General features: G+C 73.1%; 37 protein-coding genes and 1 pseudogene (1 of these 38 only partly in view). 25 read left to right on the forward strand and 13 right to left on the reverse strand.

All coding sequences use genetic code 11. The features are described 5' to 3' along the window. On the forward strand, positions 1–1,413 hold the 3' portion of the coding sequence (locus AC07GB_RS09460; RefSeq protein ID WP_478843212.1) for an NB-ARC domain-containing protein. The gene continues 759 nt to the left of window position 1, outside the view; 1,413 of the gene's 2,172 nt are visible here — the last part of the coding sequence; its start codon lies beyond the left edge, outside the window; its stop codon occupies positions 1,411–1,413. Positions 1,414–1,423: 10 nt separating this feature from the next. Here AC07GB_RS09460 and AC07GB_RS09465 read toward each other — a convergent pair whose 3' ends face one another. Beyond that, positions 1,424–3,103 carry a hypothetical protein gene (locus AC07GB_RS09465; RefSeq protein WP_478843214.1) on the reverse strand — a complete coding sequence of 560 codons (1,680 nt, stop codon included), beginning with the start codon at positions 3,101–3,103 and terminating at the stop codon, positions 1,424–1,426. Positions 3,104–3,336: 233 nt separating this feature from the next. Between AC07GB_RS09465 and AC07GB_RS09470 the strand changes: the two genes are divergently transcribed. Continuing rightward, complete coding sequence (locus AC07GB_RS09470) at positions 3,337–4,041, forward strand: endonuclease V (protein ID WP_478843216.1); 705 nt, start codon at positions 3,337–3,339, stop codon at positions 4,039–4,041. A gap of 25 nt (positions 4,042–4,066) precedes the next feature. On the opposite strand, the gene AC07GB_RS09475 is transcribed toward AC07GB_RS09470, so the two are convergent. Next, positions 4,067–5,254, reverse strand: a complete 1,188-nt coding sequence (locus AC07GB_RS09475; protein WP_478843218.1) for a saccharopine dehydrogenase family protein — start codon at positions 5,252–5,254, stop codon at positions 4,067–4,069. A 217-nt stretch (positions 5,255–5,471) separates the two neighbouring features. Between AC07GB_RS09475 and AC07GB_RS09480 the strand changes: the two genes are divergently transcribed. The 4 genes from AC07GB_RS09480 (at position 5,472) to AC07GB_RS09495 (ending at position 11,373) form a co-directional block, all read left to right on the forward strand. Further along, positions 5,472–6,599 carry a CaiB/BaiF CoA transferase family protein gene (locus AC07GB_RS09480; RefSeq protein WP_478843220.1) on the forward strand — a complete coding sequence of 376 codons (1,128 nt, stop codon included), beginning with the start codon at positions 5,472–5,474 and terminating at the stop codon, positions 6,597–6,599. Positions 6,600–6,663: 64 nt separating this feature from the next. Beyond that, complete coding sequence (locus tag AC07GB_RS09485; protein ID WP_478843222.1) at positions 6,664–7,806, forward strand: acyl-CoA dehydrogenase family protein; 1,143 nt, start codon at positions 6,664–6,666, stop codon at positions 7,804–7,806. 126 nt (positions 7,807–7,932) lie between these two features. After that, complete coding sequence (locus tag AC07GB_RS09490) at positions 7,933–9,147, forward strand: acetyl-CoA C-acetyltransferase (protein WP_478843224.1); 1,215 nt, start codon at positions 7,933–7,935, stop codon at positions 9,145–9,147. Between the two features lie 48 nt (positions 9,148–9,195). Further along, positions 9,196–11,373: a 3-hydroxyacyl-CoA dehydrogenase NAD-binding domain-containing protein gene (locus AC07GB_RS09495; protein ID WP_478843226.1), complete on the forward strand. Its 2,178-nt coding sequence runs from the start codon at positions 9,196–9,198 to the stop codon at positions 11,371–11,373. Positions 11,374–11,397: 24 nt separating this feature from the next. Here AC07GB_RS09495 and AC07GB_RS09500 read toward each other — a convergent pair whose 3' ends face one another. Beyond that, on the reverse strand, positions 11,398–12,186 hold the full coding sequence (locus AC07GB_RS09500; RefSeq protein WP_478843228.1) for a MerR family transcriptional regulator: 789 nt from the start codon (positions 12,184–12,186) through the stop codon (positions 11,398–11,400). A 247-nt stretch (positions 12,187–12,433) separates the two neighbouring features. Here AC07GB_RS09500 and AC07GB_RS09505 point away from each other — a divergent pair, with 247 nt between their 5' ends. From AC07GB_RS09505 to AC07GB_RS09515, 3 genes are all read left to right on the forward strand, one after another. After that, entirely contained in the window at positions 12,434–14,239 is a 1,806-nt protein-coding gene (locus AC07GB_RS09505) for an AMP-dependent synthetase/ligase (RefSeq protein WP_478843230.1), read from the forward strand. A gap of 185 nt (positions 14,240–14,424) precedes the next feature. Next, the gene (locus AC07GB_RS09510; RefSeq protein ID WP_478843232.1) at positions 14,425–15,894 is read left to right on the forward strand and encodes an amino acid permease; all 1,470 of its coding nucleotides are present in this window, start codon (positions 14,425–14,427) and stop codon (positions 15,892–15,894) included. 124 nt (positions 15,895–16,018) lie between these two features. Then, positions 16,019–16,894, forward strand: a complete 876-nt coding sequence (locus AC07GB_RS09515) for an oxygenase MpaB family protein (protein ID WP_478843234.1) — start codon at positions 16,019–16,021, stop codon at positions 16,892–16,894. A 58-nt stretch (positions 16,895–16,952) separates the two neighbouring features. Here AC07GB_RS09515 and AC07GB_RS09520 read toward each other — a convergent pair whose 3' ends face one another. Next, positions 16,953–18,455: a M1 family metallopeptidase gene (locus AC07GB_RS09520; RefSeq protein WP_478843236.1), complete on the reverse strand. Its 1,503-nt coding sequence runs from the start codon at positions 18,453–18,455 to the stop codon at positions 16,953–16,955. Positions 18,456–18,703: 248 nt separating this feature from the next. On the opposite strand from AC07GB_RS09520, the gene AC07GB_RS09525 reads away from it, so the two are divergent. The 3 genes from AC07GB_RS09525 (at position 18,704) to AC07GB_RS09535 (ending at position 23,804) form a co-directional block, all read left to right on the forward strand. Next, positions 18,704–20,692 carry a Xaa-Pro dipeptidyl-peptidase gene (locus tag AC07GB_RS09525; protein WP_478843238.1) on the forward strand — a complete coding sequence of 663 codons (1,989 nt, stop codon included), beginning with the start codon at positions 18,704–18,706 and terminating at the stop codon, positions 20,690–20,692. Then, the gene (locus tag AC07GB_RS09530) at positions 20,689–21,972 is read left to right on the forward strand and encodes a M14 family metallopeptidase (RefSeq protein WP_478843240.1); all 1,284 of its coding nucleotides are present in this window, start codon (positions 20,689–20,691) and stop codon (positions 21,970–21,972) included. Before AC07GB_RS09525 ends, AC07GB_RS09530 begins: the two co-directional genes overlap by 4 nt. A 140-nt stretch (positions 21,973–22,112) precedes the next feature. Further along, positions 22,113–23,804 (forward strand): BCCT family transporter, encoded by a 1,692-nt coding sequence (locus AC07GB_RS09535; RefSeq protein WP_478843316.1) that lies wholly within the window; start codon positions 22,113–22,115, stop codon positions 23,802–23,804. An 86-nt stretch (positions 23,805–23,890) separates the two neighbouring features. On the opposite strand, the gene AC07GB_RS09540 is transcribed toward AC07GB_RS09535, so the two are convergent. Continuing rightward, complete coding sequence (locus AC07GB_RS09540; protein WP_478843242.1) at positions 23,891–24,868, reverse strand: FAD-dependent oxidoreductase; 978 nt, start codon at positions 24,866–24,868, stop codon at positions 23,891–23,893. A gap of 66 nt (positions 24,869–24,934) precedes the next feature. On the opposite strand from AC07GB_RS09540, the gene AC07GB_RS09545 reads away from it, so the two are divergent. Continuing rightward, a complete protein-coding gene (locus AC07GB_RS09545; protein ID WP_478843244.1) occupies positions 24,935–25,954 on the forward strand; it encodes an oxidoreductase in 1,020 nt (339 codons plus the stop codon). A 119-nt stretch (positions 25,955–26,073) separates the two neighbouring features. Continuing rightward, positions 26,074–27,720 carry an ABC-F family ATP-binding cassette domain-containing protein gene (locus tag AC07GB_RS09550; RefSeq protein ID WP_478843246.1) on the forward strand — a complete coding sequence of 549 codons (1,647 nt, stop codon included), beginning with the start codon at positions 26,074–26,076 and terminating at the stop codon, positions 27,718–27,720. Between the two features lie 61 nt (positions 27,721–27,781). Here the strand turns inward: AC07GB_RS09550 and AC07GB_RS09555 are convergent, their stop codons facing one another. The 3 genes and pseudogenes from AC07GB_RS09555 to AC07GB_RS09565 all read right to left on the reverse strand — a co-directional run bounded on the left by AC07GB_RS09555 (position 27,782) and on the right by AC07GB_RS09565 (position 31,438). Beyond that, positions 27,782–30,175 carry a Tex family protein gene (locus tag AC07GB_RS09555; RefSeq protein ID WP_478843248.1) on the reverse strand — a complete coding sequence of 798 codons (2,394 nt, stop codon included), beginning with the start codon at positions 30,173–30,175 and terminating at the stop codon, positions 27,782–27,784. Between the two features lie 115 nt (positions 30,176–30,290). Then, a pseudogene (locus AC07GB_RS09560) lies at positions 30,291–30,407 on the reverse strand (LPFR motif small protein); the annotation flags it as partial. Positions 30,408–30,532: 125 nt separating this feature from the next. Next, positions 30,533–31,438, reverse strand: a complete 906-nt coding sequence (locus AC07GB_RS09565) for an SCO6745 family protein (protein WP_478843250.1) — start codon at positions 31,436–31,438, stop codon at positions 30,533–30,535. Between the two features lie 176 nt (positions 31,439–31,614). Between AC07GB_RS09565 and AC07GB_RS09570 the strand changes: the two genes are divergently transcribed. Continuing rightward, positions 31,615–32,613, forward strand: a complete 999-nt coding sequence (locus tag AC07GB_RS09570) for a GlxA family transcriptional regulator (RefSeq protein ID WP_478843252.1) — start codon at positions 31,615–31,617, stop codon at positions 32,611–32,613. Then, the gene (locus AC07GB_RS09575; protein ID WP_478843254.1) at positions 32,604–33,245 is read left to right on the forward strand and encodes a DJ-1/PfpI family protein; all 642 of its coding nucleotides are present in this window, start codon (positions 32,604–32,606) and stop codon (positions 33,243–33,245) included. Before AC07GB_RS09570 ends, AC07GB_RS09575 begins: the two co-directional genes overlap by 10 nt. Here AC07GB_RS09575 and AC07GB_RS09580 read toward each other — a convergent pair. Beyond that, positions 33,226–33,999 carry an enoyl-CoA hydratase/isomerase family protein gene (locus AC07GB_RS09580; protein WP_478843256.1) on the reverse strand — a complete coding sequence of 258 codons (774 nt, stop codon included), beginning with the start codon at positions 33,997–33,999 and terminating at the stop codon, positions 33,226–33,228. The two genes, AC07GB_RS09575 and AC07GB_RS09580, sit on opposite strands and share 20 nt — an antisense overlap. Positions 34,000–34,073: 74 nt before the next feature. Here AC07GB_RS09580 and AC07GB_RS09585 point away from each other — a divergent pair, with 74 nt between their 5' ends. Beyond that, positions 34,074–34,772, forward strand: coding sequence for an HdeD family acid-resistance protein (locus AC07GB_RS09585; RefSeq protein WP_478843258.1), 699 nt, complete (start codon positions 34,074–34,076; stop codon positions 34,770–34,772). A gap of 178 nt (positions 34,773–34,950) precedes the next feature. After that, positions 34,951–35,427: an ATP-binding protein gene (locus AC07GB_RS09590; RefSeq protein WP_478843318.1), complete on the forward strand. Its 477-nt coding sequence runs from the start codon at positions 34,951–34,953 to the stop codon at positions 35,425–35,427. A 43-nt stretch (positions 35,428–35,470) separates the two neighbouring features. Here AC07GB_RS09590 and idi read toward each other — a convergent pair whose 3' ends face one another. From idi to galE, 4 genes are all read right to left on the reverse strand, one after another. Next, a complete protein-coding gene (gene idi / locus AC07GB_RS09595) occupies positions 35,471–36,064 on the reverse strand; it encodes an isopentenyl-diphosphate Delta-isomerase (protein WP_478843260.1) in 594 nt (197 codons plus the stop codon). Between the two features lie 124 nt (positions 36,065–36,188). Next, a complete protein-coding gene (locus AC07GB_RS09600) occupies positions 36,189–37,481 on the reverse strand; it encodes a GNAT family N-acetyltransferase (protein WP_478843262.1) in 1,293 nt (430 codons plus the stop codon). A gap of 228 nt (positions 37,482–37,709) precedes the next feature. Further along, positions 37,710–38,642: a cation diffusion facilitator family transporter gene (locus AC07GB_RS09605; protein WP_478843264.1), complete on the reverse strand. Its 933-nt coding sequence runs from the start codon at positions 38,640–38,642 to the stop codon at positions 37,710–37,712. Between the two features lie 135 nt (positions 38,643–38,777). Then, on the reverse strand, positions 38,778–39,767 hold the full coding sequence (galE, locus tag AC07GB_RS09610; RefSeq protein ID WP_478843266.1) for a UDP-glucose 4-epimerase GalE: 990 nt from the start codon (positions 39,765–39,767) through the stop codon (positions 38,778–38,780). Between the two features lie 276 nt (positions 39,768–40,043). On the opposite strand from galE, the gene AC07GB_RS09615 reads away from it, so the two are divergent. The 7 genes from AC07GB_RS09615 to AC07GB_RS09645 form a co-directional block, all read left to right on the forward strand. After that, positions 40,044–41,861 carry a DUF5941 domain-containing protein gene (locus AC07GB_RS09615; RefSeq protein WP_478843320.1) on the forward strand — a complete coding sequence of 606 codons (1,818 nt, stop codon included), beginning with the start codon at positions 40,044–40,046 and terminating at the stop codon, positions 41,859–41,861. Then, positions 41,858–42,610 carry a phosphocholine cytidylyltransferase family protein gene (locus AC07GB_RS09620; protein WP_478843268.1) on the forward strand — a complete coding sequence of 251 codons (753 nt, stop codon included), beginning with the start codon at positions 41,858–41,860 and terminating at the stop codon, positions 42,608–42,610. The genes AC07GB_RS09615 and AC07GB_RS09620 overlap by 4 nt, the downstream gene beginning before the upstream one ends. Beyond that, complete coding sequence (locus tag AC07GB_RS09625) at positions 42,598–43,662, forward strand: iron-containing alcohol dehydrogenase family protein (protein ID WP_478843270.1); 1,065 nt, start codon at positions 42,598–42,600, stop codon at positions 43,660–43,662. The genes AC07GB_RS09620 and AC07GB_RS09625 overlap by 13 nt, the downstream gene beginning before the upstream one ends. Beyond that, positions 43,640–44,419, forward strand: a complete 780-nt coding sequence (locus AC07GB_RS09630; RefSeq protein ID WP_150513989.1) for a CDP-alcohol phosphatidyltransferase family protein — start codon at positions 43,640–43,642, stop codon at positions 44,417–44,419. Before AC07GB_RS09625 ends, AC07GB_RS09630 begins: the two co-directional genes overlap by 23 nt. Before the next feature lie 44 nt (positions 44,420–44,463). Beyond that, complete coding sequence (locus AC07GB_RS09635; protein ID WP_478843322.1) at positions 44,464–45,309, forward strand: glycosyltransferase family 2 protein; 846 nt, start codon at positions 44,464–44,466, stop codon at positions 45,307–45,309. A 116-nt stretch (positions 45,310–45,425) separates the two neighbouring features. After that, positions 45,426–46,355, forward strand: a complete 930-nt coding sequence (locus tag AC07GB_RS09640; RefSeq protein WP_478843272.1) for an ABC transporter permease — start codon at positions 45,426–45,428, stop codon at positions 46,353–46,355. Beyond that, positions 46,348–46,709, forward strand: a 362-nt coding sequence (locus tag AC07GB_RS09645) for an ATP-binding cassette domain-containing protein (protein ID WP_478843274.1), incomplete at its 3' end; no start/stop codon positions are given. The genes AC07GB_RS09640 and AC07GB_RS09645, both read left to right, overlap by 8 nt.

Here is a 46,709-nt window from a genome sequence, read left to right on the forward strand (position 1 = left end):
CTCCCGCTCGCCCTCGACATCGTCGCCGGGCGCCTGCGGACGGCCCGCAGCCTCACCCTGGCCCGCCTCGCCGGTGAACTCGCCGACGCCACCCACCGCCTCTCGGGCCTGTCCGTGGGAAGGAGCCGTTCCATGACCGCGGCCCTCGACCTCGCCTACGGCGCGCTGCCGCCCGCGACGGCCCGGCTCTACCGGCTCGTCGGCACCCTGCCCCTCGCCACCCTCGACGAGCGGGCCGTCGCGGCGGCCGCCGGGGTGGACCTCGCGCGGGCCCGCGAGCAGCTGCGCGAACTGGAGGCGCTGAGCCTCCTGGAGGCCACCGACGGCGGCCGCCACCGCGTCCACGACCTCGTCCGCCTGCACGCCCGCGAGCGCGCCGAGCGGGAGGACCCGGCCACGAGCGCACCCGCCGCGCTGGCCCGCCTCCTGGAGCACTACCTCCGGCTCACCGCCCTCGCCGACCGCGCCGTGCGGCGGGACCGGCTGCGGATCGCAGACCTGGCCGACGTGCTGCGCGACGTCCCCGACCCGTTCGCCGCCCCCGGCGGGCCCGCCCCGCTGACCTGGCTCGAAGCCGAGTACCCCAACATCCTCGGGGTGCTGCGCGCCGCCGCCCGCGACGCCGCGCTCCAGGTGCCGCTCTGGCAGACGGCGGAGGCGCTCACCGTCCTGTTCCTCCACCACCGGCACCTCGGCCCGTGGCTGGAGTCCCTCGCGCTCGGCGCCGCGGCCGCCGCCGTGTCCTTCGACCCCGCGGCCGAGGCCCGTCTGCGCAGCCTGCGCTCGCGCCCGCTGCTCGACCTCGGCGCACGCGACGAGGCCCGCGCCGAGCTGGACGCGGCCGTCGCCTGCGCCGAGGTCTCGGGCCACATCGTCCTGCGCGCGTCCGTCCAGGAATTCCTCGGCCGCTGCCTCGAACACGACGCCGTGGACGACATGGACGCGGCCATGGCCGCCTACCGGGAGTCCCTCGCGCTCAACACGGCGGCGGGGGAGGAGCGCGGCGCCGCCATCGCCGCGTACTTCCTCGGCCGCGCCGAGGACGCGGCCGGGCAGCCGCGCGCGGCCCTCGCCACCCTCCGCGACGCCCACGCCCGCCTGACCGCCCGCGCCGACCACCGCATGGCGGCCCGCGCCACCCTCGCCCTCGGCCTCGCCCACGACCACCTGGGCGAGACCGACGACGCCGTACGCGCTCTCACCACGGCGGCCGAGGCCCTGCACGCCACGGAGGCATACAGCTACGAAGCCGATGCCCGGGCCGCCCTGGCCGGCGTCTTCAGCCGTTCGGGCAGCGGCCCGGAGGCCGTACGACCCCTGCTGAACAGGGCACTTGAGGTGTACGAGGCCTACGGCAGCCCCCGCGCGGACGCGGTGCGCGCCCGGCTCGCGGAGCTGGGCCCGCCGGCCTGAGGGCACGGGCCTAGGCGCGCCGCACGCTCACGCGCCGCTCGGGCAGCCCGCCCACGCGCAGCGTGACCGCGGCCTCCAGCGGAAGGCCGGCCCGCAGGCACGTGTACACGACGGCCGCCACGAGCCCCGGCGCGGTGCCCTCGCCGGCGTCCGCCACGACGGCCCGGCCGTCGCGCAGGCCCACCACGACCTCGCCGCCGCCCGCCACGGCCGACGCGGCGAGCAGGGCGCCGGGGAAGCGGTCCAGCGTGTCCTCGGCCCACGTCCGCGCCGCCGCGGCCGACGGCGCGGGCCGCGCGGCGGTCAGGACCGACGCGCTCTCGGTGAGGCGGCGGTCCCGCTCGGCCTCGGCGCAGGCGAGGTGGGTGTACGTACGAGCCGTGTCCCCGTCCGCGCGGGACACGGCGGCGGGCCGGCGCCGCACGTCGACGACCGGGCGGGCGCCCTCCGTGAGGGACGTGGTCACCGCCCACGACGTGACGTCCCTCGACTCCGCCCGAGGGGGCGGCAGGACCAGCGCGGACGGTACGTCGCCCGCCGGTTCGGGCAGCCCGAGCAGCCGGTAGAGGGCGGCGCGCAGACGGGGCAGCGCCACGCCGGGCTCGGCGAACGCCAGCCGGGCCACCTCGGCAGGAGCCGGCCCCGAGGGCTCGCGCAGCGCCGCCGCGACCTGCGCGTGCACGTCGTCTTCGAGGTCGAGCCGGGGCGCGGTGCGGGCGAGGTGGGCCACGGCCGTGCCGGGCACCGCGTCGCTGCCGTACGCGCCGAGCAGCACGGGCTTGCCGAGGGCCGCGCCGTACAGGGTCACCGAACCGTGGTCGCCGACCACGGCGTCGGCGGCGACGAGCGCGGACCGCCAGGCGTGCACCGGCGGCACCAGCAGAAGCCCGGCGTCGAGCGCGGCGGCCTGCACGGTGCGGATCTGCCAGGGCCCGTGCGCGGACCACACGTTGGGGTGCAGGACGGCGGCCACCCGGTACGCGTCGCAGGGCAGCGCGGCGAGCAGCCGCGCGGGCAGCTCCGGCGCGCGGCCGAGCAGGGACGTCGGGCCCCAGGTGGAGCTGACGAGGACGAGCCGCTGCCCTGCGGCCACGCCGAGGGCGGTTCTGTAGGCGTCGGCGTGCTCCCGGCTCGCAAGGAGTTCGTCGAAGCAGGGGTCGCCGACGAGCAGGGTGCGCCCGGCCGCCTTGGGGTGGGCGGCGAGCAACTGCCGCTCCTGGTCGGGGTGCGAGGTGGCGAGCCAGGCGCGGCCGGTGTCCAGGAGCGCGTCCGGCACGGCTCCGGAGAGCCGCCTGCGCGGTGCGCGGGAGTCGGGGACGAGCTTCTGGAAGCCGACGCCGTGCGGCAGGACGAGGACGGGGTAGTCGCCGTCCGGCACGTCGATGTTCTCGCTGGCGGAGAGCACCAGGTCCGGCGCGATGTCCCCGAGCCGGTCCCAGGGCAGGACCCGGCAGCCGGCGTCGTGCAGCACGTCGACGACGCCCTCGCTGAACGCCGACGTCGGGTCGTGGGCGAAGACGACGGTCACCCGGGCGTCGCCGCGCAGCAGCGCGGGCAGGCACTCCAGGATCCGTACCGTCGAGGTGACCGTGCGCGCGGCCACCACCAGGGTCCTGCTGCCCTGGAACGTCGACCAGCGCCCGGCGTCGGCCCCGACCAGGGCCCGCAGCGGCTCGGGGCTACCGCCCACACGGGCCTCCGGCTACGCGCGGCCGCTCACCCTGCGCCCAGCGCCCAGTTCGCGGTTCGCGGTTCGCGGTTCGCGGTTCGCGGTTCGCGGTTCGCGGTTCGCGGTTCGGCCGCGCTCTACCAGACATCACGTCCTACGACAACCCTTCCCGACCCGGAGACGCCAAGGAGACGACAGAGACCCGAGAACCGTACCGGAGCCCCATTCCGGGGAGGCCCTAGGCTGAGATCACCATGAACACGCCCACCGTGACGATCCCGCCCCTGCCCGCCGACTGGCCCGCGGACGAGGCCGCGGCCCGTGCCGTCCAGGACGCCCTGCGCACCCGCGTGGTGCGCGACGAGCCGGGCCCGGCGCCCGGCACCGGCCACGTGACGGGCGTCGACGTGGCGTACGACGACGAGAGGGACATGGTCGCCGCGGCGGTCGTGGTCCTGGACGCGGCGAGCCTCGCCGTCGTCGAGGAGGCGACGGCGGTGGGCACCGTCGCGTTCCCCTACGTGCCGGGCCTGTTGGCCTTCCGGGAGCTGCCCGCGGTGCTCGCCGCCCTGGACGCGCTCACCACGGAGCCGGGTCTGGTCGTCTGCGACGGCTACGGCGTCGCGCACCCCCGCCGCTTCGGCCTCGCGAGTCACCTCGGGGTCGTCACCGGACACCCCGCCATCGGCGTCGCCAAGAACCCCTTCACCTTCGCGTACGAGGCGCCGGACGCCGCGCGCGGCAGCGCGGCGCCGCTCCTCGACGGCGAGGAGGAGGTCGGCGCCGCGCTGCGCACGCGGGACGGCGTGAAGCCGGTGTTCGTGTCGGTGGGCCACCGCGTGGACCTCGCGCACGCGCGAGCCCACACCCTGCACCTCACCCCCCGCTACCGGCTGCCGGAGACCACCCGCAGGGCGGACGCCCTGTGCCGCGCGGCCCTGCGCGAGGCCACGCGCTGAACCGGCGGGCGCCGCCCGGGGCGCCTCAGCGCACCGCGGCCACCCGGAAGCCGATCCCCGCCGCCGTGAGCCGCGCGATGAGCGGCTCGGCCATCGCGACGGCCGTCGTCACCTGGCCCGAGGTCTCGGGCAGGTCGTCGAGCGCGAGGCACAGGGCCGACTCCGCGAAGATCTTCGCGGTCTCGCCGTACCCGGGGTCGCCGCCCGTCACCTCGGTGAAGACCCGCTGCCCGCCGCCCTCGCCGACGAAGCGCAGCGAGAACCAGCTCGCCGCCCGGCGCGCCGCGTCCGGCCCCTCGCCCGGCTTGACCAGGCCGGAGAGCCAGCGCCTCGCCGGCGGCACCTGCGCGGCGGCCAGCACCGTGCCGACCGCGGCGACGCCGCCCACGGCCACCGGCAGGGAGCGCACGGCGGCGTAGTGCCGGTAGCGGAAGTCGGGCCCGTAGCGCGGCAGCGCCCGCGCGGAGTGCTGGACGACCTGCGGGTCGATCGTCGGCAGCGGCAGCGCCCACGCGCCGACCTCGGCGGCGTACCGGGGCGGCCCTGCCGGCGCGTACGCGGTGCGGTCCACGAGGCGCGGCTCGTGCCGCCGCCGCTCGCGCGCGGCGGCCACCATCTGGCGCCCGCGCGCGAACTGCTGGAGCGCGGAGGCGAACGTACCGCCGGAGAAGCGCGCGTGCGTGCGGACGAATCCGTCGACGCGCAGCGGCACGTCCTCGGGCAACTGCTGCACGGTGTAGTACACACCGAGGTCGTGCGGGACCGAGTCGAAGCCACAGGCGTGCAGCAGGCGCGCGCCGGTCTCCCGCGCGCGGGCGTCGTGGCGCACGTACATCCGGTCCACGAACTCGGGCTCGCCGGACAGGTCCAGATAGTCCGTGCCCGCGTCGGCGCAGGCGGCCACCAGGTCCTGTCCGTACGTGAGGTACGGGCCGACGGTGGTGGCCACCACGCGCGCGTGGGTGGCGAGTTCGCGCAGCGAGGCGGGGTCGCCCGCGTCCGCCCGGAGCAGGGGCAGCTCGGCGCACGCGGGGTGGTCCTCGGCGAGGCGCTCCCGCAGCCGCTCCAGCTTCGCGGTGTCGCGCCCGGCGATCGCCCAGCGCAGCCCGGCGGGGGCGTGCGCGGCGAGGTACTCGGCGGTGAGCACCCCCACGAAACTGGTCGCTCCGAAGAGCGCGATGTCGTACGGACGGTCCTTGTCGTGACTGGTCATGGCACCTCTCTGCCGTGTCCCGCGCCGTTGTCGGGGGCTGAGGCTAGCGTGCCAGGACTCCGGGCGGCGGCCCGCCGCCGGGCGCCCGGTCGCCGCCCCCCGGCTAAGCGCTTGCTCGTTCGGGGTCGTCAAGGGCTTGTGCCCAGTGGAACACGTTCTTAGCATCACTGGTGTTACATCAGTTGTGTCATAGCGGCGGCAGAGCGCTGGGGGCTCAATGGCAGTGCCGGACAAGGGCGTTCACGGACCGCTCCACGGAGTGCGCGTGGTCGAGCTGGCGGGCATCGGGCCCGGCCCGTTCGCCGCCATGCTCCTGGCCGACCTCGGCGCGGACGTCGTGCGCGTCGACCGGCCCGGCGGCGCCGGGCTCGCCATCGACCCCGCGTACGACCTCACCAACCGCAACAAGCGCAGCGTGGTGCTCGATCTGAAGGCCCCGGACGGCGCCGCCCGCGTGCTCGACCTCGTCGAGCGCGCCGACGTGCTCATCGAGGGCTATCGCCCCGGCGTCGCCGAGCGCCTCGGCGTCGGCCCCGACGACTGCCTCGCCCGTAACGCGAAGCTCGTCTACGGCCGCATGACCGGCTGGGGGCAGCAGGGCCCGCTCGCGCCGCGCGCCGGGCACGACATCGCGTACATCGCCGTCACCGGCACCCTCGGCATGATCGGCGCGGCCGACGAGCCGCCCACGGTCCCGGCGAACCTGGTCGGGGACTACGCGGGCGGCTCGCTGTACCTCGTCGTCGGGGTGCTCGCCGCGCTGCGGCACGCCCAGGAGCACGGCACCGGGCAGGTCGTGGACGCCGCGATCGTGGACGGCGCCGCGCATCTGGCCACGATGATCCACGGCATGCTGGCGGCGGGCGGCTGGCAGGACCGCAGGGGCGCCAACCTCCTGGACGGCGGCTGCCCCTTCTACGGCACGTACGAGACGGCGGACGGCGGCCACATGGCCGTGGGCGCCCTGGAACAGCGCTTCTACGACGAGTTCGTCGAGCTGATGGGCCTGGAGGACGTCGCGGGCGCGCGCGGGGACCTGGCCCGCTGGGGTGAGCTGCGCGAGGCCGTCGCCGCCCGCTTCAAGACCCGTACGCGCGCCGCGTGGACGGCCGTGTTCGAGGGCTCGGACGCCTGCGTGGCGCCGGTGCTCTCGCTGCGCGAGGCCCCGCACCACCCGCACCTGGCGGCCCGCGGCACCTTCACGGACCACGGCGGCCTCACCCAGCCCGCGCCCGCGCCCCGGTTCTCCGCGACGCCCACGGCGGTGCGCTCCGGGCCCGCGCGGCCCGGCGCCGACACCGAGGACGTGGCCCGCGACTGGGACGTACCGGCGCTGCACCCCTGAGCACCTTGCGGACCCTCCGCGCACGCACCGCACGTCACGACCCCCGACCACGGAACGGAAGACCATGGAACGGCAGATCTTCGACGCCGAGCACGACGCGTTCCGCGAGACCGTGCGCACCTTCCTCGCCAAGGAGGTCGTACCGCACTACGAGCGGTGGGAGAGCGACGGCATCGTCTCCCGCGACGCCTGGCGCGCGGCGGGCAAGCAGGGCCTGCTCGGCGTCGCCGTGCCCGAGGAGTACGGGGGCGGCGGGAACAGCGACTTCCGCTACGCCGCCGTGCTCGCCGAGGAGTTCACCCGCGCGGGCGCCGCGGGCCTCGCGATCGGCCTGCACAACGACATCATCGGCCCGTACCTCACCGGCCTCGCCACCGAGGAGCAGAAGCGGCGCTGGCTGCCCGGCTTCTGCGACGGCTCACTGATCACCGCCATCGCCATGACGGAGCCGGGCGCGGGCTCCGACCTCCAGGGCATCCGCACGACCGCCGAGGACCACGGCGACCACTGGCTGCTCAACGGCTCCAAGACGTTCATCTCCAACGGCATCCTCGCCGACCTCGTCATCGTCGTCGCCAAGACCACGCCCGAGGGCGGCGCGCACGGCCTGTCGCTGCTCGTCGTCGAGCGCGGCACACCCGGCTTCGAGCGCGGCCGCAACCTCGACAAGATCGGCCAGAAGGCCCAGGACACCGCCGAGCTGTTCTTCCACGACGTGCGCGTGCCCAAGGAGAACCTCCTCGGCGAGCCGAACGGCGCCTTCGTGCACCTGATGACGAACCTCGCGCAGGAGCGCATGGCCATCGCCGTCGCCGGGATCGCCGCCGCCGAGCACCTCCTGGAGATCACCACGGCCTACGTCAAGGAGCGCGAGGCCTTCGGCCGCCCCCTCGGCAAGCTCCAGCACATCCGGTTCGAGATCGCCGAGATGGCCACGGAGTGCGCCGTCACCCGCACGTTCCTCGACCGCTGCATCGTGGATCACTCGAACGGGCAGCTCGACGCCGTGCACGCGTCCATGGCCAAGTGGTGGGCCACGGAGCTGCAGAAGCGGGTCGCCGACCGCTGTCTGCAACTGCACGGGGGATACGGCTACATGACGGAGTACCGCGTCGCGAAGGCGTTCACCGACGGACGCGTCCAGACCATCTACGGCGGCACGACCGAGATCATGAAGGAGATCATCGGCCGCGCCCTCCTCGACTGACCCGCGCCCTGCTCGACCGACCCGCGCCCCGCGCGGCCGACCCCCGCCGGGCGCCCCCGACCGCCCGGGGCCCCGCGGCCGACCTGCCGGGCCCCGCCCGACCGACCCTCCCCGAAAGGCTTCCCAGTGAGCACCGAAGCGTACGTATACGACGCGATCCGCACCCCGCGCGGCCGCGGCAAGGCGAACGGCGCCCTGCACGGCACCAAGCCGATCGACCTCGTCACCGGCCTGATGCGGGAGGTCACCCGCCGCCTGCCGGGCCTGGACCCGGCGGCCGTCGACGACGTCGTCCTCGGTGTCGTCGGGCCGGTCGGCGACCAGGGTTCCGACATCGCCCGGATCGCCGCCATCGCGGCCGGCCTGCCGGACACGGTCGCGGGCGTCCAGGAGAACCGCTTCTGTGCCTCGGGTCTCGAAGCGGTCAACATGGCCGCGATGAAGGTCCGCTCGGGCTGGGAGGACCTCGTCCTCGCCGGGGGCGTCGAGTCCATGTCACGGGTGCCGATGGCCTCCGACGGCGGCGCCTGGTTCAACGACCCGATGACCAACATCGACACCGGCTTCGTCCCGCAGGGCATCGGCGCCGACCTGATCGCCACCCTGGAGGGCTACACGCGGCGCGACGTCGACGAGTACGCCGCCCTCTCGCAGGAGCGCGCGGCCACCGCCTGGAAGGAGGGCCGCTTCGCGAAGTCCGTCGTACCGGTCAAGGACCGCAGCGGCCTGACCGTCCTGGACCACGACGAGCACCTGCGGCCCGGCACCACCGCCGACACGCTCGCGAAGCTCAAGCCGTCCTTCAAGGACATCGGCGACCTGGGCGGCTTCGACGCGGTCGCGTTGCAGAAGTACCACTGGGTGGAGAAGATCGACCACGTCCACCACGCGGGCAACTCCTCCGGCATCGTCGACGGCGCCGCCCTCGTCGCCATCGGCAACAAGGAGATCGGCGAGCGCTACGGCCTCACCCCGCGCGCCCGGATCGTCTCCGTGGCCGTCTCCGGCTCCGAGCCCACCATCATGCTCACCGGGCCCGCCCCCGCCACCCGCAAGGCCCTCGCCAAGGCGGGCCTGACCATCGACGACATCGACCTGGTCGAGATCAACGAAGCCTTCGCCGCGGTCGTCCTGCGCTTCGTCAAGGACATGGGCCTGAGCCTGGACAAGGTCAACGTCAACGGCGGCGCGATCGCGCTCGGCCACCCGCTCGGCGCCACCGGCGCGATGATCCTCGGCACCCTCGTCGACGAACTGGAGCGCCAGGACAAGCGCTACGGCCTCGCCACGCTGTGCGTCGGCGGCGGCATGGGCATCGCCACGATCGTGGAACGTGTGTAACCCCCAGCGGCTCGGACTGCATCCCAAGACTTCTACGGAGACCACCACATGACCACCGAGAGCACCACCATCCGCTGGGAACAGGACGACACCGGCGTCGTCACCCTCGTCCTCGACGACCCGAACCAGTCCGCGAACACGATGAACCAGGCGTTCAAGGACTCCATCGCCGCGATCGCCGACCGGGCCGAGGCCGAGAAGGACACGATCCGCGGCGTCATCTACACCTCCGCCAAGAAGACCTTCTTCGCGGGCGGCGACCTCAAGGAAATGATCAAGGTCGGCCCCGAGAACGCCCGGGCCGCCTTCGAGACGGGCATGGCGATCAAGAACGCGCTGCGCCGCATCGAGACCCTCGGCAAGCCCGTCGTCGCCGCCCTCAACGGCGCGGCGCTCGGCGGCGGTTACGAGATCGCCCTGGCCAGCCACCACCGGATCGCCCTCGACGCCCCCGGCTCGAAGATCGGTCTGCCCGAGGTCACGCTCGGCCTGCTCCCCGCGGGCGGCGGCGTCACCCGCACCGTCCGCCTCATGGGCATCGCCGATGCCCTGCTCAAAGTGCTCCTCCAGGGCACCCAGTACAACCCGCGGCGGGCCCTGGAGAACGGCCTGGTGCACGAGGTGGCCGAGACCCCCGAGGAGATGCTGGCCAAGGCCCGCGCCTTCATCGACGCCCACCCCGAGTCCCAGCAGCCCTGGGACGTGCCCGGCTACCGCATCCCCGGCGGCACCCCGGCCCACCCGAAGTTCGCCGCGAACCTCCCGGCCTTCCCCGCCAACCTCAAGAAGCAGCTCAACGGCGCCCCCTACCCGGCGCCCCGCAACATCCTCGCGGCCGCCGTCGAGGGCTCCCAGGTCGACTTCGAGACCGCCCTGACCATCGAGGCCCGCTACTTCACGGAGCTGGTCACCGGCCAGACGTCGAAGAACATGATCCAGGCGTTCTTCTTCGACCTCCAGGCCGTCAACTCCGGCGCCAACCGCCCCCAGGGCGTCGAGCCGCGCCAGGTCCGCAAGGTCGCCGTGCTCGGCGCCGGGATGATGGGCGCGGGCATCGCCTACTCCTGCGCCCGCGCGGGCATCGAGGTCGTCCTCAAGGACGTCTCCGCCGAGGCCGCGGCCAAGGGCAAGGGCTACTCGGAGAAGCTGTGCGAGAAGGCCGTGTCGCGCGGGCGCACCACCCGGGAGAAGGCGGACGCGCTGCTCGCCCGCATCACGCCGTCCGCCGACGCGGCCGACCTCGCGGGCTGCGACGCGGTCATCGAGGCCGTCTTCGAGAACCCCGAGCTGAAGCACAAGGTGTTCCAGGAGATCCAGGACGTCATCGCGCCCGACGCGCTGCTGTGCTCCAACACCTCCACGCTGCCCATCACCCTGCTCGCCGAGGGCGTCAGCAGGCCGGCGGACTTCATCGGCCTGCACTTCTTCTCGCCCGTCGACAAGATGCCGCTCGTGGAGATCATCAAGGGCGAGCGCACCGGCGAGGAGGCCCTGGCCCGCGCCTTCGACCTCGTCCGTCAGATCAACAAGACCCCCATCGTCGTCAACGACTCGCGCGGCTTCTTCACCTCGCGGGTCATCGGCCACTTCATCAACGAGGGCGTGGCGATGGTCGGCGAGGGCATCGAGCCCGCGTCCGTCGAACAGGCCGCGGCCCAGGCGGGCTATCCGGCGAAGGTCCTGTCCCTGATGGACGAGCTGACGCTGACGCTGCCCCGCAAGATCCGCAACGAGTCCAAGCGCGCCGTCGAGGAGGCGGGCGGCACCTGGACCACCCACCCCGCCGAGGCCGTCATCGACCGCATGGTCGACGAGTTCGACAGGACCGGCCGCAGCGGCGGCAAGGGCTTCTACGACTACGGCGACGACGGCAGGCGCACGGGCCTGTGGCCGGGCCTGCGCGAGCACTTCACCAAGCCGGGGCACAGCATCCCGTTCGAGGACATGCAGGAGCGGATGCTGTTCTCCGAGGCGCTCGACACCGTGCGCCTGGTCGAGGAAGGCGTCCTCACCTCGGTCGCCGACGCCAACATCGGCTCCATCCTCGGCATCGGCTTCCCTGGCTGGACCGGCGGCGTGCTCCAGTACATCAACGGCTACGAAGGGGGCCTGCCCGGATTCGTGGCCCGCGCGCGGCAGCTCGCCGAGCGCTACGGCGAGCGGTTCACGCCGCCCGCGCTGCTCGTGGAGAAGGCGGACAACGGCGAGAAGTTCAGCGACGGCTGACCGGCGGCCGCGCGGGGGAGTGGCTCACGTCTCCGTGAGCCACTCCCTCAGCTCCTCCTTCAAGGACCGCTGGAAGGCCGTGACGAGGGCCTGCACCACCAGCGGCTGCATATGGGCCGAGAGCGACTTCATCGCGGCCACGTGCTCGGGCTCCGACGCGTGCTCGCGGTAGGGACCCGACACCTGGTCGCGGAAGAGCCGCGACAGCTCGTGCGCCGCCGAGCGCGTGTGTTCCATCAGGACCGTGCGCGCCGCCAGGATCGTCTCGTGCGGGATCGGTACGTCCAGCAGCCGCAGGCCCAGCCGCAGCAGCCCCGGGTCGACCCGGCAGCGGTCGGCCTCCTCGTCGTAGGCGACGACGCCCATCGCGGCGAGACGCCGCACGTCCTCCGTCGAGAGCGTCCGGCCCGCCCGGCGCTCCAGGCCTGCGCGGGAGGTCTCCTCCGCGCCCTCCGGGGCCCACGAGGCCACCACCGCGCGGTGGATGGCCAGGTCGTGCGCGCTCAGGTCCGGCGGCAGCTGCTCCAGATAGCGCTCGATCGCCGCGAGCGTCATGCCCTGGTGCTGCAACTCCTCGATGAGAGCGAGCCGCGAGAGGTGCCCGGGGCCGTAGTGGCCCACGCGGCGCGGGCCGATCGCGGGCGGCGGCAGCAGGCCCTTGGTGCTGTAGAAGCGGATGGTGCGCACGGTGACGCCCGCGCGTGCGGCGAGTTCGTCGACCGTGTAGGTCGCCTCCTGCGGAGCCGTCGGCCCCCGCGAGTCCTCCGCCGACTCGTGGGTGCCCGTCACCGGCTCCTCCGTGCCCGTCGCCATGCGGTGCGTCGCCTCCCAGGTCGTGCGGCAATGCGGTGCAACAGTATTGCTGTACCACCGCCGCTGTGAAAGTCTCCGGGGCAGTCACGCCCCGTAGCCCTGGCTGCACCTTTGGTGAGATGCGTATGCCGCCCTTCGTCTGCGGGTTCGTCGTGGCTGGTCGCGCCCACGCGGCGGAGCCGCATATCGACACAGCCCCGCGCCCCTTCGGGGCGCTGCCGGACAAGGCCCCTCAGGAGGCGGTTCCATGACCAGAAGTCCGCGGCTTCCCGGAGACCCCGCCGAGCTGACGTTCCCCGCTCTGCTCCTGCGCAACGCCGAGGAGCATCCCGACCTGCCCGCCCTGTCCTGGCGCGCGGGACCGGGCTGGACGACGCTGACCTGGGCGGAGGTGCGGCACGAGGTCGCCGTCCTCGCCGCCGGGTACGCCGGCCTCGGCGTCCGCCGTGGCGAGCACGTCCTGATGATGATGGCCAACCGCCCCGAGCACTGGCTCACCGACCTCGCCCTGATGCACATCGGCGCCGTCCCCGTCACCGTGTACGGCACGTCGGCTCCCGAGCAGGTCGCCCACATCGCCCGGCACAGCCGCGCCCGCCTCGCCGTCGTCGAGGGCACGGGCGAGCTGGCCCGCTGGGAGCCCGCCCTCGCCGACGCCACCGTGCCCCTGGAGCGGCTCGTGGTCGTCGAGGAGGCCGCGGCGGGGGAGCACGGCACGTACGCGGCGCTGCGCGAGAGCGGCACCCGGGCGCACACGGCCGACGCCTTCGACAAGACCTGGCGCGAGGTCCGCCCCACCGATCCGCTCACCGTCGTCTACACCTCGGGCACCACCGGCGACCCCAAGGGCGTACGCCTGACCCACCGCGGGGTCATCCTGAACGGCATCGCCCTGGACGAGGCCATCGGCTTCCCGCCGTTCGCCGGACACCTCTGCTACCTGCCGTTCGCGCACATAGCGGAGCGTGTCCTCGGCATCTACCTGCCGCTGTACCGCGCCGCGCCTGTGCACCTGTGCGCGGACCCCGCCCAGCTCGCCGCCACCGCGTGCGAGCTGCGCCCGCGGCAGTTCTTCGGGGTCCCGCGCGTGTGGGAGAAGCTCGCCGCGTCGTTCCGGGCGGGCCTCGCCGCCCTGCCCGATGAGCGGCGGCGCGCCGTCGAGGCGGCGAACGAGACGGCTCGCGCGCACGTGGCCTGCCGCGAGCGCGGCGAGCGCCCGCCCGCCGGCCTCGACGCCGCCTTCCGCACGGCCAAGGCGGAGGTCCTCGACCCGCTGCTGCGGCGCGCCGGGCTCGACCGGGTGCTGTGGGCGGCGAGCGCGGCGGCCCCGATGCCGGAGGCCCTGGCCCGGTTCTGGGCGGGCTTCGGCCTGGTGGTCGTGGACGCCTGGGGCCTGACGGAGACCAGCGGCGTGGTCACGACCAACGGCCCGGAGACCTTCCGGCTCGGCTCGGTGGGCAAGCCGCTGCGCGGCATGGAGGTCCGCACCGCCGACGACGGCGAGATCCTGGTGCGCGGCCCCTACGTGTGCGAGGGCTATCTGCGGGCCGACGGCGGCGTCGACGACGTCCGCGACGCCGACGGCTGGTTCGCCACCGGCGACGTCGGGCGGATCGACGAGGACGGCTACCTGTGGATGACCGACCGCAAGAAGGAGCTGATCGTCACCTCCACCGGCAAGAACGTCGCGCCCTCCCTCGTGGAGAGCGCCCTCAAGGAGCACCCGCTCATCGGCCAGGCCCTGGTCCACGGCGACGGCCGCTCGTATCTGGTGGCGCTCCTCGTCCTCGACCCGGAGTCGGCCGCCGCCTGGGCGGCCGCGCGCGGCATCGAGGGCGACCCGGCCGCCAGCGCGGAGGTCCGGCGGGAGGTCGACCGCGCCGTCGAGGCGGCCAACGCGCGCCTGAACCGCACCGAGCAGGTCAAGCGCCACCTGCTGCTCACCGAGGAGTGGGGCCCCGCGACCGGTGAGCTGACCCCGTCGCTCAAGCTGCGCCGCCGGGTCATCAGGGAGAAGTACCGGAATCTCATCGAGAGCCTGTACACAACGTGACACGCGCCTGTACACACGGCTCTCACCATGTGAGAAGTACCGCTATGTGACGTGCGCCACCGCGTTATCCACGTTGCGTAAGGGAAGGTGTCGGGTCGGTCCGTGGTGCGTCAGGGGTGCCACGGACCGGAGCACATCCGGACCCCGGGAGCTGTTTTCCGGGCACCACAGAGTGGACCTTCCACGTGAGCAACGACGCCGTAGACACGGCCGCCGTGGACGCAGCGCGCGCCGCTGAGTCCCAGGCCCCCGCGGACGCCGGCGACGCCGGTTACAGCAAGGACCTCAAGGCCCGCCACGTCAACATGATCGCCATTGGTGGCGCGATCGGCACCGGTCTCTTCCTCGGGGCGGGCGGCCGCCTCCACTCGGCGGGCCCCGCGCTCGCCCTCGCCTACCTCGTGTGCGGCGTCATCGCGTTCTTCGTCGTACGGGCCCTGGGCGAGATGGTCCTGTACCGGCCCTCGTCCGGCTCCTTCGTCAGTTACGCGCGTGAGTTCCTCGGCGAGAAGGGCGCCTACGTCGCCGGCTGGATGTACTTCCTCAACTGGTCGACGACCTGCATCGCGGACATCACCGCGATCGCCCTGTACACGCACTACTGGAGCTTCTTCACCGACATCCCGCAGTGGGTGCTCGCGCTCGTCGCCCTCGCGGTCGTGCTCGCGGTGAACCTGATCTCGGTGAAGTACTTCGGCGAGATGGAGTTCTGGTTCGCGATCATCAAGGTCGCCGCGCTCGTGGCCTTCATGTTCATCGGCATCTTCCTGGTGTCCACCCAGCACGACGTCGGCGGCGAGACGCCGGGCCTGAACATGATCACCGACCACGGCGGCTTCCTGCCCAACGGCCTGATGCCGGTCGTGATCGTCCTCCAGGGCGTCGTCTTCGCGTACGCCTCCCTGGAGCTGGTCGGCGTCGCGGCGGGCGAGACCAAGGACCCGCACAAGGTCGTGCCGCGCGCCGTGAACTCGATCATGTGGCGCGTGGGCCTGTTCTACGTCGGCTCGGTCGTGCTGCTCGCGCTGCTGCTGCCCGGCTCGGTGTACTCGGCCGACGAGAGCCCCTTCGTCACGGTCCTGTCCAAGATCGGCGTCTCCGGCGCGGGCGACGTGATGAACTTCGTCGTCCTCACCGCCGCGATGTCCTCGCTGAACTCCGGCCTGTACTCCACCGGCCGCATCCTGCGCTCGATGGCGATGGCGGGCTCGGCCCCCAAGTTCACCGCGAAGATGAACCGCAACCAGGTCCCCTACGGCGGCATCCTGCTCACCGCGAGCATCGGTGTCCTCGGCGTCGGCCTGAACCGCGTGGTGCCGGACCAGGCGTTCGAGATCGTCCTGAACGTCGCCTCGCTCGGGATCATCGGCACCTGGATCAGCATCATGGTCTGCCACTTGGCATTCGTGAAGCGGGCCAAGGAGGGGCTGATCACCCGGCCGACGTTCCGGCTGCCCGGCAGCGGCGTCACGGAGTACGTCACCATCGCCTTCCTGCTCGCCGTGCTCGGCCTGATGTGGAAGGACGCGGAGGTCGGGCGCAAGACGCTCTTCCTGATCCCGATCGTCGCCGCCGCGCTGGTCGTGGGCTGGTACGGGATCAAGCGCAAGGCCGCGCGGGAGACCGACCGCGAGGCGGCCGACCTCACGAAGTAGGCACCTGCGACAGCGACGGCGGGCGGCACCCTCAGGGGCGCCGCCCGCCGTCGTGCGTCCGGCCGCCCCGCGCCCCTGCCCCCGCCCGGCGGCGCATACTGGAAGCCGGCCTTCAGGAGCGCGCATGACGGAGACGACGCCGAGGACCGGGCGCACGGCGGACGCGCCCGCCCCGCCGCCCGCGGGCGGGATCCTCTGGGACATCGCGGGCGACGCCCGCATGCTCCTCGCCCTCCCGGCCGCCATGGCCATGCAGGTGGCGCACCCCGCCGTCGGCGCGGGCGTCGACGAGCACTCCGTGTTCCGCACCGACCCCTGGGGCCGCGCCGAGCGCTCCCTGACGTCCCTCGCCCTGTGGGTCTACGGCGGCGACGAGGCGGCCGCCGAGGGCCGCCGCCTGCGCGAGCTGCACCGCACGATCGCGGGCACGGACACCCGCGGCCGCCGGTACCGCGCGCTCACGCCCGCGCACTACGCGTGGGTCCACGCCACCGGCTTTCCCGTCTACCGCCACGCGCAGCGCTGGCTGGGGCGGCCGTTCACACCCGCCCAGGAGCGGCAGCTGTACGCGGAGTGGCTCCAGGTCGGCCGCGTCCTCGGCCTGCGGGACCAGGACATGCCACCCACGGTCGAGGCCTTCTGGCCGTACTACCGCCGCGTGCTGGCCGACGAGCTTGAGGAGACCGAGGTGGTGCGCGACCTCGTCGCCGTCGACCGGCCCGTGCCGCCGCCGGACCGCGGCCCCTGGTGGCTCCGGGTGCCGCTGCGCCTGCTGTGGCCCGTGGTGTGGCCGCCCCTGGCCCGGCTGCGGCGGCTGCTCACCGTGGGCCTGATGCCGCCGGACGCGCGCGCGGCGATCGGCCTGCCGTGGACGCCCCGCCAGGAGCGGGCCCTGCGGCACGTGAGCCTCGCCGTCCGCCTCGTCGCCCCCCGCCTCCCGGAGCGGGCCCGCTATCTGCCCCGGGCCTACGAGGCCCGGGCCCGGCTGCGCCGCCGCTGACCGAGCCGTCCCGCCCGCCCTCGAAGGAGCGGCGGGACGGGAGACGTCCGCGGGTGGATCAGTGGTGGTCGTGCAGCGAGTTCGTGGCGGCGATCTTCTTCCAGGACTTCGGCTTCGCCGGCGCGTCCTTGGCCGCCGAGCGGACGAGGCCCGCCTTCTTCGCGGCCGGGGCGGCCGGCTTGCCGGCCTGGTACAGCCACGTGTCGAAGAGCGCCGACAGCGGCTTGCCGCTGGTCTTCTCCGCGTACGACACGAAGTCGCGCACGCTGGCGTTGCCGTACTGGCGCTCCGTGGGCCAGCCCTTGAGGATCTTGAAGAAGGTCTTGTCGCCGACCTTGTTGCGCAGCGCCTGGAGGGCGAGCGCGCCCCGGTCGTAGACAGCGCCGTGGAACTGGTTGTCCGGGCCCGGGTCACCCGGCTTGACCTGCCAGAACGGGTCCTCCGCGGGACGCGAGGCGTAGGTGTAGTCGGCCAGTTCCTGGGCGGTGCCCTCGCCTTCCTTCTCCGACCACAGCCACTGGCTGTAGCGGGCGAAGCCCTCGTTGACCCAGATGTCCTTCCAGTTCTCCACGGAGACGCTGTCGCCGTACCACTGGTGGGCCACCTCGTGCACCACGATGGAGACGTTGGAGCCGCCTGCGAAGGCCTTCGGGCTGTAGAACGGGCGGGTCTGGGTCTCCAGGGCGAAGCTGGTCGGCACGTTCGGGACGTAACCGCCGAGCGCGTTGAACGGGTACTTCCCGAAGACCTCCTCCAGCCACTCCGCGACCTCGGTGGTCCGCTCGACGCTGGCGCGCGAGGCACCCGCGTTGTCGCCGAGGTCCTTGCTGTAGGCGTTGAGGACGGGCAGGCCGCTCTCGGTCTTGTCCGTCGTGATGTCGAACTTGCCCACGGCGAGCGTCGCGAGGTACGGCGCCTGCGGCTTGTTGGAGCGCCAGTCGAAGCGGGTCCAGCCCAGGCGCGAGGTCTGCCGCTGGAGCACGCCGTTGGAGATGGCCTGCGTGCCGTCCGGCACGGACACCGACACGTCGAAGGTCGCCTTGTCGCGCGGGTGGTCGTTGGCGGGGAACCACCAGGCGGCCGACTCCGGCTCCTGGGCCGCGACACCGCCGTCGGGCGTGCGCTGCCACGCGGCGAAGCCATGGATCTTCACCTCGGACGGCTTGCCCGCGTACCGCACGACGATCGTCACGGAACTGCCCTTGGGCAGACCGGACTTCGGCGTGATCTCCAGCTCCTGCTCGCCCGAGCGCGTGAACGCCGCCTTCTTGCCGTTGACGCGCACCTCGCTCACCTTGAGGCCGAAGTCGAGGTTGAAGCGCGACAGGTCCTGTGTGGCGGTGGCGTTGAGGGTCGCCGTGCCCTCGATCAGGTCCGTCTTCGGCTGGTACTTCAGGCGCAGGTCGTAGTGCGAGACGTCATAACCGCCGTTGCCGGCGTCGGGGTAGTAGGAGTCGCCCACGCCGGGCGCCCCGGGCGTGAAGTCGGCAGCCGTCGCCGGGATCGCCAGGAGGAGGGAGGCGGCGAGCGCGCCCGGGGCGATGAGTCTGCTGCGGTGCACGGAAGTCTCCAAGTGATAGGCGGTGCTGGTGCTCTGGGCGAGGCGGCACCCCTGACCGGGAAGCCGCCCGCGCCGTTCAACTCACGATGCGATGGACCCTATTGAGCCCTGCGGTCCCCAGTCATGTCCATGGCCGCATATGTCACACGATCGCCATTCGGCTGACATGTGCCAAGACGTCCCACGCACCTTTCACCACCCCCTGCGGCCCCCTTTCCGGCCGCAGTTGACGCGTGTACCTTCCGGCCATGCCGATACGCGCGCGCATGCGCCTGCCGATGTGGAGAACGCTTCTGACGGCGGCACTCGCCGCCCTGCTCGCCACCCTCGGCGTTGTCGATCCGGGCGCCGCGCACACCGCGCCGCGCACCTCGACGGCGTACGACAAGGCCAAGGAGAGCAGACCCGTCCACTCCTACGCGGACGCGATACGCGAGTCCGTGTGGGTCGACACCCGGATCGACGGCGACGAGGACGGCGGGGCCGACCGCGTCGCCGTCGACATAGTCCGCCCCCGCGAACCCGCGCGGCACGGCCGCCGAATACCCGTGATCATGGACGCGAGCCCGTACTACGCCTGCTGCGGCCGCGGCAACGAGAGCCAGAAGAAGACCTACGACGCCGACGGCGACCCGGTGCAGTTCCCGCTCTACTACGACAACTACTTCGTCCCCCGCGGCTACGCCTACGTCGCCGTCGACCTCGCCGGAACGAACCGCTCCGACGGCTGCGTGGACGTCGGCGGCCGCTTTGACATCCAGTCCGCGAAGGCCGTCGTCGACTGGCTGAACGGCCGGGCCCGCGCCTACACCTCGCGCACCGGCTCCGAACGCGCCCGCGCCACCTGGAGCAACGGCCGCACCGGCATGATCGGCAAGAGCTACGACGGCACCATCGCCAACGGCGTCGCCGCGACCGGCGTCGAGGGCCTGGAGACCATCGTGCCGATCGGCGCCATCTCCTCCTGGTACGACTACTACTTCGCCAAGGGCGCCCCGCTCTTCAACAGCGGCCCCGACGGCCTGTCCCACGGCATCGAGAGCCCCGAGGCCCGCGCCCGCTGCGGCCATGTGCAGCAGCGCCTCGTCGAGGGCGCCCCGCGCAGCGGCGACTGGACCCCGCTGTGGACGGCCCGTGACTACGTCCCCGACGCCCACGAGGTGCGGGCCAGCGTGTTCGCCGTCCACGGCCTCCAGGACCTGAACGTGCGCATGAAGCACTTCGGCCAGTGGTGGGACGCCCTCGGCGACGCGGGCGTGCAGCGCAAGCTGTGGCTCAGCCAGGCCGGGCACGTCGACCCCTTCGACTTCCGCCGGGCCGACTGGGTGCGCACGCTGCACCGCTGGTTCGACCACGAACTCCTCGGCTACCGCAACGGCGTCGACCGCGAGCCCATGGCCGACATCGAGCGCGCCCCCGACCGGTGGACCACCGACCGCGTCTGGCCGCCCCGCGCCACCGACACCGTGACGCTCCGCCCCGCAAAGGGCACCGCCCCGGGCGTCGGCACGCTCGGCACGCGGCGCGGCAAGGGCATCGAGACCTTCACCGACGACCGGCGCCTCGGCGAGACCGACTGGGCGTCCGCCATCGACGTCCCCACGCCCGCCAAGGCGGGCTTCACCACCCGGCCGCTCGCCCGCGACCTGCGCCTGTCCGGCTCCTCCAAGGTGACCGTCACCGTCACCCCTTCGGCCCGCACCGCGCACCTGAGCGTCGTCCTCGTCGACGTCGGGCCCGACACCATCCGTGACTACGCGGCCGGCGGCGAAGGCATCACGACCCTGCCCACGCGCAGCTGCTGGGGCGCGAGCACCCCCGGCGACAGCGCCTGCTTCAAGGACACCGCGGCCCGCACCAAGGCCGTCGACTACACCGTCTTCAGCCGCGGCTGGGCCGACCTCGGCCACCACGCGGACGACCACCAGGGCCGCCCCCTCACCCCGGGCGAGCCCGTCACGATCACGCTCGACCTGGCCGCGAGCGACCACGCCGTGCCCAAGGGACACCGGCTCGCGCTGATCGTCGGCGGCACCGACCGGAACCTCATCACCGCGCCCGCCGACACCCCGACCCTCACCGTGGACCTCGCCCGCACCTTCGCCCGGTTGCCGCTCGTCGGCGGTGACAAGGCCCTCACGACCGCCCCGCACGCTACCGTTCCGCGCGAGTCCCGCCTCGACGGCGTGGCCCCCGCGCGTCCGCAGAACCCCCGACCGGGAGGCCGTACTTCATGACATCCCGCATCCGCGCGCTGACCCTGGCCTGCGCCTGTGCCGCCCTGACCGCACCGCTCGTGACGGGGCCCGCGCAGGCCGCCGACACCCCGCCGCGCACCGGCTTCGAACAGAGCGGCGGGGCCCGCTGGACCAGCCAGCCCGAGGAGCAGCGCCTCCTCGCCACCGTCGACAAGGCGAGCAGCCGGATCTCCGTCTCCCGCATCGGCACCACCGAGCAGGGCAGGCCGCTCCAGCTCGTCCGCGTCGGCGAGCGCCGCACCGCGTCCACCGTGCTCCTCGTGTGCAGCCAGCACGGTGACGAGCCGTCGGGGCGCGAGGCCTGCCTGAGCACGGTCCGCGACCTCGCGTACGCCAAGGACAAGAAGACGCGGCGGTTCCTGTCCCGCACCACGCTGCTCGTCGTGCCCACCGCCAACCCGGACGGCCGGGCCGCGAACACCCGCGGCAACTCCGACGGCGTCGACATCAACCGCGACCACATCGCCCTCAAAACCAAAGAGGGCCGCGCGCTCGCCGCCGTCATCCGCGACCGCACCCCGGACGCCATCTACGACCTGCACGAGTACGGCGCGACGCCCGAGTACTACGACAAGGACCTGTTCGACCTGTGGCCGCGCAACCTCAACACCGATGACGCGGTGCACCGGGAGGCCGAACGGCTCTCCCGCGACCACGTCCGGCCCGCCGCCACCGCCGACGGCTACACCACCGGCACCTACGGCATCTGGACCGACCCCGTCACCGGCGAGCCCGTCAAACAGGTCGCGGGCGACGGCCAGGAACGCATCCTGCGCAACGTCTCCGGCATCAAACACGCCGCGGGCCTGCTCATCGAAAGCCGCGTCGACCCCCTCACCGAGGAGGAGAAGAAGGACCCGGCCCACAACAACCGCCGCCGCGTGCACTCCCAACTCTCCGCCCTGAAGGGCCTCTTCCACTACGCCGACACGCACCGGTGGCGCCTGGAGGCCGCCACCACGGCCGCGCGCCTGAAGGGCCTTCGCGACCAAGGCCCCGTCTACCTGGGCGGCGCCGACAACGACCCGGCCGAGCCGAGCGAGATCATCCAGGATCCGGCCTGCGGCTACCGCCTCACCCCGGAGCAGTACGCCGACGTACGGGACGAACTCGACCTGCACGGCGTGACCGCGCGCCGCGACGGACACGGGGGCGCCCTGGTGCCGCTGCGCCAGTCCGCCCGCGCCCTCGTCCCGCTGCTGCTCGACGCCCGCGCGTCCTACCACCTCGTCACGGGGCGGCCCGACACCGACTGCTGAGCCCGGTGTGGGCAGGTCACATGTGGTAGGGGGTTAGCGGAGAGAAGAACAACCGACGAACAGTCAGCCGTGATCACTCCGCGAAAGGTGCACACGTGACGCAGGAATCCCAGAAGCCGGTCGCCGGAGGAGGCCCGCCGCTGTCCGTGGGGGGCCACTCCGGCGGCCGGTCCCCCCAGACCGACCGGGTGGTGTTCGGCGTCACCGCCGTGCTCACCCTCGCCTTCGTGGTGTGGGGCGCCACGGCCACGGACACCCTCGAAGACGTCTCGTCGAGCATGCTCGAAGGCCTGATCCACAACGGTGGCTGGGCCTTCATGCTGGCCGCGTCCGGCTTCGTGGTCTTCGCCCTGTGGCTCGCCGTCAGCCGCTACGGGAAGATCACCCTCGGCCGGGAGGGCGAGGAACCCGAGTTCCGCACCGTGTCCTGGGTCGCGATGATGTTCAGCGCGGGCATGGGCATCGGCCTGATGTTCTACGGAGTGAGCGAGCCGCTCGCCCACTTCACCACGCCGCCGCCCGGCACCCACCCCGACGACCAGGCCGCCGCCATGGAGACCTCCATGGCGACGACCCTGTTCCACTGGACGCTGCACCCCTGGGCGATCTACGCCGTCGTCGGCCTCGCCATCGCCTACAACACGTTCCGGCGGGGCAGGCGGCAGACCATCAGCTCCGTGTTCGTGCCGCTCATCGGCGAGAAGCACGCCCACGGCGCGTGGGGCCGCGTCATCGACATCCTCGCCATCTTCGCCACCCTCTTCGGCTCCGCCGCGTCCCTCGGCCTGGGCGCGCTCCAGATCGGCAGCGGATTCGAAGAGCTGGACTGGATGGACAACGCCGGCACCGGCCTGCTCGTCGCCATCATCGCCGTCCTGACGGTCGCGTTCGTGGCGTCCGCGGTCTCCGGCGTCGAGAAGGGCATCCAGTGGCTGTCGAACATCAACATGGTGCTCGCGCTGCTCCTGGTCGTCTTCGTGTTCATCGCGGGCCCCACCGTCATCATCCTGGACCTGGTGCCCACCTCCATCGGCTCCTACCTGGGCGACCTGCCGCAGCTCATCGGGCGCACCGAGGCGTCCAGCGGAGACGGCGTCTCGGACTGGCTGGGCAGCTGGACGGTCTTCTACTGGGCGTGGTGGATCTCCTGGACGCCGTTCGTCGGCATGTTCATCGCCCGCATCAGCCGTGGCCGTACGATCCGGCAGTTCGTCGGCGGCGTGATCCTGGTGCCCAGCACCGTCAGCCTGCTGTGGTTCGCCGTCTTCGGCGGCAGCGCCATAAAGGTCAAGGAGCGCGGCGGCCTCAAGGGCGACACCACCCCCGAGGCGCAGCTGTTCGGGCTGCTGCACGAGTACCCCATCGCCACCGCGACGAGCCTGCTCGTGATGATCCTCGTCGGCATCTTCTTCGTGTCCGGAGCGGATGCCGCGTCCATCGTCATGGGCACGCTCTCCCAGAAGGGCTCCCTCGAACCCGGCCGCCTCGTCGTCATCTTCTGGGGCGTGGTCACGGGCGCCGTCGCCGCCATCATGCTGCTCATCGGCGACGGCAAGGACAACGCGCTCACCGGCTTGCAGAACCTGACGATCCTGGTGGCCGCGCCCTTCGTCCTCGTGATGATCGGGATGTGCGTGGCGCTGATGAAGGACCTGCGCCACGACCCGCTCATCGTGCGCGGCGAACACGGCACGGAAGCCGTCGAGCGGGCCGTCCTCGCCGGACACGAGCAGTACGACGGGGACTTCGAGCTGCAGATCGGCCCGAGCGAGGGCACGGACGAGGCCGACAGCGGCGACGCCCCGTCGTCGCAGCCCGACCCCGCCCGCTGAGCGGCGGGCGCGCGGCCGGCCGCACCTCACGAAGCGCGAGGCGGCCGGGCCGCATGCGGCGGGCCCGGCCGGGGCGGCGGCCCCGGTCAGCCCGCCGCGGCGCCCTCCGCTTCCTCCAAAAGCTGCGCCGCCGCCCGCGCGCAGCCCCAGGCCACGGTGACACCGGCCCCGCCGTGCCCGTAGTTGTGCACCAGCGTCCGCCCGTCGTCCGTGCGCTCACGCTCCAGGCGCACGGCGGGCCTGGCGGGCCGCAGCCCCACCCGGTGGCCGATGATCCGCGCCCTGGCGATCTCCGGGCGCACCCGCGCACAGCGCGCCACGATCGCCTCCGCCACCGCCGGATCGGGCTCCAGGGACCACGAGCCGTCCTCGGCGGTCCCGCCGAGGACGAGGCCGCCCGGCTGCGGCAGGAAGTACGTCGTCTCGTCCGACGCGCTGTCCGCGGCCGTGAACCACGTCCGGATCCCCGGGTTCTCCACCAGGACAAGCTGCCCCCGTACCGGGCGCACCGAGTCGTCCGGCACCAGGCTCCGGGCGCCGAGCCCCGAGCAGTTGACGACGTGCCGCGCCCCGGCCAGCGGCTCGGCGAGCGAGGTGGCCGCCCTGACTTCGACGGACCCGCCCGCCGCCCGCAGCCGCTCGCGCAGCCACGCCAGATGCGCCGGCATGTCGATCAGCGGAAGGCACGCCCATAGACCGACGCCCGCGTATTCGTCGGCCGTCGCCGCCCGCAGCCCCGGCACCCGCTCCGCCCACGGGCCGAGCGTGTCCAGGCGGGTCTCGGCGTGTACGCCCTCGACCACGCGTACGCCCGTGCGCGCCGGGTCGGCCGCCAACTCCCGGTACCGCTCCAGGGATATGAGCGACCAGTCGCCGACGAGCCCCTCCGGCTCGATGCGGTACGGCCACCACAGGCCGCCCGCAACGGCCGAGGTCGTCCGCTCCGCGGGCTCCCGCGTCCACACCCGCACCCGGCGTCCGCGCTCCGCGAGCACCACCGCCGTGGTGAGCCCCGCGACGCCGCCGCCCACCACGATCACATCCGTGTCATCCCCATGCGTCATCCCCGAAACGTAGCGGAACCCGTCAAGGGGAGCGCGGAAGCCTCCGCAGGTGGGGATACTCACCTCATGTCTGCCGCGTACGCGACCTTCGGCCTGGCACCGGCGATGCGCGCCGGTGGAGTTCTCGCGAGCGGTGCCTACCAAGTGCACCGCGACTTCGTCGACTTCATCGTGAACGGACGCCCGCTGCTGTTCCAGCTCGCCGACCTCGACGCCGTCTCCCCGCTCGCGTCCGACATCCCCCCGGCGATCTTCACCGCGCATGTGCGCGGGCTCCTCCTGGAGGCGGACCCGCCGCTGCTCGACGGGCGGTACGTGATCTACGGCTGCCCCGAGTGCGAGGGCCTGGAGTGCGGCGCGGTCACGGCGGTCATCGAGCGCGCGGGGGAGGACGGCGAGGACTACGTATGGCGGGACTTCGCCTGGCAGACGTCCGACCACGCCGACCTGGAGCTGAACGGGTACCGCGGCATAGGACCGTTCCGCTTCCACGGAGGGGAGTACCGCGAGCAGCTCGGCCGCCTGCTCACCGGCGACGACCCGGGCGCCGTGCGGCGGCGTGTGCTCCTCGTCGGGGCGCGCGTCGCGCTGCTCGCGAAGCTCGCTGCGGCGCTGCGCACCATCGGCATCGGCGCGGAGATCACCGCGGACGCGGCGGGCGTACCGGCGGAGGAGCTGCGGACGTACGGCGCCGTGGCGTTCGGGCAGGCCGTGCCCGCGCGGGTGCGGGACTCCGTGCGCGAGGCCTTCGAGCGGGCCGGGGTCGACGTCGCGTACGTCGACGGGCTCGCGCCGATCGTGCCGCTGCTCGTCGCGCAGATCGAGTACGCCTTGGACCCGGGGCCCGTGGCGCAGCGGCGCCTGGCCCGGCTCGCGGTCACGGACGGGGCGGTGGTCGCGGAGGTCACGTCCCCGTGCCGGGTGCGCCTCACGGCCTACCGGGTGGGGCGGCTGCGCCGGGCCCGCGTCCAGGAGGTGTTCGACGAGGTCCTGGAGCCGGGGGAGCACCGCGTGCCCCTGCCGGGCGGCGCACCGTATGTGGTGGCGCGCACCGCCGACGCGGTCCTGGTGGCAGCGGCCCCTTGACCGCGTGGGCGCCCCAGCCCGACGGCACGACCGGCGGAGCGCCGACGAGGCAGAGCGGGCCAGCCCGCGGTGACGGGCGTTCGTCAAGCCTCGCGGCACCCGGTTAGGCTCGACCCCTGATGAATGCAACCCTCGTCGCCAAGCAACTCGCCGCCGGCCACGGCGACCGCTCCCTCTTCGAGGGACTGGACCTCGTCGTCGCCCCCGGCGACGTCATCGGCCTCGTCGGCGCGAACGGCGCGGGGAAGTCGACCCTGCTCCGCTTGCTCGCGGGCGCCGACGCCCCGGAGGCCGGCCGGATCACCCTGTCGCCGCCCGCGGCGATCGTCGGGCACCTGCCGCAGGAGCCGGACCGCCGTCCGGGCGAGACGATCCGCGCTTTCCTCTCCCGCCGCACCGGCGTCACCGCCGCCCAGCGGGCGATGGACGAGGCGACCGAGGGGCTCGTCGCGGGCGCGCCCGGCGCCGACGACGCGTACGCGACGAGCCTGGAGCGCTGGCTGGCCCTCGGCGGCGCCGACCTGGACGAGCGCGCGGAGGACGTCGCGCAGTCCCTCGGGCTCGCCGTGGGCCTCGACCAGGCGATGACCTCGCTGTCCGGCGGCCAGGCCGCCCGCGCGGGCCTGGCGTCCCTGCTGCTCTCCCGCTACGACGTCTTCCTGCTCGACGAGCCCACCAACGACCTGGACCTCGCGGGCCTGGAGCGCCTGGAGGAGTTCGTGCGCGGCCTTCGCGCGGGCACCGTGGTCGTCAGCCACGACCGCGAGTTCCTCTCCCGCACCGTCACCAAGGTCCTCGAACTCGACCTGGCGCAGCGGCAGATCAACCTCTACGGCGGTGGCTACGACGCCTATCTGGAGGAGCGCGAGGTCGCCCGCCGCCACGCCCGCGACGAGTACGAGGAGTACGCCGACAAGAAGGCCGCCCTCCAGGACCGGGCCCAGATGCAGCGGTCGTGGATGGACAAGGGCGTGAAGAACGCCCGCCGCAAGGCCACCGACAGCGACAAGATCGGCCGCAAGTTCCGCAGCGAGGCCAGCGAGAAGCAGGCCGCCAAGGCCCGCCAGACCCAGCGCATGCTGGAGCGCCTCGACACCGTCGAGGAGCCGCGCAAGGAGTGGCAGCTGCGCATGGAGATCGCCGCGGCCCCGCGCTCCGGCGCCGTGGTCGCCACGCTGCGCGACGCGGTGGTGCGCCGCGGCCCGTTCACGCTCGGCCCGGTGCACCTCCAGCTCGACTGGGCCGACCGCGTCGCCATCACCGGGGCGAACGGCTCGGGCAAGACGACGCTGCTGCGCGCCCTGCTCGGCCGCACCCCCGTGGACGAGGGGCACGCCGCGCTCGGCTCCGGCGTCGTGGTGGGCGAGGTCGACCAGGCGCGGGCCCTCTTCCACGGCGAGGAGACACTGCTCGACGCCTTTCGCGCGGCCGTGCCCGACACCGAGCCGGCCGACATCCGCACGCTCCTCGCGAAGTTCGGCCTCAAGGCCGAGCACGTGCTGCGCTCCGCGGCGACCCTCTCCCCGGGCGAACGCACCCGCGCCGCGCTCGCGCTGCTCCAGGGCCGGGGCGTGAACCTGCTGGTCCTGGACGAGCCGACGAACCACCTCGACCTGCCCGCCATCGAACAGCTGGAGTCCGCCCTCGACTCCTACGAGGGCACGCTGCTGCTCGTCACCCACGACCGCCGCATGCTCGACGCCGTCCACGTCACCCGCCGCCTGGAGGTAGCGGACGGCAAGGTGACGGAACGGGGCGCCCCGTAGGGGCGCGGGGAACTGCGCGACCAGCTACAGACGGCCCGCAGACACCCCACACGCGGAGCGCCTAGCGGCGCTTGGGGTCGACCAGCCCCGCCCGGCGCAGCGCCTCCGCCATGGCGTCGTTCGCAGGCGGCGGTCCCTGCCGAGGGGCGCCCCCCTTGGCGCGGCCACCCCGGTTCTGCTGCCCCCCGCGGGGCTGCTGCTGCGGCGGGCGCCCGCCACGCTCCCTGCGGCCCTCCCCCGGGGCGGAGCCCTTGGCGGGCTCGTCGTCCAGACGCAGCGTCAGCGAAACCCGCTTGCGCGGCACATCGACGTCCAGGACCTTCACCTTCACGATGTCGCCCGGCTTGACCACGTCCCGCGGGTCCTTGACGAAGGTCTTGGACATCGCGGAGACGTGCACCAGGCCGTCCTGGTGGACACCGACGTCGACGAAGGCGCCGAACGCCGCCACGTTCGTGACGACGCCCTCGAGGACCATCCCGGCGGACAGGTCGCCGAGCTTCTCGACGCCCTCCTTGAACGTGGCCGTCTTGAAGGCCGGTCGCGGGTCGCGGCCGGGCTTCTCCAGCTCCTTCAGGATGTCCGTGACAGTCGGCAGGCCGAAGACGTCGTCCACGAAAGCGGCGGGCTTCAAGGAGCGCAGCGCCGCCGTGTTGCCCACGAGGGACGGCACGTCCACGCCCGCCTCCTTCACCATCCGCCGCACCACCGGATACGCCTCGGGGTGCACGCTGGAGGCGTCCAGCGGGTCGTCGCCGCCGCGGATGCGCAGGAAGCCCGCGCACTGCTCGTACGCCTTCGGGCCGAGCCGCGCGACGTCCTTGAGGGCCTTGCGGTTGCGGAACGGGCCGTTGGCGTCGCGGTGCGCCACGATGTTCTCGGCGAGGCCGGAGCCGATGCCGGAGACGCGGGCGAGCAGCGGGGCGGAGGCCGTGTTCACATCCACGCCCACGCCGTTCACACAGTCCTCCACGACAGCGTCGAGGGAGCGGGACAGCTTCACCTCGGACAGGTCGTGCTGGTACTGCCCGACGCCGATGGACTTCGGGTCGATCTTCACCAGCTCGGCGAGCGGGTCCTGGAGGCGGCGCGCGATGGACACGGCGCCGCGCAGCGACACGTCCAGGTCGGGCAGCTCCTGGGAGGCGAAGGCGGAGGCGGAGTACACCGAGGCGCCCGCCTCGGAGACCATCACCTTGGTGAGCTTCAGCTCCGGGTGCTTGCCGATCAGCTCGGCCGCGAGCTTGTCGGTCTCCCGCGAGGCCGTGCCGTTGCCGATCGCGACCAGGTCGACCGCGTGCTCCTTCGCGAGCCGCGCGAGCTTGGCGAGGGACTCGTCCCACTTGTTCGCCGGGACGTGCGGGTAGATCGTGTCCGTCGCGACGACCTTGCCCGTCGCGTCCACGACGGCGACCTTCACGCCCGTACGGAAACCCGGGTCGAGGCCGAGCGTCGCGCGCGTGCCCGCCGGGGCGGCGAGCAGCAGGTCGCGCAGGTTCGACGCGAAGACGCGCACGGCCTCGTCCTCGGCGGCGGTGCGCAGGCGCAAGCGCAGGTCGATGCCCAGGTGCACCAGGATGCGGGTGCGCCAGGCCCAGCGGACCGTGTCCTTCAGCCACTTGTCGCCGGGCCGCCCGCGGTCGGCGATGCCGAAGCGCTGGGCCACCGCCGACTCGTACGAGGACGGGACGGCGGGCCCGTCCGGGACCTCCTCCGGCTCCAGGACGAGGTCCAGGACGTCCTCCTTCTCGCCGCGGAGCATGGCGAGGATCCGGTGCGAGGGCAGCTCCGTGAACGGCTCGGCGAAGTCGAAGTAGTCGGCGAACTTCGCGCCGGCCTCCTCCTTGCCCTCCCGCACCTTGGCGGCGAGGCGTCCGCGCACCCACATGCGCTCGCGCAGCTCGCCGATCAGGTCGGCGTCCTCGGAGAACCGCTCCGTGAGGATCGCCCGGGCGCCGTCGAGCGCGGCCTGTGCGTCCGCGACGCCCTTGTCGGCGTCGACGAACGCGGCGGCGGCCGCGAGCGGCTCCACGGACGGGTCCCCGAGCAGACCGTCGGCCAGCGGCTCAAGCCCCGCCTCACGGGCGATCTGCGCCTTGGTGCGCCGCTTGGGCTTGAACGGCAGGTAGATGTCCTCCAGGCGCGCCTTGGTGTCGGCCTCGCGGATGCGCGCCTCCAGCTCGTCGGTGAGCTTGCCCTGCTCGCGCACCGATTCGAGGACGGCGGCGCGCCGCTCCTCAAGCTCGCGCAGATAGCGCAGACGCTCCTCGAGCGTGCGCAGCTGCGCGTCGTCGAGCGACTCCGTCGCCTCCTTGCGGTAGCGCGCGATGAAGGGCACCGTCGACCCGCCGTCGAGCAGGTCGACGGCGGCCTTGACCTGCCGCTCCCGCACGCCGAGTTCCTCGGCGATCCTGCTTTCGATGGACGCTGGAGTCGACGTCTGCAAAGGTGCCACGTTCCGGTACCGCCTTCTCACTGAGGTTGCCCGGCAATTGTGGCAGGTGGCACGGACAGCGGGGCAGTCAGACCCGGCGGGTCCGCCCCGTCCGTCGCATGCCTCCTCCGCCACGGCGTCCGGAACGGGAGGCTCCGCCGAAGAGCCGGGCCAGTGCTCGGAACGGCAGCGTCACCACCGTCGCGAGCGCCCCACCTATCTGTCGCAGCACGTCCGCGATCGCACGGAACACGTGGATCTCCCTTCGGCACGCGGCCCGCAGCGGTCTGCGGGCCGGGAACGTACGGGTACCTCGTCAGGCGCGTACCATGCGCCGCACCGTGGTGCGGGATCAGGCGCGGGTCCCGGCCGGCTATCTCACGCCTTGCCGAGCAGGTCCGCGGGGAAGGCGCCCGCCCGCATCGCCGCCCCGGCGAAGGCGCCGCCTAGCTCCGTGAGCCGCTCGACCCCGGCCTCGCCCAAGTGCGCGTACGGGGCCCGGTCGAGGCGGTCGGTGCGCTCCTCCACCGCCTGCCGCAGCGCCACGCCCGCTTCCGTCAACTCGCCCTCGGCGTCCAGGACTCCGCGCGCCCGCAGCCGCTCCACGGCCCCGTCCCAGTCCTCCTGGGTCCAGCCGCGCGTGGCCAGGTTGCGCTTGGGCGTCATGCCCTTGCCGGTCGCGGTGTGGCTCACCAGGGCCTCCACGGCGTCGAGTTCGGCGTCCAGGAGGGCGGCCAGGTGCCCGTCGCCCCGGTGTTCGCGCAGCAGCGTCGCGGCGTGCCAGTACGCCAGATGCGGCTCCTCGGGCACGGGCAGGTCGGCGTGGGCCGCGTACAGCGGGCGCGCGCTGCGGTCGCAGGCCTCCGCGGCGCGCAGCGCGAGCCGCGCCGCCTCGGCCATCTCCGGCGACGCGACGGCCTCGTCGCCGAGCAGCCGCCGCAGCGTGGTGTCGACGGCGCGCAGGCGCGCCGCGAGGACGTCCTCGGGAGCGGCGGCGCGCCACACCGCGGGGACGTGCTGGGCGACGGTCTCGGGCCGGTAGCTGAAGAACGCCGCCGTCACGGTCCCGGCGCCGACCGCGCCCATCGCCGCCGCGCGCGCGGCGAAGTTGACGGCCCGGGGGTGCGTGATCCCCAGGGCGCCCAGCTCCTGCCCCAGGTCGGGGGAGAAATAGTGGGTGGAGTGCAGGGCGTTGAGCACGCTGTGACAGCGCCGGCCCGCGCGCGGGTGCGAGCCCGGGCCGGTCGCGGACGAGCTGGTGGGAGAGGCCGTGGGAGAGGTCATGCCCGTACGCTACCGACTGGTTGGTATGACGTGAAGGGCGGGCCCGTCGCCGCCGCGTGCGCGGTGCAGGGCGGGCCCGCGGCCTCCGCGCCCGCGGGCCGAGCAGGGCCCGGGTGGCAGGAAAGGTGGGCTCCCCGTCATTGCGGCCACCCCGCGCTGCCCCAAGAATCGAGGGCATGGCGCAGCGAACTGTCCTCGTCGTCCTCTTCGAGGGCGTACAGAGCCTCGACGTCACCGGCCCCGTGGAGGTCTTCGGCGGGGCCACCGGGCCCGACGGCACCCCCGCGTACCGGGTGCGTACCGCCTCCCTTGACGGCGCCCCCGTCCGCACCTCCAGCGGCCTCACCCTGGTCCCGGACCACACCCTGACGGACGCGCCCGCGCCGCACACCCTGCTCGTGCCCGGCGGCATCGGCACCCGCCCGGACACGCCCCGCCTCGTCGACTGGGTGCGCGCCCACGGCCCCCGCGCCGCGCGGCTCGTCTCGGTGTGCACCGGGGCGATCGTGCTCGCCCGCGCGGGCCTGCTCGACGGCCGCCGCGCCACGACCCACTGGGCGTACTGCGACAAGCTCGCCCGCGACCACCCGGCCGTGGAGGTGGAGCCGGACCCCATCTACGTACGCGACGGGTACGTGGCGACATCGGCGGGCGTCACGGCGGGCATCGACCTCGCGCTCGCCCTCGTCGAGGAGGACCTGGGCCGCGCCATGGCGCTCACCATCGCCCGGCACCTGGTCGTGTTCCTGCGCAGGCCCGGCAACCAGGCGCAGTTCAGCGCCCAGCTGGCCGCGCAGACCGCCCGCCGCGAGCCGCTGCGCGAGGTCCAGCAGTGGATCACCGAGCACCCCGACGCCGACCTCGGCGTCGAGAAGCTGGCCGCGCGCGCCCGGCTCTCACCGCGCCACTTCGCCCGCGCCTTCCAGGCCGAGACCGGCACGACGCCGGGCAAGTATGTCGACCGCGTGCGTGTCGAGCACGCGCGCCGGCTCCTGGAGGACACCACGCGCGGCGTGGAGGAGGTCTCCCGCGCCTGCGGCTACGGCACCCCCGAGGCGATGCGCCGCGCCTTCCTCAAGGCGCTCGGCACCCCTCCGGCCGAGTACCGCCGCCGTTTCCACGCGCCCCTGCCAGAGTCCCGCCCCCTCACCCACCAGGAGTCCGCATGCGGATAGCCATCGCCCTGTACGAGCGCTTCACCGCCCTGGACGCGATCGGTCCCTACCAGATGCTCGGCGGCATCCCGGACGCGGAGGTCGTCTTCGTGGCCGAGCGCGCCGGGACCGTGCGCGACGACAGCGGGCGGCTCGCCCTCGCCGTCGACAAGACCTTCGCCGAGGTCCCGGACCCGGACGTGCTCCTCGTCCCCGGCGGCCCCGGCCAGAGCGACCAGATGGAGAACGAGGCGCTCCTCGGCTGGCTGCGCACCGCCGACGCCACCAGCACCTGGACGACGTCCGTGTGCACCGGCTCCCTCGCACTCGCCGCCGCCGGACTCCTCAAGGGCCGCACCGCGACGTCCCACTGGCTCGCCCTCGGCGAACTGGAGAAGCTCGGCGTCCGCCCCTCGGAGGAGCGGGTGGTCTTCGACGGCAAGTACGTGACGGCCGCGGGGGTCTCCTCCGGCATCGACATGGGCCTCGCGCTCGTCGGCAGGATCGCCGGGGACGAGCAGGCCCGGACCGTCCAGCTCCTCACCGAGTACGACCCGCGGCCGCCCTACGACGCGGGCTCGCCGAAGACGGCGCCCGCCCACCTGGTCGAGATGTTCCGCGAGCGGTCCCGGTTCACGGACGCGCGGGCGTAACCGCGCCGTCCGGCACGGTCCAGGTGAAGCGCGGCTGCCTGCGCTCCAGGAAGGCGGCGACGCCCTCGGCGGTGTCGCCGCTGCCGCGCTCCTGGTCAGCCCAGTGGGCGTCCCGGTCGGTACGCCCCGCCGCGAACTCCTTGGCCGCCGCCTGCGTCAGGAGCGAGCGGGAGGCGAGGACACGCGTGAACTCCTTCACCCGCGCGTCCAGTCCACCGGCCGGCAGGACCTCGTCCGCCAGGCCCGTCCGCAGCGCCCGCGCCGCGCCGATCGGCTCGCCCGAGAACAGCAGGTACTTCGCCGTGGCCGGGCCCACGAGCGCGGCCAGGCGGCGCGTGGACGAGGCCGGGTAGACGATGCCCAGCTTCGCCGGGGTGACGGCGAACGACGCGCCCTCGTCCACGAACCGCAGGTCGCAGGCCGCCGCCAGCTGGCAGCCGCCGCCCACGCAGTGCCCGCGCACCGCCGCGAGTGTCGGCTTGGGAAAGGCGGCCAGGGCGTCCTCCGCGCGGACCGCGAGCTGCTGCGGCCGGCCCGGCTCGGCGCGCAGCGAGGAGATGTCGGCGCCCGCGCAGAAGGTGTCGCCCGCGCCGGTGAGGACGAGCGCCCGCACCGAGGGGTCCGCGGCAAGGGCGGCGAGGAGCGGCGGCAGCGCGCGCCACATGTCCGCCGTCATGGCGTTGCGCTTGGCCGGATGATCGATGACGACGGTGGCGACGCCGTCCGCGACGGCCTGCCTCAGCTGCGGCTCCATGCGCCGGATGCTATCCGCACCGTACGAACGTACGATCAAGAAGGGGCGGCTTCGCACAGCGGACGGAGGCGCTCATGTTCGGACGCGACAAGGCGCGCGCTGGGGCGCGCGATGCCACCGGCGACCTGGAAGGACCCGGCGGCGCGGACCCCAGGTCACTCAGCCGCAGCTTCGGCCTGCTGGCGCTGCTCGGCGCCGTCCTCGCCGTCGGCGGGCTGATCGGCCTGGTCTACGTGGGCGTCGCCACGCTCACCTCGATGCTCCTGTTCGGCTGGCTGCTGCTCGTCGGCGGCGTCGTGGCGCTGCTGCACGCGGTGCAGTCGCGCGGCACCAGCTTCTTCTGGCTCGGCGTGGTGGTCGCCGCGCTGAACCTCGCGGCGGGCGTCGTCGTCATCGCCAGGCCGGACGTGGCGGCCGAGGCGCTGACGATGTTCGCGGCGCTGCTGTTCCTCACCGGCGGGGTGTTCCGTCTGGTGGGCAGCCTCGTGGTGCGCGGCCCCCAGATGGCGGTGACGCTGCTGCAAGGCGCCTTCGGCGTCCTGCTCGGCGTGCTCGTGCTCGCCGAGTGGCCGAGCAGCAGCCAGTACGTCATCGGCTGCTTCTTCTCGCTCGCGCTGCTCTTCGACGGCCTCGGCCTGCTGGCCACGGGCATCGGCGCCCGGCGCATCATCAGCCTGGTGTCGGACCGCGCGGGGGCCGGAGGGACCACGGCGGCCGACGAAACCGGACCATCAGATTCCGGATGGCGGGACCCGGGAAGCCGTACAACCTGAAGAAACGGTGAAGACAGCACAAGGAGAGCAGGACCAGTCGCGCAACCGACGCCGCCATGCGGCCACGATCAATTCCCGTCGATACTCGCTGACTTCTGGTCAGTAGTGCGGTCCGGACCAGTGCGTTACCAACACTCGATGTGTGGTGACAATCGAGCGCGAGGGCGGCGACCGGGCGATGGGGAACGACGGGAGGGGGCCGGGCCCGCTCCCTCGGGGCAGCGGGCGCGTGCCGTACGAAGGGGTGTGGCGGTTCACCGCGCCCGCCGTCGACGCGTCCGTGCCCCAGGCGCGGCGCGCGGTGCGCGACCTGCTCGCGCGGCAGGGCGTACCGGCGCCGGACGACCTGGTGCAGGGCCTGCTGTTGATCGTCTCCGAGCTGGTCACCAACGCGGTGCGGCACGCGGCGCTGCTCTCGCCGACGCTCGCCGTGGAGGTCGCCGTCGGCGCCGAGTGGGTGCGGGTGTCCGTGGAGGACAACCACCCCTACCGCCCGACCGCCCTGGTGGCCGACCACGGCCAGACCGGCGGGCGCGGCCTGCTCCTGGTGCGGGAGATCACCCGCGAGGCGGGCGGCGCCTGCGACGTCGAGCACACGGCGAGCGGGGGCAAGGTCATCTGGGCGGCCCTGCCCCTGAAGCCGAACGGCGTCTAGGGCCGGTCCGCCGGACAGGCCCCGGCGGCGGGGAGCGGCGTGCCTACCAGCCCGCGCCCGGGCCCGTCAGCTCCCTGACGGCGGGCCGCGCCGCGTCCAGGACCGTCATGAACCACGCGGAGAACGGCCCCTTCGCGTGCCGCTCGGCCAGCTCGTCCGCCGTCACGAACGCCGTCTCGCCCACCTCGTCCGGGTCGGGGCGCAGCTCGGCCTGCACCATGCCGACGAACAGGTGGTTGTACTCCTGCTCCACCAGGCCGGAGTCCGGGTCCGGGTGGTTGTAGCGGACCGTGCCCGCCTCGGCGAGCAGCGACGGCGAGACGCCCAGCTCCTCGAAGGTGCGCCGGGCCGCCGCCGCGAACGGCGCCTCGCCGGGATACGGGTGCCCGCAGCAGGTGTTGGACCAGACGCCGGGGGAGTGGTACTTGCCGAGCGCCCGCTGCTGGAGCAGCAGCCGGCCCTGCTCGTCGAAGAGGAACACGGAGAACGCCCGGTGCAGCTGTCCGGGCGCCTGGTGGGCCGCCAGCTTCTCCGCCGTGCCGATGGTCCTGCCGTCCTCGTCGACGAGCTCGAGCATGATTGTCTCTCCGGTGCCGTTCGACGAGCTGTGCGCCGCGGTGGCAGGTGTGATCGGCATACCCATCCTTCGCTTCGGTCTCGGAGCACAAGTCTGCCGTACGACATCGGTGCGCCCGGCACTCCGGGGGCCCCGCATGTCCCGTGCGCGGCGGCCGCGCACGGGACACGCGGGAACGGCGCGGTCAGACGCCGAACGCCGCCGGATAGCTGATCGTCCCGCGCGGCACGCCCGCCGCACCGGCCCGCTCACCGGCCCCGTCGAGGACCAGCGCCATCATCGCCTCGTCCGGCACCTCGAAACTTGGCTTGATCCCGTACCGCGACGCCGGCACGAAGCCGAACCGCGGATAGTAGTCGGGGTGGCCGAGGACGAGGACCAGATGCTCGCCACGGGCGCGCACGGCGCTCAGGACGGCGCGCACCACCGCGGAACCGGCGCCCGTGCGCTGGTACGCGGGGAGCACGGCCACGGGCGCCAGGCACAGCGCCGGTGCGCCGTCCACGTGGCAGCGGGTGATGAGGGCGTGCGCCACGACCTCGCCCTCGAGCGTCTCGGCGATGTACGACATGCCCTCCAGCCAGGCACCGGCGTCCGCGCGCAGCGCGTCCACCAGGTCGGCCTCGGCCTCGGTGGGGAAGGCCGCGGTGTTCACGGCCCGCACGGCCGCCCGGTCGGCGCCGGACACGGCCTCGGGCCGGGTGCGCCAGGCGTCGCCCGCGGGGCGCAGGACGTACCCGGTGTAGCCGTACTCGGCCGCGTGGTCGCGCCGCACGGCGAGTTCCGCGCGGGTGGCGGCGAGCGCCTGCGCCATGCCCGGCGCCCCGGGGTCGGCCGCGTCGGCGCGCGCCCGCAGCGGGGCGTAGTACGCCTCCCAGTCCGACTCCGGCTGGTGGACGACGCCGAGCACGGAGTACCCGGCGGCGAGCGCGGCCCGCGTGTTCTCCTCGGCGCTCCGCAGCGGGTAGTGCTGGTCCCAGAAGGAGCGGGCGGCGGCGGACGGGGTGTCGGTCGTCCACTCGCACTCGGTGAGGACGAGCGTGCCGCCCGGCGCGAGCAGCCGCCGCCAGGACCGCAGGGCGGTGTCGAAGCCGATGCTGTAGGCCGAGCTCTCGGCCCAGATCAGGTCGAAGGATCCGTCGGGGTAGGGAAGTTCGCCCATGTCGGCGGCGACGGCGTGGACGGAGTCGGCGAGCCCGCGCTCCCGCGCGGCGGCGCGGAGTTCGTCGAGGAACGGCTCGTGCAGGTCGACGGCCGTCACCTCGGCGCCGGAAGCGCCCGCCTCGGCGGCGAGGAGCAGCGCGGACCGGCCGGGGCCGCAGCCCAGGTCGAGGACGCGCGGACGGTGGGGCAGCTCACCGGCGAGGGCGAGCAGCCGCCGGGTGGTGGCGTCGGAACCGGGACCCTGCCGGGGCAGGCCGTGGTGCAGGGCGAAGAAGGCGTCGCGGACCGAGTTCTGGATCTCGTGCTGAGTCAACGGGAAAACCCTTGAGTAGAGGGCCCGGCCGCCGTGCAGGTACGCGCGTGGATGCGCAGACGTACGAAGAAGGTCAGCCGTGAGCCCGGGAAGTGGGGATGAACGTGTCGCCGCGCAGTGCGGCGAGGACCGCGACAGTCATCAACCCACCTCCTTCTTCGTCCGCGGGGACGACACGTCCCCTGGTTGCTCAGATGCCCATGCAAGGCCTTGGCCACTGTAACACCCTCAGTGACAGAGCTTCGGCTCGTGCTCCGCGTGACCGCTCGGCTCCAGCTGGAACGTGCAGTGCTCGACGTCGAAGTGGTCGCCCAGGCACCCCTGGAGGGCGTGCAGCATCTTCTCGTGGCCGACGGCGCTGAGCGTCCCGGGGCTCACCACGACGTGCGCGGAGAGCACCGGCATGCCCGAGGTGATGGTCCAGGCGTGCAGGTCGTGGACGTCCTCGACGCCGGGCAGGGCCAGAATGTGGCTGCGCACCTCGGCCATGTCCACGCCCTTGGGAGCCGCTTCGAGCAGGACGTTCAGGGTGTCCCGCAGCAGCTTCCAGGTGCGCGGCACGATCATGAGGCCGATCACGAGGGAGGCGATCGGGTCGGCCGCCTGCCAGCCGGTCAGCAGGATGACCGTGGCCGACACCAGGACCGCGACCGAGCCGAGCGCGTCCGCGAGGACCTCCAGGAAGGCGCCGCGCACGTTGAGGCTGTCCTTCTGGCCGCGCATCAGCAGGAGCAGCGAGACGAGGTTCGCCGCCAGGCCGATGAGGCCGAAGACGATGGTCAGGCCGCCCTCCGTCTCGGACGGCGTGACGAACCGCTGGATCGCCTCGTACAGCACATAGCCGCCGACGCCGAGCAGGAGCAGGCAGTTGGCGAGCGCTGCGAGGATCTCCGCGCGGGCGTAGCCGAAGGTGCGGCTCTCGCTCGCGGGGCGGCCCGCGAAGTGGATCGCGAGCAGCGCCATGCCGAGCCCGAGGGCGTCGGTGGCCATGTGCGTCGCATCCGCGATCAGCGCGAGCGAATCCGCGACGACACCGCCGACGATCTCCACCACCATCACCGTGACCGTGATGGACAGGGCGATGCGCAGCCGGCCCTTGTAGGCGGCCGTCACCGTGCCGTTCGTCGGCGGCGCGTGGCCGTGGTCGTGTCCAGCCCCCATCGCGTGCTCCTCCGGGTCCGTGGCGTGCTCGCCGCCCCACGGCGACGATCACAGTGAACTACGGGTGGGGGGTATCTGGCAACGCGATCGTGAACACCGTTGTCATCTGCACTGGCCTGCGGAAACGCCGCCTCGTCAGGCGGGCCGGGCGGCTCCGGCCTCCGGATGGCGCAGGCACCAGCCCGCCCACGCGGACGCCACCATCTCGCGCACCCCGAGCCCGGCCGTGAAGCCCAGCTCCCGTGCCGCGCGGCGCACGTCCGCCACCGCGCGCGGTGCGTCGCCCGCGCGGCGCGGCTCCACGACCGGCGCGCGGGAGTCCCCGGTGACCTCGGCGATGACGGCCAGGAGTTCGCGAACGGAAACACCTTCGCCGCGGCCGATGTTCACCGTCAGATCGGAGCCGGGGGCGGCGGACCTGCGGGCGGCCGCGAGGTGCGCCCCTGCCAGGTCGCTCACGTGCACGTAGTCGCGCACGCAGGTGCCGTCCGGCGTGGGGTGGTCGGTGCCGAAGACGCGCGGGGCCTCGCCGCGCGTGAGCCGGTCGAAGACCATCGGCACCACGTTGAACACCCCGGTGTCCGCAAGGTCGGGCGCCGCGGCCCCCGCCACGTTGAAGTACCGCAGGCAGGTCGTGGTGATCCCGTGCGCCCGCCCCGCGGCCCGCACCAGCCACTCCCCGGCCAGCTTCGTCTCGCCGTAAGGGCTGACCGGCGCGCACGGGGTGTCCTCGGTGATGAGCCCGGCCGCCGGCGGATCGCCGTACACCGCGGCCGACGAGGAGAAGACGAACCGTGGGACCCCGGCCGCGGCCACCGCCTCCAGGAGCGTCACCAGGCCCCCGACGTTCTCCCGGTAGTAACGCAGCGGCTGCGCCACGGACTCCCCGACCTGCTTGCGGGCCGCCAGATGCACCACGCCCGTCACCGCGTGCTCCGTCAGCACCCGCGCGAGCAGCTCACCGTCGAGCGAGGAACCCCGTACGAGAGGGATGTCCGCGGGCAGCCGCTCCGGCATCCCGGACGACACGTCGTCGAGGGCGACCACCCGCTCCCCCGAGGCGGCCATGACCCGCGCCACGTGTGCCCCGATATATCCCGCTCCACCTGTGATCAGCCATGTCATGGGCGTCCACCTTAGGCGGGCTTGGGCGGTTCGGTACCGCGCGGTTTGTGGCCGCGGGCCGCCATCGACGATGATGATCGAGGCGATCAAGGGCGACGCGGCCTGTGCCGCGCCCCGCAGATCAGGCTGATCGGGGCGTGAACGGGCGGTGAACGCCCGCTTCCCAGCATCCGATAGCCTCTGCCGACATGCCGCCCGGCCGCTTCCCGGCGAGGGCGCCCCCCGCCACGCATGTGCCCGCGCGCGCCGCGCCGGGAATCAAGGAGTGAGTTCGTCCTGTCGACCGCCATCCTCACCGGCCAGCCGGTGCCCGGCTCGCCCCTCGAAGGCGATCTGCGGTCCCTGGGCTTCGACGTGCGGACCGCCCGGGACGCGGCCGACGCCGAGACGCTCGTGCGGGCCGTCCCCGCCGACCAGCGCGTCGCCGTCGTCGACACCCGCTTCGTCGGTCACGTCCACGCCCTGCGCCTCGGCCTGACCGACCCGCGCTTCGCCGCGGCCGCCGTGCCCGGTGCCGTCACCGTCAAGCCCGAGGCCCGCGGCGCGCTCACGCGCGCGCTGCGCACGGCCGTCGGCGCGGGCGGCGCCGGAGCCCTCGCCCTCGCGCCGGACGCGGTGCCCGACCGGCTCGCGCAGGCCCTCGAAACGGCCGACGTGGAGGTGTACCGGCCCGACCTCGGCACCCTCGTCGCGGCCGTGCCCGCCGACCCCGAGGCCCGCAACACCGCCCGCCGGGCCGTCGCCGCCGTCGACGACGAGGCGGTACGCCTGCGCAGCGCGGTCAAGGCCAGGGACGGCTTCTTCACCACGTACTGCATCAGCCCGTACTCCCGCTACATCGCGCGCTGGTGCGCCCGGCGCGGCCTCACCCCGAACCAGGTCACCACCGCCTCGCTGCTCGTCGCCCTGATCGCGGCGGGCTGCGCGGCCACCGGCACCCGCGCCGGCTTCGTGGCCGCAGGCCTCCTGCTCCTCTTCTCCTTCGTCCTGGACTGCACGGACGGCCAGCTCGCGCGCTACTCCCTGCAGTACTCCACGCTCGGCGCCTGGCTGGACGCGACCTTCGACCGGGCCAAGGAGTACGCGTACTACGCGGGCCTCGCGCTCGGCGCATCGGCCGCGAGCGGCAGTGGGGGAGGCGATGACGTATGGGCTCTCGCGCTCGGCGCGATGATCCTCCAGACCTGCCGCCACGTCGTGGACTTCTCGTTCAACGAGGCCAACCACGACGCGACCGCGAACACCAGCCCCACCGCAGCGCTCTCCGACAAGCTCGACAGCCGCGGCTGGACGGTGTGGGCGCGCCGCATGATCGTGCTGCCCATCGGGGAGCGCTGGGCCCTGATCGCTGTGCTCACCGCGCTCACCACCCCGCGCGTCACGTTCGTCGTGCTTCTGGTCGGCTGCGGTCTCGCCGCCTGCTACACCACAGCGGGCCGCGTCCTGCGCTCCCTGACCCGCAAGGCCAAGCGCACCGACCGGGCCGCCACGGCCCTGGCCGACCTCGCCGACACCGGGCCCTTCGCGGGCGCGCTCGCCACGCTCCGGGGCCTGCCGGGCCTTGCCCCGGGTCTCGCCCTCGTGGGTGGGGCGGCCGTCGTGGCCACCTGTGCCCTCACCTCCTTCGGCAGCCCGTGGCCGGTCATCGCCGCCGCCGGGTACGTCATCACCTCGGGCCTGGCCGTCGCGCGCCCCCTCAAGGGCGCCCTCGACTGGCTCGTGCCCCCCTTCCTCCGCGCCGCCGAGTACGGCACCGTCCTGGTACTGGCGGCCGAAGCGGACGTGAACGGAGCCCTTCCCGCGGCTTTCGGCCTGGTGGCCGCGGTCGCCTACCATCACTACGACACCGTGTACCGCATTCGCGGTGTCGTCGCGCCGCCGCGCTGGCTGGTGCGGGTGATCGGCGGGCACGAGGGCAGGACCTTCGCGGTCACCGTCGCCGCCGCCCTGCTGACAAACACAGATTTCACCGTCGCGCTCACGGCGCTCGCCGTGGCCGTGGCACTCGTGGTGCTCGTCGAGAGCATCCGCTTCTGGGTGACCGCGCACAACAGCGGCGCACCCGCCGTACACGATGAAGGAGAACCCGCATGATCGGCCTCGTCCTGGCCGCCGGCGCCGGCCGGCGTCTGCGCCCCTACACCGAAACGCTGCCCAAGGCGCTGGTGCCCGTGGTGGGCGAGGGAACCGAGAACGAGCTGGCCGTCCTCGACCTCACCCTGAAGAACTTCGCCGAGATCGGCCTGAGCGAGGTCGCGATCATCGTCGGCTACCGCAAGGAGGCCGTCTACGCGCGCAAGGAGGCCCTGGAGGCGAAGTACGGCCTCAAGCTCACCCTCATCGACAACGACAAGGCCGAGGAGTGGAACAACGCCTACTCCCTGTGGTGCGGCCGTGACGCCCTCAAGCACAGCGTGATCCTCGCCAACGGCGACACCGTGCACCCGGTCTCCGTCGAGAAGACCCTCCTCGCCGCCCGCGGCGACGGCAAGAAGATCATCCTGGCCCTCGACACGGTGAAGCAGCTCGCCGACGAGGAGATGAAGGTCGTCGTGGACCCCGAGAAGGGCGTCCAGAAGATCACCAAGCTGATGGACCCGGCCGAGGCCACCGGTGAGTACATCGGCGTCACCCTCATCGAGGGCGAGGCCGCCGAGGAGCTGGCCGACGCCCTGAAGGCCACCTTCGAGCGCGACCCCGACCTGTACTACGAGGACGGCTACCAGGAGCTGGTCAACCGCGGCTTCAAGGTCGACGTCGCGCCCATCGGCGACGTCACGTGGGTCGAGATCGACAACCACGACGACCTCGCCAAGGGACGTGAGATCGCGTGCCAGTACTGACGAGGCTCATCCCCTCGCCGGTCGTCGTCGACATCCGGCCGGGGGCGTTGAACGACCTGGCCGGTGTCCTCGCCGACCAGAGGATCTGCTCGTCGACCGGCAAGCTCGCCATCGCGATCAGCGGCGGCTCCGGCGCGGTCCTGCGCGAGCGGCTCTCCCCGTCGCTGCCGGGCGCCGAGTGGTTCGAGGTGGGCGGCGGCACGCTCGACGACGCCATCAAGCTCGCCGACGCCATGAAGAAGGGCCGCTACGACGCGGTCGTGGGCCTCGGCGGCGGCAAGATCATCGACTGTGCCAAGTTCGCCGCGGCGCGCGTCGGCCTGCCGCTGGTCGCCGTCGCGACGAACCTGTCGCACGACGGCCTGTGCTCGCCCGTCGCGACCCTCGACAACGACGCGGGCCGCGGCTCCTACGGCGTGCCCAACCCGATCGCGGTCGTCATCGACCTCGACGTCATCCGCGAGGCCCCGGTCCGCTTCGTCCGCTCGGGCATCGGCGACGCCCTGTCCAACATCTCCGCGATCCGGGACTGGGAACTGGCCGCCCGCGAGCGCGGCGAGGACATCGACGGCCTCGCCGCCGCGATGGCCCGCCAGGCCGGCGAGGCGGTCCTGCGCCACCCCGGCGGCGTCGGCGACGACGGCTTCCTCCAGGTGCTCGCCGAGGGCCTGGTCCTCACCGGCATCGCGATGTCCGTCTCGGGCGACTCCCGCCCGGCATCGGGCGCCTGCCACGAGATCAACCACGCCTTCGACCTGCTGTTCCCGAAGCGCGCGGCGAGCCACGGCGAGCAGTGCGGCCTCGGCGCCGCCTTCGCGATGCACCTGCGCGGTGCCCGCGAGGAGTCGGCGTTCATGGCCGAGGTGCTTCGCCGCCACGGCCTGCCGGTCCTGCCCGAGGAGATCGGCTTCACGGTGGACGAGTTCGTCCAGGTCGTGGAGTACGCGCCGCAGACCCGGCCGGGCCGCTACACGATCCTCGAGCACCTCAATCTGAACACCGACCAGATCAAGGACGCATACGCCGACTATGCCAAGGCCATCGGTAGCTGAACTCCGGCCCGTCGTTCACCCCGCGGGGGTGAAGGACCGGCGCAGCGGTGAGCACTGGGCGGGACGCCTGTACATGCGAGAGATCTCGCTGCGCTGCGACCGGTACCTGGTGAACACCAGGATCACGCCCAATCAGCTGACCTACCTGATGACCGTCGCGGGCGTGCTCGCGGCCCCGGCCCTCCTCGTGCCGGGCATCGCGGGCGCCGTGCTCGGCGTCGTCGCGGTGCAGCTCTACCTGCTGCTCGACTGCGTCGACGGCGAGATCGCCCGCTGGCGCAAGCAGTACTCGATGTCCGGCGTGTACCTGGACCGGGTCGGCGCCTACCTGTGCGACGCCGCGGTCCTGGTCGGCTTCGGCCTGCGGGCCGCGGACCTGTGGGGCTCGGGGCGGATCGACTGGCTGTGGGCCTTCCTCGGCACGCTCGCCGCGCTCGGCGCCATCCTGATCAAGGCCGAGACCGACCTCGTGGGTGTCGCCCGGCACCAGCAGGGCCTTCCGCCCGTGCAGGAGTCGGCCTCCGTGCCGCGCGCCTCCGGCGTGGCCCTGGCCCGCAAGGCCGCCGCCGCGCTGAAGTTCCACCGGCTGATCCTCGGCATCGAGGCGTCCCTGCTGATCCTGGTCCTCGCGATCGTGGACTCGGCCCGGGGCGACCTGTTCTTCTCCCGCCTCGGCGTCGCCGTGCTTGCCGGCATCGCGCTCCTCCAGACGCTGCTGCACCTGGTGTCCATCCTCGCCTCGAGCAGGCTGAAGTGAGCACCCAGGCACAGCAGCCGAAGGTCGGCGCGGTCATCATCACCATGGGCAACCGCCCGCAGGAGCTGCGGGCGCTGCTCGACTCCGTCGCCAAGCAGGACGGCGACCCCGTCGAGGTGGTGGTCGTCGGCAACGGCGCCCCCGTGCCCGACGTCCCGCCGGGCGTACGCACCATAGAACTGCCCGAGAACCTGGGCATCCCCGGCGGGCGCAACGTCGGCATCGAGGCCTTCGGGCCCGGTGGCACCGACGTCGACATCCTGCTGTTCCTCGACGACGACGGCCTCCTGGCGCACACCGACACCGCTCGGCTGTGCCGCGAGGCCTTCGCCGCCGACCCGGCTCTCGGGATCATCAGCTTCCGCATCGCCGACCCGGACACCGGCGTCACCCAGCGCCGCCACGTGCCACGCCTTCGCGCGTCCGACCCGATGCGGTCCTCGCGCGTGACGACGTTCCTCGGCGGCGCCAACGCGGTGCGCACCAAGGTCCTGGAACAGGTCGGCGGCCTGCCCGACGCGTTCTTCTACGCCCACGAGGAGACCGACCTGGCCTGGCGGGCCCTCGACGCCGGCTGGATGATCGACTACCGCGCCGACATGGTCCTGTACCACCCGACCACGGCGCCCTCGCGGCACGCGGTCTACCACCGCATGGTGGCCCGCAACCGCGTCTGGCTCGCCCGCCGCAACCTGCCCGCGCTCCTGGTCCCCGTGTACCTGGGCGTCTGGCTGCTCCTGACCCTGGCCCGGCGCCCCTCGCGGCCCGCCCTGAAGGCCTGGTTCGGCGGCTTCAAGGAGGGCTGGACCAGCCCGTGCGGGCCCCGCAGGCCCATGGGCTGGCGTACGGTGTGGCGCCTGACCCGACTGGGCCGACCTCCTGTCATCTGACAAGCTCTGGTCTGAGAACATTCGGGCCGTATCCCGGTCCCTGGCCCGGCCCCTGCCCGACCTGGCCCGCGCCTACGCCCGACCGGCCGCGCATCTGAAGACGAAAGTTTCCACTCGTGAGTGAGACAACGCAGGACGGTGGGGTCGCGGTGACCGCGCCACCGTCGCCCGACGACGGGCTTTCCCCGGCCGACCTCGCGGCCAAGTACGGTCTGTCCGTCAGCGGTGCCCGCCCGGGCCTCATGGAGTACGTCCGCCAGCTCTGGGGGCGGCGGCACTTCATCGTCGCCTTCTCGCAGGCCAAGCTGACCGCCCAGTACAGCCAGGCCAAGCTCGGCCAGCTCTGGCAGGTCGCGACCCCGCTGCTCAACGCGCTCGTCTACTTCCTCATCTTCGGCCTGATCCTCAAGGCCGACCGCGGCATGTCGCGGGAGGTGTACATCCCGTTCCTGGTCACCGGCGTGTTCGTGTTCACCTTCACGCAGAGCTCGGTGATGGCGGGCGTCCGGGCGATCTCGGGCAATCTCGGCCTGGTGCGCGCGCTGCACTTCCCGCGCGCCTCGCTGCCGGTCTCGTTCTCGCTCCAGCAGCTCCAGCAGCTGCTGTTCTCGATGATCGTGCTGTTCGTGGTCGCGATCGGCTTCGGCAGCTACCCGCGGCTCTCCTGGCTCCTGATCGTGCCGGTCCTGGCCCTGCAGTTCCTGTTCAACACGGGACTCGCCCTTGTCATGGCCCGCCTCGGCAGCAAGACGCCGGACCTGGCCCAGCTGATGCCGTTCGTGATGCGCACGTGGATGTACGCGTCCGGCGTGATGTTCTCCATCCCGGTGATGCTGAAGGACAAGCCGGCCTGGATCGCCGACGTCCTCCAGTGGAACCCGGCGGCCATCTTCATGGACCTGATGCGCTTCGCGCTCATCGACGGCTACGGCTCGGAGAACCTGCCCCCGCACGTCTGGGCGGTCGCGCTCGGCTGGTCCGTGCTCGTCGCGGTGGGCGGTTTCGTCTACTTCTGGAAGGCAGAGGAGCGGTACGGCCGTGGCTGACGACAAGGGCGCCCTGACGCGCCTCCCCACGGTGATCGCGGACGAGCTGCACATCGTGTACCGGGTGAACGGCGGGAAGACGGGCAAGGGCAGTGCGACGGCGGCGTTGAGCCGGATCGTGCGGCGGGGCGAGTCGCCGGGGGTGCGCAAGGTGCACGCGGTGCGCGGGGTGAGTTTCACCGCGTACCGGGGTGAGGCGATCGGGCTGATCGGTTCGAACGGGTCGGGCAAGTCGACGCTGCTGCGGGCGATCGCGGGTCTGCTGCCCGCCGAGCGCGGCAAGGTCTACACCGACGGCCAGCCCTCGCTGCTCGGGGTGAACGCGGCGCTGATGAACGATCTGACCGGCGAGCG

The organism is Streptomyces sp. NPDC045778 (assembly GCF_056431945.1).

Coding starts and splice junctions, on each gene's coding strand:
- AC07GB_RS09470 (WP_478843216.1), top strand. CDS start 3,337: ATGAACACGCCCACCGTGACGATCCCGCCCCTGCCCGCCGACTGGCCC.
- AC07GB_RS09475 (WP_478843218.1), bottom strand. CDS start 5,254: ATGACCAGTCACGACAAGGACCGTCCGTACGACATCGCGCTCTTCGGA.
- AC07GB_RS09480 (WP_478843220.1), top strand. CDS start 5,472: ATGGCAGTGCCGGACAAGGGCGTTCACGGACCGCTCCACGGAGTGCGC.
- AC07GB_RS09485 (WP_478843222.1), top strand. CDS start 6,664: ATGGAACGGCAGATCTTCGACGCCGAGCACGACGCGTTCCGCGAGACC.
- AC07GB_RS09495 (WP_478843226.1), top strand. CDS start 9,196: ATGACCACCGAGAGCACCACCATCCGCTGGGAACAGGACGACACCGGC.
- AC07GB_RS09500 (WP_478843228.1), bottom strand. CDS start 12,186: ATGGCGACGGGCACGGAGGAGCCGGTGACGGGCACCCACGAGTCGGCG.
- AC07GB_RS09505 (WP_478843230.1), top strand. CDS start 12,434: ATGACCAGAAGTCCGCGGCTTCCCGGAGACCCCGCCGAGCTGACGTTC.
- AC07GB_RS09515 (WP_478843234.1), top strand. CDS start 16,019: ATGACGGAGACGACGCCGAGGACCGGGCGCACGGCGGACGCGCCCGCC.
- AC07GB_RS09525 (WP_478843238.1), top strand. CDS start 18,704: ATGCCGATACGCGCGCGCATGCGCCTGCCGATGTGGAGAACGCTTCTG.
- AC07GB_RS09530 (WP_478843240.1), top strand. CDS start 20,689: ATGACATCCCGCATCCGCGCGCTGACCCTGGCCTGCGCCTGTGCCGCC.
- AC07GB_RS09540 (WP_478843242.1), bottom strand. CDS start 24,868: ATGACGCATGGGGATGACACGGATGTGATCGTGGTGGGCGGCGGCGTC.
- AC07GB_RS09545 (WP_478843244.1), top strand. CDS start 24,935: ATGTCTGCCGCGTACGCGACCTTCGGCCTGGCACCGGCGATGCGCGCC.
- AC07GB_RS09550 (WP_478843246.1), top strand. CDS start 26,074: ATGAATGCAACCCTCGTCGCCAAGCAACTCGCCGCCGGCCACGGCGAC.
- AC07GB_RS09565 (WP_478843250.1), bottom strand. CDS start 31,438: ATGACCTCTCCCACGGCCTCTCCCACCAGCTCGTCCGCGACCGGCCCG.
- AC07GB_RS09570 (WP_478843252.1), top strand. CDS start 31,615: ATGGCGCAGCGAACTGTCCTCGTCGTCCTCTTCGAGGGCGTACAGAGC.
- AC07GB_RS09575 (WP_478843254.1), top strand. CDS start 32,604: ATGCGGATAGCCATCGCCCTGTACGAGCGCTTCACCGCCCTGGACGCG.
- AC07GB_RS09580 (WP_478843256.1), bottom strand. CDS start 33,999: ATGGAGCCGCAGCTGAGGCAGGCCGTCGCGGACGGCGTCGCCACCGTC.
- AC07GB_RS09585 (WP_478843258.1), top strand. CDS start 34,074: ATGTTCGGACGCGACAAGGCGCGCGCTGGGGCGCGCGATGCCACCGGC.
- AC07GB_RS09590 (WP_478843318.1), top strand. CDS start 34,951: ATGGGGAACGACGGGAGGGGGCCGGGCCCGCTCCCTCGGGGCAGCGGG.
- idi (WP_478843260.1), bottom strand. CDS start 36,064: ATGCCGATCACACCTGCCACCGCGGCGCACAGCTCGTCGAACGGCACC.
- AC07GB_RS09605 (WP_478843264.1), bottom strand. CDS start 38,642: ATGGGGGCTGGACACGACCACGGCCACGCGCCGCCGACGAACGGCACG.
- galE (WP_478843266.1), bottom strand. CDS start 39,767: ATGACATGGCTGATCACAGGTGGAGCGGGATATATCGGGGCACACGTG.
- AC07GB_RS09620 (WP_478843268.1), top strand. CDS start 41,858: ATGATCGGCCTCGTCCTGGCCGCCGGCGCCGGCCGGCGTCTGCGCCCC.
- AC07GB_RS09630 (WP_150513989.1), top strand. CDS start 43,640: ATGCCAAGGCCATCGGTAGCTGAACTCCGGCCCGTCGTTCACCCCGCG.
- AC07GB_RS09635 (WP_478843322.1), top strand. CDS start 44,464: ATGGGCAACCGCCCGCAGGAGCTGCGGGCGCTGCTCGACTCCGTCGCC.